Origin of the sequence: Clostridium chromiireducens (assembly GCF_002029255.1) — a bacterium.
Lineage (GTDB): Bacteria > Bacillota > Clostridia > Clostridiales > Clostridiaceae > Clostridium > Clostridium chromiireducens.
This window is the reverse complement of sequence record NZ_MZGT01000001.1, coordinates 57,672-115,342: the sequence shown is the minus strand read 5'-3', so window position 1 is coordinate 115,342 and position 57,671 is coordinate 57,672. Positions and strand designations below refer to the sequence as shown.

Genomic DNA, 57,671 nt, shown 5'->3' with positions numbered 1-57,671 from the left:
ATATACCCCTACAAACGGAGAAGTAATTGTATCACTTCTAGTATGTATCAGCGCTACACGGCTGCCTGGTATAACTACATTACCATTTTCTTCTCGTTTAAAAATAAGTTCTCTTATTATTTCTTTGTCTCTTGCAATATTAATTTCGCGAAGATCTTCAACTATAAAATCAATTAAATCTACAAACGACTTACTATCTGATTTCTTTAATTGAAAATTCTTCACCATATTGTTAGCCAATTCATATTCATCATTTGTGACATCATTATCTCTTGTTTCTTCGAACAATTCTGATTCTTTTTTATTATTTTTTGCTTTAAAGTTGAAAATAAAATTACTGATATTCTCTATATCGGCTTCTGTCATAAAATGAGATACAACAATCACATTTTCCTTTTCTTTAAAATTAACCGGAACCGTTGATAAGATCAAATCATATTCATTTTTATTGATTATATTATTAATATCGTGTAAAGACACAACATCTATAACACCTATATCATTGAAAAGAGCCTTTACTTTATTACATAATATTCTTGCCGTACCTATACCACTTGGGCATACAACAAGTACTTTAATATTCTTTAACCTTGCTTGCTGCTTTTGAACCGAAACGGCAATATGCATAGTTATATATCCAACCTCTTCTGGAGGGATTTTAAAATTATACCTTGAAAATACTAATCTACAGGTATTTTTTATAATCTTATATAACTCTGAATAATGTTCCTTTATTTCATTAATTAATGGGTTTATAACTTTTAATCCTAAATTTAACATGTAAAAAGTTTGCCTAAAATGTTGAGCTAAGTCCTTTATTAACTGTTCATCTTTTGCTATATCCACATGTATTTTCTTCGATATCTCTTCTGTAACTTCTTTAGAGATATTCTCATAATTGATATCTGATTCTATAAGATTATTGTTATTAAATAAAACCTTATAGTCACTCAAATATAGACACAAATAAACTAATTCATCTTCAGGTATACTTATATTATTCTTTTCTAGCACTTCGCCCAAATGTTGAATTGCCTTATATTCCTGTAGCGATAGAATATTGTTTTTAATTTCATCTGGCAGAGAAATAACTTCTTCATTTTCAGTCTTTCTTATAGATAAAAGCACTTGGATGAATAAACTCAGATATTTAACATCATTCCCCTTAAGATAACCTAAATCTATTTTTCTCAATACATCCTTTACCAATTTAACAACTTCATTTCCAAAAATAACATTAAAAAAAGTTGTAATTATAGGGTCAACTTTTTCATCATATAGAAATGCTACTAAGTCCTCAAAAACTTTAAAATCAAAGAATAATTCTACTAATGTGTTTCTTTTATTCCACTCTGATCCTTGAATACTTATTCCATAACTTCGTTTTCTAATTACACATAAGTTCTTAGAAAGAAGCCTTTCTTCAATAGCATCTATATCGAGACTTATGCTTCCCATTACCACATTAAATTTATGGCAAAAGTATGATGCTTTTAAGGGTTCCTTGCTAACTAGTAACTCACAAATGATTACTATCTGTCTTTGTTCCTTACTAAATATCCATGGAATTGGAATCATTTCTAATGATTTTTTTATTTCCCCTATATTCTCTTTATTTCCTGAAATACTTAAATTCATATCCTCATCATTAAATATAACTGCACCATTTTTTTTTAAATTTTTATTTATAGACGAGATTTCTCTTAAAATTGTTCTTTCGCTAATATCAAGATCCTTTTGAATCCGTTTTATATTAAACGTTCCTTCATTCAATATTGTACTTAATATAAACTGTTGCCTAGGCGTTAAATTACTCATATACTTCACCTGATTCATTTATTATTTTTTAGAGTATTTATGACTTTGTAATACATAAAACATTCTATAGAATATTAACACGAGTGTTTAAATATCGCCAATTCAGCATTTTATGTTCTTTTGTAAATAGATTTTCCAAATACAGAAGATCTCATACTCAGTCACAAGATAAAATTATTCATTTAACTTTAGTAAAATACTAATTTCATCCTTTTAATATCAAAATAATAACATAAACGTTATCACTAAACTGTCAGGTTATCTAATATTATTACTTCTTTCACTTTCTATATTAAACCATATAAAATTCGTTTTCAATTTAAACAAGTTCAAAATTGTGATACGTTTCCAGTGACAAATTTAAAGTATATGTATTTAACTTTGAAATTTCTTCTTTAATCTGCAGTATCTCTTCTCTTATGTACATTACCTCTTTGCTTATTTGACTATCCATCATTACCATGATCCCTCTTATGTGTGTAGTGCCTTGATGAGTATTAATACTTCACCAAGGCACTTATTCCCATCAATGATTAGCTACTATTCAGCCTTATCGAAAGCATTTATAAACATTTGTTTAATTTCCTTTATTAATGGATATCTTGAATTTGCCCCTGTACATTGATTATCAAAAGCCTGCTCTGACATCTCATATAAAGTTGCATAGAATTACTTTTCTGTTACTGCAGCTTCTTCCTTAATCTCTTCTTTATTATCATAAACATTAATAAACATTTGTTTTATTTCACTTACTAATGGATATCTTGGATTTGCTCCTGTACATAGATCATCAAAAGATAATTCGGACATCTTATCTAAAGTAGCATAGAATTTCTTTTCTGTTACTCCTGCTTCTTTAATTGTCATTGGAAGATTTAACTTCATCTTTAATTCATCTATTGCCTTAATTAATGCCTCTATATTTTCGTCATCTGTTTCTCCTCCTAATTGTAGATAATCAGCCATCTTTGCATATCTAGATTTAGCACTTGGATATTTATATTGTGGGAACGCAGTTTGCTTTCTTGGATCTTCTACTGAGTTAAATTTAATTACTTCATTAATTAATATTGCATTTGCAGTTCCGTGTGGTACGTGGTGTTCTGCACCTAATTTATGTGCCATTGAGTGACATACTCCAAGGAATGCATTTGCAAATGCCATACCAGCTATTGTTGATGCATGAGCCATCTTTTCTCTTGCCTTTACATTAATTGTTCCTTCAGTGTATGCAAGTGGTAGATATTTAAATATCAATCTTGCTGCTTCTAATGCTAAACCATTAGAATAATCTGAAGCAAGAACTGATACATAAGCTTCTATTGCATGAACTAGAGCATCTATACCTGATGATGCAGTTAATCCTCTTGGCATATTCATCATTAATTCTGCATCAATGATAGCCATATTAGGAGTTAATTGATAATCAGCTAATGGATATTTTACTCCTGTCTTTTCATCAGTAATAACTGCAAATGGTGTAACTTCTGAACCAGTACCTGCTGATGTTGGTACAGCAACAAAAGAAGCTTTTTTACCAATCTTAGGCATATTGTAGATTCTCTTTCTGATATCCATAAATATCATTGCTAAATCTTCGAACGCTACATCTGGTTGTTCATAAAGAACCCACATAATTTTAGCAGCATCCATTGGTGAACCTCCACCAACTGCTATTATTGTATCAGGCTCAAAGTTAAGCATTTCTTTAGCACCTTTTCTTGCACTTTCAAGAGTTGGATCGGGCTGAACATCATAGAATATTCTATAGTCTACACCTATTTTTTCTAATACCTTAGTAACATTTTCAAGAATTCCTAAATCATATAAAATCTTATCCGTTACAATAAATGCTTTTTTCTTTTCCATATCCTTTAGTTCTTCAAGAGCCATTCCTAAACAGCCATATTTAAAGTAAATCTTTTCTGGAACCTTGAACCAAAGCATATTTTCTCTCCTTCTTGCTACACTCTTAATATTTAATAAATGCTTAACTCCAACATTTTCTGATATTGAGTTTCCCCCCCAAGAACCGCAGCCTAAAGTAAATGATGGTGCTATTCTAAAGTTATATGTATCACCTGCTGCACCATGTGAAGCTGGCATATTGACAAATGTTCTTGAAGTTTTCATTGCTGCACCAAAGGCTTCAATTCTATCTTTGCAAGTCAATTCGTTAGTATATAAAACTGAAGTATGACCCATACCGCCGTATGCTAAAATCTTGCAAGCTTTATCTAAAGCATCATCAAAAGTTTTTGCCTTGTACATAGCTAACACTGGAGATAATTTTTCGTGAGATAATGGTTCTTTAGATCCGATTAATTCTACTTCTCCAATTAATACTTTTGTATCTTCTGGAACTTCAATTCCAGCTAATTGTGCTATTCTAAAAGCTGATTGACCAACTATATCTCCATTTATAGCACCATTTATTAATACTGTTTTTCTTACTTTATCTATTTCATCACCAGTTAAGAAATAAGATCCTCTTTCAATAAACTCATTTTTAATTTCATCATAAACTTTATCTATTACAATAATAGCTTGTTCTGATGCACATATAACACCATTATCAAAAGTCTTTGAAAGAAGAATTGAGTTAACAGCCATTTTAATATGAGCAGTTTCATCAATGATAACTGGTGTATTACCTGCACCAACACCTAGCGCTGGTTTACCTGATGAGTAAGCAGCCTTAACCATTGCTGGCCCCCCTGTAGCAAGGATGATATCAGCTTCCTTCATAACTACTCCTGAAAGTTCAATTGATGGTTCATCTATCCAGCCTATTATTCCTTCTGGAGCACCCGCTTTAACTGCTGCATCAAGAACTATTCTAGCTGCTTCTATTGTTGACTTTTTTGCTCTCGGGTGTGGTGAGAAAATTACACCATTCCTTGTTTTTAAAGATATTAATGCTTTAAATATAGCAGTAGATGTTGGATTAGTTGTTGGAACGATCGCTGCAACAACACCAATTGGTTCTGCAACTTTGGTGATACCAAAAGCATCATCTGTTTCTAAAATGCCGCAAGTTTTTTCATTTTTATATTTATTATAAACATATTCAGACGCTAAATGATTCTTAATAACTTTATCTTCAAATATCCCCATACGAGATTCTTCTACAGCCATCTTAGCAAGTGGTATTCTTGCATCAAGCGCTGCCATTGCTGCTTCTCTGAAGATTTTGTCTACCTGCTCTTGTGTATAAGTAGCATATTTCTCTTGAGCAGCTCTAATTTGCTCCATTTTTTTCTTTAACTGATCAACATTTGTAACTTTCATTAATATTCGCCCCTTTTAATTTATTTAATATATCTTCCGGTTTATACTTTTCAATAAAACTAAACATCTCAAACATTGTTTGTTAAATATCAATCAATATTTGAGGTAAAAAAAGAAAAAATGTTTATTTTTTCCCCTCTTAAAAAGCCATTATCATGGTTTTATTTCATTTTTTCCTATTTTATAGTTAATTTTTTAACACTCGTACACCATATTTCTAATAAGATAAACATTTATTTGAATTATGATTATTATATAATTTAATTAAATTTATACTCAATCGAATATAATATTTGACTTTTTCATAATTCTGCTTATTACCATATTAAATTGAAGATTATTTCTAAATATTCTTAGATTGATATTTTTTTAACTTTCAATCTCAAAAAAAATTAATATAATTCTCATTTAATATTTACTTGTATACAATAAAGGACACTGAAATCAGTTGTCCTTTATTGTAACCATAATTTAGTTTATTATTTTAATGTGCTTATAAACTCATCATATTTAGAACGATCTAAGAAGTTCTTAACTGTGATTATATTGGCTGTATTTGCTGATTTTTTTGCTCTTTCAACTAAGTTTTCTTGAGTAAATACTACATCAGCATCTTGCGGAATACTATCAACTGATGAATGCTTAACTGCAACATCATTAATTCCAGCATCCTTTAAAGCCTTTTTAAGAATAGATTCTCCCATTGCAGAAGATCCCATACCTGCATCACAAGCGAAAACTATTAATTTAACATCAGATTTTGATACTTTAACAGTTGTTTCTGCAGCTTTTGAACCTTTGCTTTCTGCTTTCATACCTTTCATCTTAGCTTGAGCTTCATCAATATTTCCTTCATTCTCATCATCTTTTGAAGCCTTAAGAATTACTGATCCTACTAAGAAAGATACAATCGCACCTACTGCAACTCCTGCTAAAACTGAGAAATATCCTCCTTTTGGTGTCATTGCCATTACTGCAAATATACTACCTGGTGAAGCTGGTGCTGCAAGTCCAGCATTAGTTAATACGAAAACTAAATCTGCACAGATTCCTCCAGCTATTGCTGCTACTATTAATACTGGTTTCATTAAAATGTATGGGAAGTATATTTCGTGTATTCCTCCAAGGAAGTGAATGATTATTGCTCCTGGAGCTGATTGTTTTGCATTTCCCTTACCGTATAAAGTATAAGCTAAAAGTATACCAAGCCCTGGACCTGGATTTGCTTCAAGTAAGAAGAATATTGATTTACCCACTTCTTGTGCTTGTTGTATTCCAAGTGGAGATAATATTCCATGATTAATTGCATTGTTTAAGAATAGTACCTTAGCTGGTTCAATGAAAATATCTATTAATGGTAGAAGACCCATGTTAGTAACTATAGTTGCTAAAGCACCTAATGTGTTTGAAAAAGCAGTAACTACTGGTTCAATACAAGTATAACCTATAAGTGATACAATCGCACCAAATATACCAGCTGAAAAGTTATTTACTAACATTTCAAATCCTGTTGGAACTTTTCCTTCAAATAATTGATCCACCTTTTTGATTACGAATCCACCAAATGGTCCCATAATCATTGCACCTAAGAACATTGGAATAGAAGCACCTACTACAACTCCTGCTGTTGCTATTGCACCAACTACAGCACCTCTTTGACCATAAACTAGTTTACCACCAGTGTATCCAATAAGTATTGGTAATAAGTAAGTTATCATTGGTCCCACTAATTTACCAAAGTATTCATTTGGAACCCATCCAGTAGGAATGAATAATGCCGTTATTAAACCCCAAGCAATAAATGCACCGATGTTAGGTAATACCATACCACTTAAAAAGCTACCTAATCTTTGTACGCTTCCTTTAAGAGACGTTTTGTTAGTTTCCATAATAAAACCTCCATTTATTTAATTAATATAATTTAATATTAGTTCTTTCATTTATTATCTTAAACTATACATAAAACCTTTTCAATTTAAACAACTTCAAAATTGAGTTACGTTTTCAATGACAAATTTAAAGTTTCTAATATTCAATGTCTAAAAGGCCATAAACACTAAACCTAGCGTACTTCCCCCCAATAAACTTCCTACTTAAACTAATACAGAGAGCAACAAAAAAAATAGTAACTTCTAATTAAATTATTAAAAGTTACTATTTCAGTTCACCTAATTATATTCTCGATATGGTTTAAAAAGCTAACCACGGCTTTTGTATTTTTTCTTTTAATGTATTATAGCTATCTATCGCAGTCCTTAATTGAATATCTAAATCTTGACTATTTGCAACTTGGGTATCATAATCTGATTTTGTCATCAGACCTAAATCAGATTTTAGTTTTAATGTACTAAGTTGTCTATTATTTATCTGTATGCTACTTTTCAGATAGTTTATATTGTCTTCTGTAGCAAGCAAATTGGTATATATAGTTTTAAGCGATTCCTTGTAAGTTTTTTTAGTCTCTTCTAACGCAGTTTCTTGAGTGTACACTCCTAACTTACTATTTAAATAAGCTAATCTCAATGATAGAGTAGTTGTATATGCACTTATATTAGTATTGTATTGATTCATATCATCAACATATTTCATATATGCGCCTAAATCATCAGTGTTTGCAGGTTTTGAAGGCTTCTTCGTAATTGCTTCATTGGTTTTATCTTCTGCTTTCTTTACATCCTCTTCGGACACTTGATTATCTTTGTCATCATAGTAATCTTTTTTTAACTTCAATAATTCACTACTATATTTTAGATACTTATCTATTGCATTATCCAAATATTCATCTATTGAACCATCTATTTTAAGTTGTTCATACTTAATATCTTGCTCCAAAGTGAACTTTGTTACATCCTTGCCTGTTAGTACCTTAAAACTATCTTGAGCATCTCTAAGTGTATTTATGCTTAAATTTTGTTGATTTTGTAAACTTTGAATTTGTAACTCCGTACTATCAAAATCTATTGAAGTCATGATGCCTAAATCTTTCTTTAATTTAGCATTACTAATATCCTTCTTTTTAAGCTCTAATATTTTTGAAGCCTTGTCTATTTTCATTTGGCTTGTAACTATATTATTGTAAGCAGTAGTAGTTTTTTGTACAAGCTTATCTTCATCAAAGTCTCTTTGTTGTTTCAACTGGCTTAATGTATTATCATTAATATCTTCATCGTAGTCCTTGTGGTCACTATCAGCATCCTTGGCATCATCAATTTTTTCATTAATATCATTAACCTTATCTTGATAGCTTATTTTCTTTTCATCTAATGCTAGAGTATTACTATTACTTATTGCTGCTTTTATAGCATCATCTAAAGTAAGAAGGACTTTTCCGTTTACTTGTATTTGTACATTTGCAGTAGTATTATTAGTACTTTCTACATTGTCTGATGCAAAAGCTGGAACAATACTTCCGCTTATAATACTTATACCAATCGCAAATGCAACAATCTTATTTACGTTCTTTCTCATGTTTATTCTCCTCTTATTTAAATTTTGTCTTACTATTAAATACATTATTTTAAAGAATTAAAGGTTCCATTTCTAACTTGTCCTAATAAATCTAATAATACTCCTTACTTACCAAGTTGTAAAATTAATAATAACTGGAATATATTATTTTTTTCTTAACTAAAACTTAATTCCACCTTATAATTCCTATTAAATTTTTAGATATTGTGTTAATAAATTGAAACTATATAATGATTATATTTTCATAACTATTATAAGTCAATAATCTTTTATATTGTTTTCAGATTGTTAATAGTTTATAATTAAGTAATATACTATTACGTAAGGAAGGATTGTTTTTATATGGATAAAGATAACTTATTCAAAGTAGCTGATTCTTTAGTAAACTTTTTATGGATTATTAAAAAGTATGTACTTAAGGAAAATGATATTGCAAAAAATTTTCAATCTCCAGAAAAAGTTATAGAAGGTTGTATTCCCGATTTTTCGATACCACCATCACATATTAAGGTTATCTTTTATCTTGCTGAATTCAATTCATCTCCTATTTCTCAAATTGCAGAAAACTTAAATATATCAAAGTCTAATATGACTCCAATTATAGATAACTTAATTGGTCACGGATTAGTTAATAGATATTCCGACTCTAACGATCGAAGAATTCTTCGAGTTGAGTTAACAAAAAAAACTTTCGATTTATTGGATTCTTTTCGAGTTGCAATTTGCAATTCATTTGTTGATAAAATATCCGAACTCTCAGACGACGAAATAAGCACGTTAGATGAATCCATCTCAAACCTTATAACCATATTACGAAAATTAAAATAGAATATAACGTATAGTTAAAGGTCTGATTGAATTGATATTCAATCAGACCTTATTTTTACTTTTATATTTCTTACTTTTCCATCGCTTCCTTAAATGACTCTATTAAATCGTCAATATCCTCAAGCCCTACAGATACTCTTATTAATGTATCTGTTATTCCAAGCTCTTCTCTCTCTTCTTTTGGTATTGATGCATGGCTCATCTTAGCTGGGTATGAAACTATAGTTTCAACACTACCTAAACTAACAGCTACAGCTACATTCTTTACGTTATTTAAGAATACTTTTGTTCTATCAAATGTTTTAAATTTAAAAGATAATACTGCGCCTGCTCCATCTGCTTGCTCTAGATGCAATTCTCTACCTTCCATCGAAGGTAGTCCAAGATAGTACACCTTCTCAACTTCTTCTCTTGACTCAAGCCATTCGGCTAATTTTTGAGCACTTTTTTGAAGCGCATCTAACCTAACTTTTAATGTTTTAATACCTCTAACTAAAAGCCATGAGTCTTGTGGTCCAAGTACTGCACCAAAAGTATTTTGTATTTGATAAACTCTATCTCCTAATTCCTTTGTTTTAGTTACAACAAGACCTGCTATAACATCACTGTGTCCTCCAAGAAATTTAGTTGCGCTGTGTACAACGATATCTATACCAAGCTCAATAGGTCTTTGTAGATATGGTGACATAAATGTATTATCTACTATAGTTATCGCACCATTTTCTTTAGCTAATTTACTAGCTGCTCTTAAATCTGTAACTTTTAACAATGGATTTGAAGGTGTTTCTAAATAAAGTCCCTTAGTATTTTCTTTAAACGCTTTTTCTATCTCTTCAATATTTGACGCATCTACAAAAGTAAATTCGATATTAAATCTCGAGAATAATTTTGTAGTAGCTCTATACGTTCCTCCATATACATCTCCACAGATTATAACATGATCTCCTGATGAGAATATTGACAATACTGAACAAATAGCTGCCATCCCTGATGCAAATGCAAATCCACATTCACCACCTTCAAGCTCGGCTATCAATTTTTCTACCACATCTCTAGTTGGATTTCCTGATCTTGCATAATCATATTTTCCGAAATTCTCTATGTCAAATTGGTGAAATGTTGATGTTTGATATATCGGAGTGCTTACCGATCCTGTTGTAGAATCTATGTCTCCACTTGCATGTATTAATTTAGTTCCAAAATTCATATTTAACGCCCCATTCTTATTTTTATTGTTTCTTACTTTAAAGCTATATAATCTATTTTCCAATAGCATTTTCTAAATCTTTTATCAGATCATCTATATTTTCTATTCCAACTGATAATCTAAGTAAATACTCATCTACACCTAACCTTTTCTTTATATCTTCTGGAATTTCTGAATGGGTTTGAGTTATTGGATATGTTATTAGTGTTTCAACTCCACCCAAACTTTCTGCAAATCTTATTATTTTAACTCTTTCTAGAATCTTCGGAATTAATTCTTTATCTTTTACTCTAAATGATAATGTTGCCCCGAAACCAGTTGATTGTCCTTTGTTTACTTCGTAACCCTCGAAATTCTCTAATCCTACATAATAAACTTTTTCTACCTTTGGGTTCCTTTCTAAAAATTTTGCTATCTTTATTGTATTTTCTTGTGACCTTTCTAGTCTTATATGTAAAGTCTTTATCCCTCTTAAAATTAACCATGAATCAAATGGTGATAAAGTCGCACCTGTTGACATATGAATTCTCCTGAGCTTTTGTAGAATTTCTTCATCATTTGCTACAATAAATCCTGCCAATAAATCGTGATGTCCTCCTAAGAACTTCGTTCCACTGTGAACTACTAAATCAGCTCCCAATTCTAGCGGCCTTTGATAGTAAGGAGTCAAGAAAGTATTATCCACAATTAACAATAAACCATTCTCTTTAGTTATCTCTGCCACCGCTCTTATGTCCGTTACCTTCATCATTGGATTAGAAGGAGTTTCTATAAGAATAGCCTTTGTATTTTCTTTAAGAGAATTTAATATATTTTGTGTATCCGTAGTATCAATAAATGTTGCTTCTAATCCAAAATCTCTAAAAATATCATCAAATAATCTATATGTGCCTCCATATAAATCATCAGACAAAATTATATGGTCTCCAGATTTAAACAAGTGTATACAGGCCGTAATTGCTGCAACTCCTGAGGAAAACCCTATTGCTGATTTGCCACCTTCTAAAACAGCTAATGTTTTTTCAGCTTCTTCTCGAGTAGGATTTTGAGCTCTTGCATAATCATACCCAGTACTATTATTAAGCCCATGATGTTTAAATGTGGCAGCTTGATATATTGGAAAGCTTATAGCGCCTGTAGCTTCATCTCCACCTGATATCCCACTGACTGCAATTGTTTCAAAAGATTTTTTTAAAGTCATCGTTTTGCCTCCTTTAATTTGTTTTGCTTAATGCATTCTTTATTGCTAATAACGTAGATAATAGTAATTAAAAAAGCCACTTCAAAAATAAGAAGTGACTTTGTAGCCATAACATAAGTTCTAATAAGACTTAATTCCTCTCATTTTTCAAGATATTCTCTTGCAGGATTTAGCACCAACGAAAAAACTTATATAAAATTTTTTTCAGGTTGCCGGGTTTCAAAGGGCCAGTCCCTCCACCACTCTTAATAAGATTAACTTATCCAGATATTTTTTTGTTAATACTAATTATACATAGTTACAGAGACTTGTCAATAAATATTAGTAAAAATATCGACTTTCTATGTCATTAAAATTATAGAATGTTTTTTTATACTTTGAAAATTCTTTTCAATTAAAGAGAAGATAGCCAAATTAGGTTTTCAATCAAACCATAGTGACTATCTTCTGAAACTAAATTCTACTTATGCATACTTGTATTAAATATTTGATTGAGCTTTACTCATTATTATTTTTATAAACTTATTCGTATCTTAAGGCTTCAATCGGATCAAGGCTTGCCGCTTTTTTAGCTGGATAGTATCCAAAAAATACACCTATTGCCATTGAAAAAGTGAAACTTATTAAAATTGTTGGTACAGATATCGATATTGGTGATTTTAATACCAGACATGCAATTATTCCCATTCCAATTCCCAGAACTATTCCTATTGTACCTCCAATTGTGCATATTATGACCGACTCAGTTATGAATTGCATTTTTATATGGCTACTTTTAGCCCCAAGAGCCTTTCTTGTTCCTATTTCTCTTGTTCTTTCTGTAACAGATACAAGCATTATATTCATTACTCCAATTCCACCTACGAGTAATGCTATTGCTGCAATTACAGATATGCCCATGGATATCATACCAAGTACTGATGTAATTGATTCTGCTTCATTTTGAAGATTCATAACTTGCAATTCCCAATACTTATTATTTTTATATAACTTATCTGTATACTTCTTCATATCCTTAACAAATTTTTCTGAATCAACATTTGTATTTGGTTTAATCATAAAACCATAGTAATTTTTATTCTTCTGCTCTGCTTTTGCAGTAGTTATAGGAATATATAAGCTCGTTTGTATATCCTTTTCTTTTGCCGCGGTCCCCCCTCCTTGAAGAAATGAAGGAGGTTGATATTTATATACTCCTACAATAACATATGTTTCTATACTATCTTGTACATAAGCCTTAATTTCTTTTCCTATAGGATCAGACTTTCCTTTAAAAATATTATTTACGAGTTTATCTGAAACTACTGCGCTTTTTTTCATGCCTTTAATATCTTTATCGGAAATGAATCTCCCACTAATCATCTTTACATTATTAACGTCTTTATATCCATCATTTACTCCTGTAGTCGTTATATTAGCATACACGTATCCATCTTTTACTTTTCCTTGTCCTGTATCCGAATCTATACTTATATTGCTAATTCTATCCGAAAACGCTTCCTTAATTGAGTTTATCTGCTCCAAAGTAATAAGGTCACTATCTTCTGGTGATTTACCCGAATATCCTCTGTCAGAACCATCTTCACTCTTTTCTCTTACCTGAACCATCATGTTATTAGCACCTAGCTTATCTAACTCACCTGATACTTTTGCCGTTATCGCACTTCCGATGGATACAATTCCTATAACAGACGATATTCCAATGATAATTCCAAGCATAGTTAATAGCGATCGCATTTTACTTGCCCTTATCCCTGCCACTGCAAGTAATATATTTTCTTTTATAAACATATCTTTTCACCATCTGGAAATTTTTTAACATATTTGTCATTATACTCTTCTGATACTATCTTTCCATCCTTTAGCGTTATAATTCTTTCCGTTTCCTCTGCAAGCTCATAATTGTGAGTAATAAACACTATAGTCTTGCCCTCTACTTCATGTACCTTATGAAACAAATCCATAACTAATCTTCCTGTTGAGGAGTCAAGAGCTCCAGTTGGTTCATCTGCTAATATTATACTAGGTTCATTTGCAAGTGCACGAGCGATAGCAACTCTTTGTTTTTGTCCCCCTGATAACTCGTTAGGAAGATGCTTCATTCTATCTTCCATTCCAACAAGTTCTAAAAGTTTTTCTGCTCTCTCTCTTCTTTCATGCCTATTCATTCCATAATAAAGCATTGGTAACTCAACATTTTTTAAGGCTGAGCTTCTTGGTATTAAATTATAGGTCTGAAATACAAATCCTATTTTTTTATTTCTCACTTCTGATAATCCATTATCTGTTTTTTCACCAACATTTGTACCATTTAAAATATATGTTCCGGAAGTTGGCCTGTCCAGTGCTCCTATAATATTCATTAAGGTACTTTTCCCTGATCCTGATGCACCAACTATTGATACAAATTCACCTTCTTTTATTGTTATATCTATATCTTTAAGGATATCTAATTGATTGGGAGTTCCAATATAAAAGCTTTTAACAATATTTCTCATATCTATTATATTATCTTTCAAAAAGTTCACCCCTCATTTATCTTAATTTTTTCTCCAACTTTACAAGTCGAAGGATCATCAATTATCATAATTCCATCAGAAATTCCCTCACCTGAAATTTCAACATTAAAATCAGATTCAACCCCTGTATCTACTGGAATCTCCTTAACTATATACTCATTAGGCTTATCATCAGCTTTTTCTGCTATATATATACTTTTACTATCATTATTTTGAACTATACTCTCTGATGAAACTGCAAAAATATCTGATTTCTCATTTAAAATAACATTTACTCTCGCATTCATACCAATTTTTATATTTTCATTGATGCCATTAATCTTTATTTTAGCTTCAAAACCTGTATCATTACCTGTCCCTTGTGATTGAGCTGTTGATTTAACTTGGGTCATATCACCCTTCTTAGCAGTTGGACTAACACTTATAACTTCTCCCTGAATAATTTCTTCTCCTGTTCCATCCGTCTTTATTTCGGCTCTTTGTCCTACTTTAATATTTGCTATATCAACCTCTTTTATTGATGCCGTTATTTCCATATTATCTAAGTTTTCTATTTGAAATAAAACCCCATTTCCAGAATTCCCGACAACAGCATTTACAACTGTAACTGTGCCATCAACCGTAGCTTTAATTGTACAATTATCTAATTGCTGCTTTTGTTTTTCTATTGCAATTCTTTGGCTATTATTGTTGCTGTTATTTTGTGCTGTATCATAAGTGCTCTTAGCTGTAGTCAGGGCTTGATTCACCTTAACTTTTGCATTATCTAATGCTACTATAGATTTCTCATAATCTGATTTTGCAGTTTCATAATCTATTTGAAATTTATTTAATTCACTCTTTGAAATTGCTTCATTATCAAATAAAGCTTTGTTATTCTCATAGATATTTTTCTTATCATCATAATTAATCTTTGCTAATTTTAGAGTTTCTTCAGCGTTCTTTATCTCCCCATTCGAGTTACTATTATATAACCGTAATTCATCATCATATGCTTTTCTTGCACTATCAAGCTGCACCTTAGCATTGGCTTCTGATACGTCAGCAGTAACTACAGCTTGTTCAATATCTTTTTCTAATCCTCCCGTATCTAATATAGCTAAAACATCTCCTGCTTTTACTTTATCTCCAGCCTTAATCTTAACCTCTTTTACCGGATTACTTATTGTACTATATATATTGGTAGTCTCCTGAGATTTTATTTCTCCTAAGACATTCACACTATTTATGATTTTTCCCTTTGATAAAACTGTATGTTTGATCTCTAAGGCAGGTTTAGGCATAACTACTTTAACTATTACAAATATCGCTGCTATTAAAAATATTGTACACAGTAGTATTACTTTTTTACTTGGTTTCTTTTTCAGTTCTAATCCTTTTAGGCTTATGCCTTTAGGTTTTAATTTCTTAATATCTAACTTTGGCATTTATAAATTCCCCCAATCTTTATAATTTTCATTGATTCATATGTAATACAAGTAGTTAACATAAATTCATTCTACTCTTCTATGCTTTCCCCTCATTGGTTTATGTACTTTACTACCATTCACATTAGTTCACATATATGGTCCCGTCTAATACTCAATAAGTATATCATTACAAATATAATATAACTCTTAATAAAACATTAACTTTTCCTTAAACAACATTATTTATATAAATGTGAATCTGATAATTATATAGTAAATCACTTTTATTCAATGTTATATTGATAATCCTTACATTTATCTTTCAATTTTGTAATAAAAAAAACATAAGCAACACAACCTTTAAGTATTCTCTTTAGATTTATCATTGTACATTTCTTAATAATTAACAAAAAAAGATGTAAGCGGATTTCATAATTTTGAAATTCACTTACACCTTGCATTGTATAGATCATATAAACCCTAAAATTTAAAATAATATTTTCCTTTTTCTCTGCATTAAATTAATTTTAACCTAATGTAAAAAATTCATCTTTAATTCTTCCATTTAATGTTGGTGATAATTCATTTAAGTTTTTTAATATATTTATCTTGTTTTCACCGCTAGCTAAGGTAGGGATATAATCATTTCTATCGTTTCTTGAAGATATCATAGCGGGTAACACTTTATATTCAAAACCAACTAATTTATTATCTTCAACTTTAACTTTAGATTGAAGTATCAATGTTCTTTTGTCGGGAGGGTTTGAGTTCCCTCCAAAGCAAAAGTTTCCCATGGAATATGCTATAAGTCTGCCTTTATAGCTTTCCATACTTTGAATAACATGGGGATGTGAGCCTATGACAGCATCAGCTCCATTATCAATAGCAAATCTCGCCAAGTTCTCTTGAACATCATATGGCCTATATGATCGCTCTATTCCCCAATGAAAATATGGGATTACAATTTCTGCGCCTTGCTTTCTTAAATCACTAATATCATTTGCTATTTTTACTCTCAAATCTTTTGAGTATTCCCAACCTGTATATCCCAAAAATCCAAACTTAACTCCTTTGATGTCTTTTAATATCTTATATCCTTCACCACAAATATCAACACTATTTGATTTCAAAGTATTAATTGTATCACTTATACCTTGACTACCATAATCATAAATATGATTATTGGCTATTGTAACACCATCTATAGATGCATTCGTAAGAATATTAACATATTCCTTAGGTCCTTTAAAATTATAAAACACCTCTCCATCTTTATGCGCTTTAACATTTGAGTCAGTAAATGTAGTCTCTAAATTCACTAATGTATAATCATCATTCTTAAATATATCTGATACATTTTGCATGAAATAAGAATAATTCCTTCCGCTATTAATGAATGCTGCCGGTAAACTACCGTCATAAGCAAATTTAGTATCAGTCCCTAGCGTAAAATCTCCAGCAAAGGAAATTAAAATCTCCTTCTTAACTGATTCTTTTACGATATTATCTTCATCAGTTGTTTCACTTATAATTTCATTATTTATTTTATTGCTATTAATTTCATTTTTGGGTATATTTGGAGTATTTATACTTTTCAAATACAACCCAAATCCACTAACAATGAATATACTTGCGACAATTGAAATAAAACTTCTTAAATAACCATTTTGTTTCCTTAAAGCTTCTTGCCGTTTTTTTTCATGCTTCTTGTAATTTCTTCTACTCATATATAGTCCCCCAATTTCTAGACTTTGAGTTATCTTTATACAAATATTAACACATTATACATTAAGCTTCTATAAATATAATCTTATTATCTTAGATTTTATATACATTAATAACATCTTTCAGTTCTTCTGCAATAGTAGTTTGTTCATAAATAGCCTTAACAATAGTCCCCACTTGCTCAGTAACTTCATCCACATTTTTTTGTATATCTTGTGATTTACTAGCTGTCTCTACTGCATTTAAGCTTACTCTATTAATTCCTTGGGTTATTTGCATAATAATTTCTTCAATAGTCATGCTAGTATTTTGAACCTCTTCTGCCATGTTAGTAATTAATCTTGAATCATTTTCATAGCTAGTTGCTGTCTCAATTAATAGTTCATAATCACTATCTACATCTTCTTGTAAAAATGAAAGTAAATCTTTGCTATGCTCGCTCAAATTACTAAAAGCACCTTGTACCTCGCTGATGATCTTTTTTATTTTATCAACGGTATCTGTGCTTTGTTCAGCTAATTTCCTTACCTCGTCAGCAACTACAGCGAAACCTTTTCCTTGCTCTCCAGCCCTTGCTGCCTCTATTGCTGCATTAAGTGCCAAAAGATTGGTTTGCTCTGATACTCCTGCAATTACATCTGCCATCATTTTGATATCTTGTACCACACTGCCTTGCTCAATCGCATTAGTAATATTCTCAATCTTCTCTAAGTATATTCTCCTCGCATTTTCTGCAGCTGTTTGTCCCTTTTCTTTAACATGAATTGCTTTGTTTCTTATAGTTTCCGCAGATTTATTATCTGTTACTGCAAGTTCATTTAAGCCTGATACTACAGTCTTTATTTCAAATGTTGATGAATTTACTTCCTGAGAAACTGCGCTTAGCTGTTCAACTTCACTAGAAATTACTTCAGTTGAAGAATTAACTTCCAATATTCTATTATTTATGCTGTTAACTATATTATTAAGTTCTTCACTTGATTTTATTAATAACTTTGAATAAGAATATATATTACCAACCATTGATCTATTAGCATTTATTGCTTCATTTAAGCTTTCTATAACATCTCCGAACTCTTTATCATAATTTCCTACAAGTTTTATGGTTAAATCACCTGCTCTTAATGAATGTGAAAATTTGCTCAATTCATTTAGAGGCTTAAGTATTCTTCTAATAATTATAATTGCAAGTATTAGGGTAACTATAAATCCAGCAATGGAAACAATAATTGATATATTAGTAAATTTATTTACCGAATTCTCAAGTTCTGTAATAGATGCTCTCATGCTTTGCTTTGTCATTGTCTGAACCGCTGCATTATTGATTATCTCCTGAGTTACTCCTAATTCTTTCACAATATTTTTCATTTGATTAATGCAAACGCTTGCTATTATAAGCATAAAGCTTAATACAATAATATAACTAACTATGATTCTATTTTTTAAGCTTGTTCCATTTCTATTATTTTTTTCTCTTTTTATCTTCATTGTACTCTCCCTTTCTATAATAGTTTTAGTAAATCATTAGTTCTTTTGCTTAATTTTTAATTATCTCACCATTTAATTTTGTCGTTAAACGTTAACAAATGTCGTAAATCATATGTACTACTCTTCCATAATTAATTATCCAAGAGTAGTACATATAAAATAAAAGAACCCTCTAAAACTAAAAATATTTTTAATTTTTATAAGAATTCTTTTGTATTACATACTTATTTTTATAATATTATTTTTTAGGCTATGAGTGAGTTTGCCCATTTAATCATTTAAAATGCTTATTATTAATAAATCCAATCGCAATCGCTTGCAGCTTTAGATAATACTTATTAAATTGAAAGTATTATTTAAAGGACTCTCTTTTTACAAGTTTAGTATCAATAATATAGTGGTCTATTGATTTTTCATCATTTTCCAAGGAGTCTATTAAGATTTTTACTGCATAATATCCAAGTTCAGCCGAATTAATATCTATTGATGATAGTGATGGACTTTGAAATTCATCTAGTGGATTATTATTAAACCCTACTACATCTATATTTCTTATATTGTTCTCTTTAAGAACTTTTAATGTTCCAAAAGCTAACACATCATCTTCTACTATTATAGCCGTAGGTGTAGCTTTCTCTAATAATCTTACAGTTCCAATTCTACCTTCTTGTTCATTAAACTCCTTAACCATGACAACATTATTATCTTGTATTGATATCCCATTAATCTCACACGCCACTTTAAATCCCTTAAATCTATCCTTAGTTACATTCCATTCCTTTTTAGCCCCTAGGAAAGCAATATTTTTATGACCTTTTTTTATAAGTTCATTTACTAAATTATAAGTAGCTTGGAAATTATCATTATCAACCCATAACACATCCTCTGTCTCTTCCGGTCTTCCAATTACTACAAATGGGAACTGTGTTTCCTTAAGATACTTAATACTTTTATCCTCAGTTCTCGCACGTAATAAACATATTCCATCGACCAAATTACTAGTGATAAAATTATTAATGTACTCCAATTCTGTCTTCTCATCCTCACTAAATGCGTAAGTTATATAATATTTCTTATTTTGAGCGTAGCTGCTCATACCTTTCATTGCTTGGATAAAAAACGTACTAGTTATCAAATCATGAGCTTCACTTGGTAAAACTACACCTAAAATTCTGCTTTTCTTATTAGCTAGACTCCTAGCTATGGCATTAGGTCTATATTTTAAACGTTTTATTGCCTCCCTAACTTTCTCCTTAGTTTCTTCACTTATTTGTGAACTATCGGATATAACCCTAGATACGGTTGATGGTGATACATTTGCTTCTTTTGCTACTTCTTTTATTGTAACTTTCATATCCTCTACTCCTTTCTATACTAATAAACCACTGTAACATTTATTAATATTTATTTTAAAGCTTCTAAAATAAAAGCTTAAAAGTAGAATCTATTATTATAAGACTCTACTCATCTTAAATATTCTTATCTTTGCAGATAATTTGCTCTAATAATCTTAATATTATCATACCTATAAAAATGTTACAAACAGTATATTACTAAGTTTTACTAACAACAAAATTTACCGTACGGTTGTTAGTAAAGCCTCCAAATAAATAATAAGAAACTCCTAAATAAACAAGTGAAAATACCCTCTATTTATTAATATGGAAATAATCTTCACAATATATAAATTAATATTGCAAAGATTATTTAAGTAAATTCATATTAATTTTATAGATCTTGTACACTGTCTATATTAGACTTTTTATTTGTTCTTCCATAGATTTCAGTAAGCTTATTAATTTTTTCAGCCAAATCATCTGTTATTAATGATCCTTTTACTCTCCAACGCCAGTTATTTCCCAGTGTTGATGGTAAGTTAATTCTCGCTTCATTTCCTAAATCTAGGAAGTCTTGCATCTGAGCTATAGCAATATCCGCAATGCTACTCCAAGCCCCTCTTATGAACCCCCAATTATAGCCTTCCTCTTTGCTTAAGCCTAAATATTCTATAGCATTTTTAACTTGCTCTTTTGGCGCTGTTGTCTCCATCCACCCTCTAACAGTATCATTGTCATGAGTACCAGTATAAACTATAAAGTTCTTTTCATAATTATGAGGTAAAAAAGGATTTTCACTATCTGAATCGAATCCAAATGTTAATATTTTCATTCCTGGGAAACCAGTATTATTTCTCAATTTAATGGTTTCTTCAGTTAATGTTCCCAAATCTTCAGCAATTATATTAACATCTCCTAGCTCATCCTTAATTGCATTAAATACTTTTATTCCAGGTCCTTTTATCCATTCACCATTTTCTGCTGTATCATCACCATAAGGAATTGACCAATATGATTCAAATCCCTTAAAATGATCTATTCTAAGCACATCATATAGATTTAAACTTTGTCTTATACGATCAACCCACCATTTGTAATCTGTTTTCTCCATATAGTTCCAATCATAAATTGGATTTCCCCACAATTGTCCCGTTGCCGAGAATATATCAGGCGGACATCCAGCAACCTTTAGTGGCTTTAATGTCTTTTTATGAAGTAAAAACGCCTCAGGGTTGGCCCACACATCAGCACTATCTTCTGCAACATATATAGGCATATCTCCTACTATTTCAATATCTAATTCATTTATATATGATTTTAAGTTTTCCCATTGTTTATAAAATTCATATTGTAGGAACTTCCAGAATCCTATTTCATCGATTAATAGTTTTTTATACTTTTCGATAGCTTCTGGTTTCCTTAGTTTGATGTCTTCATCCCATGTCTGCCAGCTTTTTAAACCGAAATGATTTTTAACAGCCATATATAATGCATAATCTTCAAGCCAATATGTCTCTTTTTCTTCAAATTTTTTTGCATCTTTAGAATCTTGTATTTTAAAATTTTCATACGCTTTTCTTAAAACCTTGAATTTTTCTACAAATATTACACCATAATCAATATCCTCAGTATATTCACCAAAGCTAACTGTCTCGTAGTCTTCCTTACTAAGTAAGCCATCTTTTCTTAATATCTCAAAATCTATGAAATACGGATTTCCAGCAAATGCTGAAAAAGATTGATAAGGTGAATCACCATAACTCGTAGGGCCTAAGGGCAGAATCTGCCAGTACCTTTGTCCTGCTTTCTTTAAAAAATCTCCGAATTCATATGCTTCATTACCAAAGGTTCCTATTCCGTATTCTCCTGGTAGCGAAGCAATGTGCATAATAATACCACTACCTCTATTCATATCTTCCTCCTATTTTCACCTTTCGTTCTAAATATTCTGCGGAAATTTATACTCTCTCACAGCTTAAGCAAGCGTTTGCGTAAAAACCTATAAATTAGTTATTGTTAACTATAACAATCTAAATAACTCTATTCTGCCATAGTTAAAAATCAAGAGACTATCCTCAAAAGTATTTCTTAAACTATTCTAATTTATAGAGTTTCTTAACTAAAATTTAAATTATACCTTTTCTAACCTGCTCTACAATATTATGATTTATTGATATATATTAAATCTTGATTAAAAATCCGCATTTCATTAAATTACTACATTAAGCAACTTTTAAAGTAGTCTCTAAATTCCTATCAATAATTATTTTATTGATCCTTGAACAATCCCTGCAATTATTTGCTTTTGAACAAAGAAGTAGAATATAACTATTGGAATTATAGCTAAAATCAATGCCGCCATTGCTAATTCCCATTGTTTTGAGAATGCTCCAAAGAAATTATTCATAGCTAGTGGTATAGTATTTATTTTACCGTTTACTGTTAAGAATGGTAACAAGAAATCATTCCATACCCATATACTATTTAATACTGCTACCGTAACAGTAGTTGGTTTTAATAATGGCAATATTACTTTTAAATAAGTTTGCCATTTGCTACAGCCATCTATAGTTGCCGCCTCTTCAACTTCTTTCGGTATACCTTTAATAAATCCATGAAATAAGAATATGCTCATACTAACACCAAATCCTATATACATAAATATAAGACCATAGTGAGTACCTAACATCTTAATAGGACCAATTTGAATCTTTGCCATCCATTTTACAAGTGGTAGCATTACAGCTTGGAACGGTACTATCATTCCTGAAGTGAATACATAAAATATTATCTTACTCTTCTTACTTTGATCACGAACCAATACCCATGCAGCCATTGAAGAAAATAAAATTATTAATGCTACGCTTCCAACTGTTATTACCATTGAATTAATAAATGAGTTTAGCATATCCATTCTATTTATAGCATCTAAATAGTTTTTCAAATTCCATGTGGTTGGTAAACCTGTGGTATTCGCAAAAATTTCCCTTCTTGTTTTAAATGAATTTATGAACATTAAATAGAAAGGTGCCATGTATAATATTAGTAATGCCCATGCAAATCCTTCTAGGAATTTCAGCCTTCCAGTATAGCTATCTAGTGTTTTTAGCTTTTTATTTGATTTACTCTTTTCTACATTATTAACCATTTTACTTGCTTCCATTATGCTTCTACCTCCTTCTTCTTGTTGAAGTAAACTTGTGTTAAAGAAATAGTAGTTACAAGTACAAAGAATATAATAGCCTTAGCTTGCCCTATCCCCATATTATTTACTACAAACGCTTCTTTATATATATTTAAAGCTAGCATTTCTGTAGTTTTTGCGGGTGTTAGAGAGAAGTTTAAGTCAAATAATTTAAACGAATTAGCTAAAGTTAAAAATAAACAAATTGTCATTCCTTGTCTTACCATAGGTATAGTTATATTCTTAAACGTATGCCATCCATTTGCTCCATCAATATGTGCTGCCTCTATTAAGTCAGTTGGGACATTTTCAAGAGCCGCTACGTAAATTACCATTATATATCCAGCATATTGCCATGTTGAAACAATTAGCATCGCAAACATTGCTGTACCTGCATCCTGTAATAGGGATGTCGAAAGCGCTTTGCTTCCTAAAACTTGACCAAGTCCAGTAAATACTGAGTTAAACATAAATTGCCATATAAATCCTAGGATAAGCCCTCCTATTAGATTTGGCATAAAGAATCCAGTTCTTAAGAAATTATTAGTTTTTAATTTTCTTGTAACTGCATATGCTAGTCCAAAACCAACTAAATTAATACTTATTACACTTGCAATTGTGTATAATATAGTTATTTTTAAAGAATATATGAATTGTTCATCTTTAACAAGATTTATATAATTCTTTATTCCAACAAAATCATATTCCGGATTCGCACCATTCCAATTTGTAAATGTATAATAAATACCAATTATGAATGGGATTATTACTACCATTGTTATTGCAAATAGAGATGGACCTACAAAAATCCAAAAATCTCTACTATCTTTCATTTTCTTACCCATATACTTGCTCCTTTCTAATAATATTTATTATTATGTTCTAAGACTTATATATAAATTCTTATAAAATATTCATGAGGAAGTTTTAGTTTCCCCATGAATCCATTTTGAACTTTTTAATTTATTATTGTTTAGCTTTTTGTTCCGCGTCCTGAAGACCTTGTAACATATCTTTCTTAGCTTGCGCTCCCATGTCAGTTGTAAGGAACTTAGAGAATACAGGTCCTATATTATTCATTGTAAATCCATCTGGTAGATTAGTAAATGCCCATGGAAGTGTTTTCCCTGCTTTATTATACTCAGATATTGATTTATTTAATTTATTGTCACTTTCAACTGCAAAGTTTGTGAATGCAGGGATCATGTTCATATCTTTAACTAGTGATTCTTGACCAGTTTTGCTATTAACCATCCAATCTAAGAATTCTTTAGCTTCTTTATTAACTTTTGAGTCTTTATTTACTACCCAGTACATTGGAACCCCTACTGGAATTGATCCACTTACCTTTGTATCATTATTGATAGCTAAAGGAGCAAATCCCATATCAAATTTAGCATCTAAATTCTTTAAATCTCCAGCAACCCAGTTACCTTGGTGTAGGAATGCAGTTTTTCCAAGTGCGAAGTTACCAACTTGATTACTGTAATCTATTGTATCTAATGTTTTTCCTCCGCCATATTTGCAAAGTAATTCTACAAGATTCATCCAATCATTAAATTGTTTATTATTAACTAAATCTGCTTTTCCTGCAACGTAGTCTTGCGTAAATTGTTTTGGATTTTCTTGAGCTGCTAACGGAATATTAAATGTATGATTACCAGTTACCCAAGTTTCTTTAGTTGTATATGATACAACATTATCAATTCCTAATTCAGCTTTTTTGCTATCCAATTTTTCAAATGCTGCTTTTAACTTATCAAATGTATCTATAGATTTGGCATCGATTCCAGCCTTGTCCAAAATTTCTTTATTATATATTAGTCCATAACCTTCTGTTGCTGCTGGCATACCATATACTTTTCCGTCAAAGGTAACTGTATCTAATGTTCCCTTAACAGCATTACTTACCCATTTTTCTGAGCTTAAATCGTCAATTTTATGTTTCCAAACTCCATAATCTCCTGCACCTTGGATCATAAATATATCTGGTTCAGTACCTTTTTGGAATTCTGCTTTTAGTGATGCACCATAGTCTGCACCTCCACCTACTGAAGTAATTTCTACTTTGACTCCTTTTTCTGCCTCATACTTTTTAGCTAGTTCTTGAAGCGCATCGTTAATTTCAACCTTTAATTGAAATACTTTAATTGTTCTTCCACTTCCAGAATCGCTTGTATTCTTTGACTCAGTGCTTGATGATGTTCCACATCCAACCATAGTTCCAACTAATAGCGTAGAAGCCAAAATTGTTGATAAAAATTTTTTTGTTTTCATGTGAATACCCCTCCATTAAAATTCATTTGATTTTTGATTATTTTCAAAAACCTTATACTATATTATATAACATATATCTAAAATTTTATTTTTAGATATATAATGTTAACATATTTTGAAATTTCTTTCGCAAGCGTTTGCGCAATTTTGAAAAAATTTAGTCCTTCTAGTATTTCTCATACTATCTAGACTCATGTTAACCTTTTCTCGAAGTAAATTCTTCTTTATGATTTAAGTATATCAATTAAAGAAAACTTTTACAAGTAATATTTTTCTTAATTATAAGGAAATTTTGATAGTTTTTCTTTTATTTATTATTAATTTCTCCGTTATAATACGTTTTTAACAAAATCGGTTGCATAAATTTATAATAATACATTTATTCATAAATTCGTACTGTATTCCTTTATTAATAATGATTTTTCTCTTCTAGTTAATCTTTTTATTTCATACTCTCTCCTCATAGCATCTCTTTTATCCTCAAATATTTCGTGATATGCTAACTTAACAGGGCCTCTGCCTTTTGTATATTTCGCTCCAATCCCATTTGAATGCATTTCAATTCTCTTTTCTAGATTATTTGTCCACCCCGTATAAAATGTCCCATCTGAACATTCCACGATATATACATAATTCATTTATTACCTCTACTTCTACATTAAAAATTGTATTGATTTCTGCATAAAGCAGAAAATCTTTCATAATAAATTATATCAAAAAAGAAGACGATCATCTAATATAAATCTCGTCTTCTAAAAATATTAAATATTATTTTATATTAGTCTACCTTAGCTGTATCTATCCAGCTCATCATTCCTCTTAATTCTTTACCAACTTTTTCGATTGGATGTTCAGCTTCCATTCTTCTTCTTGCATTGAATCCTGGTCTATTAGTTTCATTTTCTAATAACCAGTTCTTAGCGAATGTACCATCTTGAATTTCAGTAAGAACTTTCTTCATTTCTTTCTTAGTTTCATCAGTGATTATTCTTCTACCAATTTGGTAATCTCCATATTCAGCAGTATCTGAAATTGAATATCTCATCATGCTTAATCCACCTTGATATAATAAATCAACAATTAATTTCATTTCATGCATACATTCAAAATAAGCATTTTCCGGAGCATATCCTGCTTCTACCAAAGTTTCAAATCCTGCTTTGATAAGTTCTGAAACCCCACCACAAAGTACTGCTTGTTCTCCGAATAAATCAGTTTCTGTTTCATCTTTAAATGTAGTTTCAAGAATACCTGCTCTTGCTCCACCAACTCCATTAGCATATGCTAAAGCGTATTGTTTTGCTTTTCCTGTTGCATCTTGGTGTACAGCAATTAAGCAAGGTACTCCAGCACCTTCAGTATATGTTCTTCTTACTAAATGCCCTGGTCCTTTAGGTGCAACCATAAATACGTCAACGTATGATGGCGGAACTATTTGACCAAAGTGTATGTTAAATCCATGAGCAAATACTAATGCATTTCCTTCTTCTAAGTTTGGAGCAATTTCTTCGTTATATATTTTTCCTTGCTTTTCATCTGGTAATAAAATCATGATTAAATCTGCTGCTTTTGCTGCATCTGCAACTGTAGCAACTTGTAATCCAGCTGCTTCAGCTTTAGCCCAAGATTTACTTCCGTTATATAATCCAACAACAACGTCCACTCCACTTTCATGAAGATTTAGCGCATGCGCATGACCTTGGCTACCATAACCTATTATAGCAACTTTCTTTCCTTTTAATAAATTTAAATCTGTGTCCTTTTCGTAATACATTTTTGGCATTTTAATTACCCTCCTAGTTATTATTAATATCTTCTTCGCTTATTATTTGATTAATTGGTGCACCAGGTGCAACCATAGGAAAAACTTTTTTATCACTGTTTATTAGATAATCTATAAGAACTGGACCTTCTGAATCCAGAGCTTTTCTAAGTATATAGTCTATTTCATCCACTTCAGTTATTCTAAATGCTTTGGCTCCAAAAGCCTCAGCAAGCTTAACATAATCTGTAGGTCTATCTAAGGTTGTTTGAGAATATCTTCCTTCATAGAAAAAGTCCTGCCATTGTCTTACCATTCCTAGGCAATTATTATTCATAATTACTTGGATTAATGGAAGTCTATTTTTAACTGCAGTAACTAATTCATTACAATTCATCCCAAAACTTCCGTCACCAGCAATATTAATTACTCTTTTATCTGGCTTACCAACTTGAGCTCCGATTGCAGCCCCAAGACCATATCCCATTGTTCCAAGACCGCCAGATGTTATGAAAGTTCTTTCATTTCTAAAATTGAAGTATTGTGCCGTCCACATTTGGTGTTGACCTACTTCAGTAGATATTATGAAACTTCCGTCATTTAACTTATTTAACTTATCAAAGAATAATTCTGGTGTTAAACCACAATCTGATTTAACCTTCTTATTTTCTTTTAAGCTGTTTATTGTATTAATCCATTCTTCGTTTCGCTTTACGTTAATTAAAGGTATTAATTGACTTAATGCTACTTTCAAATCTCCTACAATACAAGTATCAACTTTAACATTTTTATTTATTTCTGCTGGATCAACATCTATTTGTAGCACTTTTGCATTCTTAATATGATTTTGATTACTTATAACTCTATCACTAAATCTAGCTCCAAGTGTTATTAATAAATCACATTTAGTTGCAGCAATATTTGATGCTTTTGTTCCATGCATGCCTATCATTCCTGTATATAATTCATGATTATTAGGAAATTCCGCCATACACATAAGTGATGTTGATACAGGTGAATTTATCTTTTCCGCAAAGATTAAAAGTTCCTCTGTTGCCTCAGCTATCCCAATACCACCGCCTGCATATATAAGTGGTCTTTTACTTTGATTTATTAAATCTACGGCTTCTTGTAAAGACTTTTCTGTAATATATTCAGATTTTCTAACGACTTCTTTAGGAATTATTTTATTGTACTGAGTTTTATCAGCAGTAATATCCTTTGGAATATCTATTAATACCGGTCCTGGTCTACCCTCCTGTGCTATATAAAAGGCTTCCTTAATTATATTTTGAAGTTCATTAACATCCCTTACAATATAATTATGTTTTGTTATGGGCATTGTTATTCCGGTTATATCAACTTCTTGGAAACTATCCTTTCCAAGCAATGGTTGAGCCACATTTCCTGTAATAGCAACCATAGGAATCGAATCCATATATGCTGTCGCGATGCCTGTTACTAAATTAGTAGCTCCTGGCCCTGATGTTGCAAGACAAACCCCTACTTTTCCAGTAGCTCTTGCATATCCATCAGCTGCATGAGATGCACCTTGTTCATGACAAGTTAAAATATGATTTATTTTATCTTTATACTTGTATAATTCGTCATATATATTTAATACTGCTCCACCTGGATATCCAAATATAGTCTCTACTCCTTCATCAAGTAATGACTTTATTAAGATTTCAGCCCCCGTTAATAACATTTTACTCACTCCTTTGCTTATAAAATGGTCTTAAATTCACAATTAAGGATGAAATCTCTTTGAAATTTCTTAAGTATACCTATTAATCAAAAACTTTTTTATTCCTTCATTATATATTGTGAATTATATATTATTAAAATTTTCTTCTATTACTTACAGACCCTATTGTACCGTAACATTCAGTAGTTAATGGATGAAATTTCTTTATACCCTCTATAAAGTAAATCTCTCCATTAACAATAAATTAGCTTACTATTTTAGTTTCCCACAAACTAATTTTCCCATTTCAACTGTTCCAACTTTTTTCTTACCTTCTGTCATTATATCGCCTGTTCTATACCCATCTTCAAGAACTGCAAGAACTGCTTTTTCGATTTCTTTAGCTTCTTCCTCTAACGAGAAGCTATATCTAAGCATCATAGCCGCTGAAAGGATAGTTGCTAGTGGATTCGCAATTCCTTGTCCTGCTATATCAGGTGCACTTCCGTGGATCGGCTCATACATTCCAAGAGTTCCTTCCCCAAGTGAAGCTGATGGTAACATCCCAATTGATCCTGTAACCATACTAGCTTCATCTGATAAGATATCTCCAAATATGTTCGAAGTTACAATCACATCAAATTGATTTGGATCTTTAACTAATTGCATCGCTGCATTATCAACATATAAGTGATTCACCTCAACTTCTGGATAGTCCTTAGCCATTTCATTAACTACACTTCTCCAAAGTCTTGAGCTCTCTAATATATTCGCTTTATCAACACTTGTAAGCTTTTTATTTCTCTTCATTGCTGTTTCAAATCCGATTTTAGCGATTCTAGTTATTTCATTTACGTTATATCTTTCAGTATCATAAGCGCTCTTTACTCCATTGATTTCCTCTAATCCTCTTTCTCCGAAGTAAATACCACCAGTTAATTCTCTAACGATGCAAATATCTATTCCATCTTTAACAATGCTATCTTTAAGTGGTGATTCATTTTTTAATGGAGCATATAATATGGCAGGTCTCAAGTTACAGTAAAGATTTAACGCCCCTCTTAATCCTAATAACGCTTGTTCCGGTCTTATTTTTGCTGTAGGATCATCCCATTTAGGTCCTCCGACAGCTCCAAGTAAAACCGCATCACTATTTTTGCAAGCTTCTAAAGTTGCTTCAGGAAGTGGTGTTCCTTCTTTATCTATAGCACATCCTCCAGCTAATACATACTCATATTCAAATCTATGCCCAAATTTATCCCCGATAACTTTTAAAACTTTTATAGTTTCATCTATTACTTCTGGTCCTATCCCATCTCCAGGTATTACAGCTATATTATATTTCATTATAAAAATCCCCCTCTTATAATTACCTATTTTCTTATTGCTTTTTATAAATAAACTCTTTATATATTTAATTATTATTATCTCTTTATTGATAAAATATATCAAGTTAACTTTTCTATAATCTTCTTATTATCTATATTTTATTACTATCTATTTTTTATATATCCGATTAATCCATCATTATCAATTATCTTTTGCATAAATTCCGGGAATGCTTCTCCTTGATATTCCCTATTCTTAGTTAAATTTTTAATAAGCCCTGTTGTGAAATCAACTTCTAACTCATCACCCGCATCAATATTCTTCACCGCTTCATCACATTCTAAAATTGGTAAACCAATATTAATTGAATTTCTATAGAATATTCTAGCAAAAGTCGATGCAATAACACAGCTAACTCCAGCTGTCTTAATTGCAAGTGGTGCGTGCTCTCTTGAAGAACCACAACCAAAGTTTTTATTGGCAACAATTATGTCCCCATCTTTTACATTTTTAACAAAATCAACATCTATATCTTCCATACAGTGTGCAGCTAGTTCTTTAGCATCTGATGTATTTAAATATCTTGCTGGGATTATTACGTCTGTATCTACATTATCTCCATATTTGAAAACTTTACCTTTTACGCTCATTACTAAATACCTCCTATACTAATTCTGGGTCAGTTATTTTCCCAGTTAATGCAGATGCAGCAGCCACTGCTGGACTTGCAAGATAAACTTCAGATTCAACATGCCCCATTCTTCCTACGAAATTTCTATTTGTTGTTGATATGCATCTTTCACCTTTTGCTAAAATCCCCATATGTCCACCTAAACATGGTCCACAAGTTGGTGTCGAGAATGCCGCTCCAGCTTCAACTAAATCTGTCACTATTCCTTCTTTTATTGCTTGTAAGTAAATCTTTTGAGTTCCAGGAATAACTATACATCTTATACCTTTCTTAACTTTCTTTCCTTTTAGGATATCTCTAGCTACTCTTAAATCTGAAATTCTACCATTAGTACATGACCCAATTACTACTTGATCAATAACTACATCTCCAGTATTATCAATTGTTCTTGTGTTATCTGGTAAATGAGGGAACGAAACTGTTGGTCTTAATGCGTTTAAATCAATTTCAAATACTTCATCATATTCTGCATCTTCATCAGCTTCATATTTAGTCCATTCTCTAGACGCGTGATCTTTTAAATATTCAACTGTTTTATCGTCAACTGGGAAGATTCCATTCTTTCCACCAGCTTCAATTGCCATATTTGCCATTGTGAATCTATCATCCATTGAAAGATATTGTAATCCATCACCCACAAATTCCATTGACTTGTATAATGCTCCATCAACACCAATCATTCCGATTATGTGTAATATTATATCTTTTCCACTTACCCATTTTGCAGGCTTATTCTTAAGAACAAATTTTAAAGCTGATGGCACTTTAAACCAGCATTTTCCTGTAGCCATACCTGCTGCCATATCAGTTGATCCTATACCTGTCGAAAAAGCTCCAAGAGCTCCATATGTACAAGTGTGTGAATCAGCTCCTATAACAACATCGCCTGCAACAACTAATCCTTTTTCAGGAAGTAAGCAATGCTCAATACCCATTTCCCCAACTTCAAAGAAATTTTCAATTTCCATCTTTTGAGCAAATTCTCTGATATATTTAACTTGTTCTGCTGCTTTTATATCCTTATTAGGAGTAAAGTGATCTGGAACTATAGCTATTTGGCTTTTACTAAATACCTTATCTGTTCCAAACTTTTGAAATTCATTTACAGCTACTGGAGTTGTAATATCATTCCCTAATACTAAATCAAGATTTGCCTCAATTAATTGCCCAGCTTTTACTGATTCTAATCCTGCATGTGCTGCTAAGATTTTTTGTGTCATCGTCATTCCCATTTTTAATCATCTCCTTAAAAATATGCTTTTACTTTTCTCTCAATATCTTTGATTAGTTTATATTCTATTGAATCTACAAGAGCTATCCAACTAGCTTGGATTACGTCTCGAGACACCCCAACAGTACTCCAGCTTTCAACTCCATCTGTTGATTCAATTAAAACTCTTACCTTTGCTTCTGTTGCATTTTCTGAGTCCAGGACTCTAACCTTATAATCCACAAGTCGTGCTTGTTTTAGTTCTGGATAAAAAACCTCGAGAGCTTTTCTAATTGCCCTATCCAGTGCATTTACAGGACCTTCACCCTCTGCTGCTGTCATTTCGTTCTTACCATCAACAGTGATGTTTATTACTGCTGTTGACGAAAATTCTTCTAAGCCATAAGGTTGCTCTCCGATAATTTTAAAATGATTTAATTTAAAGAACGGTTTATATTTTCCAATTATCTTTCTTATAACCAGTTCGACTGTTCCTTCTGCCCCTTCAAATTGGTAGCCTTCATATTCTAATTCTTTTAATCTATCCGTAATCTTTTGAACTGAATTATCATCCTTAGATATATTAGGAAATACTTTTTTTATCTCTTGCAAAATTGTGCTTTTCCCACTAACTTCTGAGACCAAGAATCTCCTCTTATTTCCAACCAATTCTGGTTCTATATGTTCATAGGATTTCGGTGCCTTAGTCACCGCATCAATGTGCATTCCACCTTTATGAGCAAATGCCGAATTTCCTACAAACGGATTTTCATCTGCTAAAGTCATATTACAAATTTCTGCTATATATCTAGATGTTTTTGTTAGATTTGTTAGCTCAATATTATTTAATATCTCATATCCAAGCTTCAATTTTAATATAGGTATTATTACACTTAAATTAGCATTCCCACATCTTTCACCTATACCAATAAAAGTTCCTTGAACTTGTGCTGCCCCTGCTTGAACTGCCATAATTGAATTTGCAACAGCCATTCCCATATCATCATGGCTGTGAATTCCTACATCTATAGATACTTGTGTTTTTACAGTTCTGGTTATATCATATATCTCTTGAGGTAGTGTCCCTCCATTAGTATCACATAATACAATTACTTGAGCACCAGCTTCCTCGGCTGCTCTTAAAGTCGCCATTGCATACTCTTTATTCGCTTTATAACCATCATAAAAGTGTTCTGCGTCAAAAATTACTTCTCTTTCGTTCTTACACAAGTATTCAATTGTATCTTTAATCATATTAAGATTTTCATCTAAAGAAGTTTTTATAATATCTGTCACCTGAAAATCCCATGACTTTCCGAATATAACAATTGTACTTGCTTCAGATGATAACAAATCCTTCAAATTCTTATCGCCTTCTACATTAATCTTAGATTTTCTTGTTGAGCCAAACGCTACAACACTAGAATTTTCAAGGTGCACATCCTTAAGCCTTTTGAAGAATTCCATATCCTTTGGATTTGATCCCGGATTACCAGCTTCTATATAATCAACTTGCATCTCATCCAATGCCTTTACAATCTTTATTTTATCTTCTAGCGAAAATGAAATTCCTTGACCTTGGGCTCCATCTCTTAGAGTAGAATCAAATATTTTCACCTGATTCTGAGCCATATATCATTATCCCCCTTTTTATTTTTTTACTTATTGCTATTACTCAATTGCCATTATCTTTATTTATTATTCCTTAATAACTTTCAATAGAATTTTTTATTGTTTTTTCCCCTCTTTGCAACGCTGTTACTCCAGTTCTAACCAACTCTTCTATTCCATATTCCTCCATCAAGTTAATTAATGCAGATACTTTATTTTCATCCCCGGTTAATTCTATCGTTAATGTATCAGTAGATAAATCAATTATCTTACTTCTAAAGATTTTTACTGTCTCATTTATGGCTGCTCTATTTTCTGCATCAGCCCTTACTTTAATTAAAACTAATTCTCTGTATACAGATTCATTAGGCTTAAAGTCAATAACCCTTATCACGTCTTCTAATTTATTCAATTGTTTCTTCACTTGTTCTAATACATTTTCATCACCCATAAGTGTAATTGTCATTCTCGAAATTGAAGGATCCTCAGTTCTACCAACAGTTAAACTATCAATGTTATATCCTCTTCTCGAAAACAATCCACTAACTCTACTTAAAACACCAGATGAATTCTTAACTAAAGCAGATAATACATGCTTCTCCATTGTCTTCCCCCCTTAAAAATGGTTAAAAAAATCCACCCTTAATGATATGAATCATAAGAAGTGGGATAATATTCCGCCTTATATAATATCACTAGGTTCTAACAAACCCTTGCATATAACGGATGCACACCGGATATCTTTTACTCAAGAAACTTCTTTCTCTTTCTGGATTCTGCTCAGGAGCGATAATTCTAAAGCTAAAGTATCGATTCACACCATCCATCGACTCTCTGCAACTTGTCTGCTAAACAATTGTCTCCATCTCAGCATTTAATAACTAAAGGACCTATTAAATTTTCCTGTTAGAGTAGATTTTACTCTTCGTTTTTGCTATTGTCAACATGTTCATAATATATTTTTCATTATTGTTTTTTTATCCTTAAATCTCACAGGCAAATTGATTATTTATTATTTAATCACTAATTATTTTACCAATTTAATAATTAATTAATATTTTATTTAACTATATGAATTGTTTAGTTATCATTAATTGATAATTTAAACATGCCTATTTTTAGAACACTTTTGTAAATACTTGCATTTATTATCTAAAACTTTCCAACATGAGTTCCAAAATCCTCCATATACTCAACCTCTTGAATATTAGCAAGAACTGTATCTAAACTATAATCATATATATTGAAATTTATTTTTGCTTCACACAATTTAGAGATTATTTCTTCCTTATCATCCTCAAAAATTAATTCTTTATCGATTTCTTTAATAAATGCCCCTGTTTTATATATCTCGCATTTAGCTCCTTCTTCTGCACCTAGTTGCGTAAATACATTATATCTATATTCATCTCCTCCAATTTCTGTTGCATCGTTATAACCATCTTTATGAAAAACATTATCTAGTCTTCTTTCATAATAGTTATTTATGTATGCCTTGGCTCCCTCTATATCATTAAATCCCTTGCAGTTTCCACTTGGAAATACTAATAAGTACTCATTATAAGGCTCTTTTTTCATATAAATTACCTCCTCTTTCATACATATAATTTGTATATTAATCTATTTTATTTATCCCCTTATTAAGCACTTGTTATACACGAGAGATTTAATTCAATTATTTGATAATTTCTTTTAAAGTTGGTATTATAATATTATTTTCTTATGGCTTATTATAATATAATATCATTTTCTAATAATGTATTTCTTAAGACCTCTATCATTATGTTGTATCCTTTAGTATTAGGATGCAGTCCTTCCGCTGTAAGTCCATCTTTAACATAAGTTTGTCCATTTTCCACAAAAGCTGAGTAGTAATTCACATATATTAATTCTTCCTTATTGGAAACTGCCTTTAATTTTTTATTAACTCCTAAAACATAACTATTTCTTTCTTTGTTTTTATTTGTAAATTCCATATTTGTGGGCAGTATAGAGCAGAGGATTAAATTAATATTATTCTCTTTTGCCTTTTTAATCATTTCATAAATATTGCAGTAAGCTCGTGAAATCACATCCTCTATATCTATTCCTTTTTTCTGAGTCCATGGATCATCTTCTAAATCCCACGCATCATTAATACCAATCATAAGTATACAATGTTTTGGCTTTAGCTGAACCACATCCGCATCAAATCTTTTTAAAACAAACTCTGTTGTGTCCCCTCCTATTCCTCTATTTATAACCATTTTATTACTTCCACCTAAGTATGCATTTATCTCCCAAAAATCAGTTATAGAATCTCCAATAAACACGAAATCTACTTTGACATCGTTTTCTACTATAACAGCATTTTTAAAGTTAAATTCTCCTCTTTTAGTATCTGCAGCAACTTGCTTTGAAAAAAGCCCCGGATCTATTATTTTTCTCATATTAATCCTCCTTTGAATTAAAAACGATTATTTTAGGTTCATCTAGCATATGAAAACACTTATAATTTAAACATTATAAGTGTTCATTACCTGCCAAAATGAAATATTTAGCAGGTAATTCTCTAGAAAAAGTATCAATTATTAATATCTACAATAATTATATAATTATATTTCATAATAGAAAACTATGTAACCTTACATATTTTCTCCTAATTATCAGTGAATAATTACAAAGAGGAATCCTTCTTTATAGGAAGGATTCCTCTCTTATTAATATATAATAAACTAATTATATTTCTTTTCAATTAAATTAGCTAAATTATGCGCCATTTTATCTATTTCCGTTTGATCTTCCCCTTCTAGCATTACTCTAACTAGTGGTTCTGTTCCGGATGGTCTTATAAGCACTCTTCCAACACCATTTAATGCGTCTTCAATTTTCTTAATTTCTTCTTGTATTTCAGCATCAGTTAAATATAAATCTTTCTTATCATTAGGAATTGTTGCATTAGCTAATACTTGTGGCAATTCCTTCATTACAGTACATAATTCTGATAGCGGTGTTTCTTTTTTCTTAACTATATTTGCAATTTGAAGCGCAGTAACTAAGCCATCTCCAGTTGAATTATAATCTAAAAATATTACGTGACCAGATTGCTCCCCACCAAGAACATACTTCTCTTTAACCATTTCTTCTAAAACATATCTATCGCCAACACTAGTTTTAACAAGATTTATTCCTTCTCTTTTACTAGCAATATCTAATCCAAGATTACTCATTACAGTTACAACTAAAGTATCATCTTTTAACTTTCCAAGCTCTTTTAAGTACTTAGCACATAACATTAATATAAAATCACCATTTATTAGATTACCTTTTTCATCCACAGCTAAGCATCTATCAGCATCGCCATCAAAGGCAAATCCTAAGTCGCATCCCTTTCTTACAACGTACTCCATTAACTCTTCAGGATGTGTTGACCCACAATTTTCATTAATATTTGTTCCATCTGGATTATCATTAATTACAAATACATCAGCACCTAATTCTCTAAACGCCTTTACTGATGACTTATAAGCAGCTCCGTTTGCACAATCTAAAGCTACTTTTAACCCTTTTAGGTTATAAGGTATTGTACTTTTTGCGAATTCTATATACTCATCTAAAGCAGATATTTCAATTGTTTCTCTTCCTAAATCTGTACCTATTGGGCTTGGTACGCCCTCAAAATTACTTTCAATAACTCTTTGGATGTCATCTTCTAACTCATCAGAAAGCTTGTATCCTTTATCATTAAAGAACTTTATACCATTATATTCTACTGGATTATGTGACGCAGAAATCATAACACCTGCATCAGCTCCATATTTCCTTGTTAAATATGCAACTGCTGGTGTTGGCACCACTCCAAGAACTACTGCCTCAGCTCCAACTGATAATATTCCTGCTATTAATGCCGATTCCAACATATCCCCAGATATTCTTGTATCCTTTGCAACCAATATCTTAGGCTTATGAGCACCTTCTGTCAATATATATGCTCCAGCTCTACCAAGGTTATACGCAGTCATCGCTGTTAATTCAGCATTTGCAACTCCTCTAACGCCATCAGTTCCAAACATTCTACCCATAATTTTACCTCACTTTTTTATTCATTATAGCCACTTATTACTATAATATTTTTGATAATGATAAAAGCTACTACTTTTTATGACTTTAGTCTATTTATCACCTTAAATAGTATAATATTTTTAATTGCTATTTACAATCTTCTGTATTATTAAATTTTAACATTTAACAATGATTATTTATTGTATAATATGTAAAAGTAATCCTCAACATATTAATCAATATCTTCCTCTTTCAATCTTTCTAAAACTAAATTATAACCGTCACTTCCATAATTTAAACATCTATTTACTCTACTTATAGTCGCAGTGCTTGCACCCGTAATCTCTGCTATCTCTGAATAAGTCTTTTTATATTTAAGAAGCTTTGCTACATGTAGTCTCTGGGCTAATGATTTAACCTCATTTATAGTTGCAACATCTTCAAAAAACATATAACATTCATCTATATCTTTAAGTTCCAAAATTGCTTTAAAAAACAAGTCTAATTCTTTACTCTTAATCTTTGACTCTAAAGAACTCACTTTATCACCTCATTGCATAATCGTTTCTATTTAATTATACCCATCCAAAGTCTCCTTTACAACTTTAATATGCGAAAGCATTAATTCTATTTGTTTATTTGTAAAAAATATCACTTTTTGCCATTACTTTGTTTATCATTTGTCATTATTGGGAATAATTGTATTGATAAAAATAAAAAACAACCGTTATCATATAATACATAGTTTTGTATTTATAATTCACAAGGAGGAACAATATGTCTTTTAATTCCATACACTTTTTTATATTTTTCCCAGTGGTTGTTCTTACTTACTTTATTATTCCTAGAAAAACAAGATGGATATGGTTACTACTTTCTAGTTATTACTTTTATATGTCATGGAATCCAAAATACTCAATTTTATTAGCTTTCTCTACCATGGTCACATATTTAAGCGGATTACTGATTGATAGTAGTAATTCAATAAAAGATAAGCAGGTCTCAAAACAACTAAAGAATTTTTGGCTATTTCTAAGCTTCATAATAAATTTGGGAATATTATTTTTCTTTAAATATTATAATTTTTTCTCTGGCTTAATAATTACAACTAGCAGCTTTTATAAAGTTAATTTCAGTCCACCTATATTTGATATACTTTTACCAATTGGTATATCCTTTTATACATTTCAGGCTTTAAGTTATACTGTAGATGTATATAGGGGTGACATACCTTGCGAAAGAAACTTAGGTAAATATGCTCTTTTTGTTTCATTCTTTCCTCAATTAGTCGCTGGACCTATAGAAAAATCTAAGGATTTACTTCACCAATTTAATCAAACATACAACTTTGATCACGAAAGGGTTAAAAATAGTTTAATCAGAATGTTATGGGGATTTTTTAAGAAAATATTTGTTGCTGATAGATTAGCTATATTAGTTAACACTGTATATAATTCTCCAAATGATTACTTCGGCTTTCAAATTATCATAGCTACAATATTCTACGCCTTCCAGATATATTCTGACTTTTCTGCTTATTCAGATATAGCTATAGGTGCTGCTAATGTTATGGGTTTTAACCTTACAACTAATTTTAGGCAACCTTATTTTTCAAAATCCATTAAGGAATTTTGGAAGAGATGGCATATTACCTTAGGTGATTGGTTTAGAGATTATTTGTATATACCTTTAGGTGGTAATAGAAAAGGGAAAGTTAGAACATACATAAATATTGTTATTGTCTTTTTAATTAGCGGATTATGGCATGGAGCATCAATTACATTCATAATATGGGGATTACTTCATGGAATCTATCAAGTCGTTGGTAATTTGATTATGCCGGTAAAAAACTATGTAATAAAAAAGTTTAATATAAGAACCGATGTTTTTAGCTATAAGTTATTGCAAGTAATTATCACATTTATTTTGGTAGACTTTGCATGGATGTTTTTCAGGGCAAATTCATTTATCGATATAAAAATACTGCTTAATAATTTATTTGTATTTAATCCTTGGATCCTTGCAGACGGTTCATTATATGATCTAGGACTTAATTCAAAAGAATTCTTTATGAGTATAATAGGTATTGTAATTATATTAATTGTTAACATTTTAGAAACAAGATCAAACATAATAAATATGTTATCTGCTCAAAATTTGTTGTTTAGATGGACTGTTTACGTAACTACAGTATTGGCAATAGTTGTATTCGGGGTATATGGATTCCAATATAGTGAGCAACAATTTATCTATTTTCAATTCTAGGAGTGTAGCTATGATTAAAAATTTCTTACTAAAGTCAATTATACTATTATCTATTATTCTCATTTCATTACATTGGCTTAGTTCTATCCTAGTTCGACCTGGTCACGCCGCAAAGTTATATCAAGGCTGGTATGATAAATCTCATCAATATGATGTTCTATTGCTTGGTTCTAGCCATATGAACGGCATGATTGATCCACAGGTTCTATTTAATAATTATGGTATAACCAGTTTTAACTATGGTACCGGAGGTCAACCTATAGATGTTACATACTATTTACTTAAAGAAGCATTAAAAACTCACCCCGAGACAAAAATTGTAGTTTTGGATATATATTACTTAGGCCTAACTAATGAATATGGCGAGGAAGGATATATAAGAAATGTTCTTGATAACATGAGATTATCAGAAAATAAGATAGATGCAATAATGGATTGTACCCCTAGAGAACAAAGACTATATTATTTATTTCCAATTCTAAAATATAAAAATAGATGGGCCAGCTTAACTCAATCAGATTTTAATGTTAATCTATATGCTAATCAGGAAGCCGCTGGCTTCGAGGCTGGAGATAATAAGTATGGAAAAGATATAGCTTCAGAACAATATAGCGATGAAATTGGAGAAATACCTCACAAAACTTTAGAATATTTATATAAATTTATGGAGTTGTCCAAAGAAAGAGGTTTTCAATTAGTATTAATAAATGCACCTTATGATTATAGTAGCAATGATGATAACTTCTGGTATAAAGATGATGCATCCATGTACAATAAGGTATCTGTAATAGCAAAAAATAATAATATCCCATTCATAAATTATTCTGATAAAAATAAAATGAAACAGATAAAATTTAATTTTAAAGAAGATATGAATAATCCTGGTCATACTAATATTTATGGTGCAAATAAAGTTAGCATAGACTTAGCAAATTTTCTAAATAATCATTATAAATTGGTCGATCATAGGACCAAATAGATTACACCAAGTATTTCATATATGTGAATTATGTCTATAAAATAATCAGCCTATTTATAAGACTTCTTTTATAAATAGGCTGATTTACATTATAATAACGTTTGAAACTTACAAACGTTACGTTTAGACTAATCATCTTCCTCATCAACTTGATATTTTATTGCTCTTAATCTGTTAGTTTCATTTATACACAAATCTTTGTATATATATCTAGTTGGCATAAGCCAAACCTCTCCTGTTCCTCTATACACATTAACTATTCCCTCGCCACTTACAGCTGTTCCAATAATAGATTTAGATGATTTCTCCACTGAAAATTCAATATTTCCTGTTCTTAAAATAGCTAAATTTCCATCAACCTTTAAGGTATCATTTATTAATATGCATTTAAATATTTCAGTCTCTGGAACTGGGATTTTGAGGACAACAATACCACTACCGTCTAATCTGGTTTGGTATAGTCCTTCGTTACCTAAAAGAGCAGATGATACATTCTTCTGCATCGCGGCACTTACCTCTATCCCTTCTTCACATGCATAAAACATATTATCACTTATTATAATTTCATCATCTTCTAACTCTATTAATGCAAAATGTCCAAAAGAAGGTTCTAGAAATATCTCGCCTGTTCCGCTATACGTAGGTCTAACTACAGTTTCTCCAGTTAATTTACTTGATATTATCTTTTTACCAAACCCTAATAATCCGCCTTGTTTACTTCTTACCTCTATAGTTCCTTTCATATAGCTTAGTGAACCTGGCTCAAGCCTCACTGAGCTATCTTCTAGTATTATTCTTATCTGCTTTAATTTTATTCCACTTTCTTTCATTATATTAAGCCCTAAAGCAGATTGAACATCAGTGGCTCCATCCAAATTTTCGTACTGCAATATTTGAAATTTAGATTCACACTCCATTTCAGATAACATGCTTAATTTATTAGTAAATTTTAATGAACTTCTCATAAACCCCTCCATACCTTAACTATAAGCTATTTCTATTATTGACTAATTATCTGTATTTAATTCTTCCAATAATGTAAATATCCTCTTATTAAGTACAGGATGCATCAAATATGGTGCTATCTCATTTAAAGGCCTCAATACGAACTCTCTTTCATGCATTCTTGGATGTGGCAAAATTACTTTTTCATTAGAAGAAATTATTTCATCATACATAATAATATCTAAGTCAATCGTTCTAGGCCCCCACTTTATGACTCTTTCTCTATTTAATTCTTCCTCGAATTTAAGTAACAAGTCCATAAGTTCATCTGCTTCTAATATTGTATCTATTTCTATAACTGCGTTCAGAAAATCTTCTTGATCTAAATATCCCCATGGTTTTGTAATAATAAATGATGATTTTTTCCTTAAATTAATATTATTTTCACTTGATATTTTTTCTATTGCTTCTTCTAGATACTTTTCTTTATCTCCGACATTTGAGCCTAAGCCTATATATGCCCTATGTCTCCTTCTCTCAACCATTATCTCCACTGTATCTAGATGCTTTTTAATAGGCGCCCAAGGCTTTTTCAAGAAAACCTTGGCCCCACTAATTACGTTATACTCATTAAGAATAAAGTCTGCCAAATTTAAAGCTACTGTTTCTATAAGGTCATAATTTTCCCTGATAAATTCCGCCTCAATTTTCTCGCACAATTCACCATAGTGAACTGACTTAGTCAAATCCCCAGTCCTACCGGCAGTTTTTAAATCTAAATCCAATTCAAAGGACAAGATGAATTTTTGACCCAATTTTTTCTCCGCTTCAAATACTCCATGAAAACCAAACAACTCTAAATCTCTTATATACATTTTATCCAAAATTCATCCATCCTATCTTCTTACAATTACATCAGTCATTTTTGCCGCTCTAAAATTTTCAAGTACATCATGGACTCTTACAAAGTCACAAGCATCTTTCATTATACCGATAACGGTTGTGGCCACTGTACCTTCTACTCTTTCTTCCACTGGTAAATCTAAAGTTAATCCTATCATTGATTTTCTCGATGTTCCAAGCAATATAGGATATCCTAACTTCTTAAGTTTCTCTAGATTATTCATAGTTTCTAAATTCTGCTCATAAGTTTTTCCAAAGCCTATGCCTGGGTCTAAAATAATATTTTCATCTTTTACTCCAGCATCCTTAGCGATTTTTATACTCTCTTTCAAATCCTCCAATATTTCTTCCATTAAGTTTTTATAATCTGTATTATCTCTGTTATGCATTAAACAACATGGTACATTATATTTTGCTGCTACTTTTGCAATGTCCCTTTCCATTTTAAATCCCCAGATATCATTAATAAGGTTTGCACCTGCCTCTAAGGCCTTTTCTGCTACCTTTGCTTTATATGTATCTATAGATATAGGAATATCAAACTTTTCTCTTACAGCCCTTATTATAGGAATAACCCTACATATCTCCTCTTCCTCATCTACTGGAGCATGATTAGGTCTTGTAGATTCCCCGCCAATATCTATTATGTCTGCTCCATCTTCTATCATCTTTTTAACGTGAGCTATAGCTATCTCCATATCATTAAATTTTCCTCCATCTGAAAAAGAGTCTGGCGTAAAATTTAATATTCCCATAATATATGTTCTTTCTCCTATTTTAAATTCCTTACTTCCTATTTTCATTATATGTAAAACTCCTCTTAATAGTATATTTTAAAATTTTTCTTTTCATCGCTCCAGTTGCATTCATCTGCAGACTTACAGGTTAAGCATAATCTTGAAAGTTTATCTGCTCTATATATTAACAACGAAAATCCCTCACTCTTTTTGTTTCTATGGCCCAATATTCCTTGTTTTATAAGCTCGGCTTCTTCTTCATAAAATTTATAATCCTCTAAAATATCTTTTGCAATCTCCCATGAAGCTATTTCATGAGGTGTTCCATTTTCATATTGAAAAGATTTGCCTATATCATGCAAAATTGAAGTTACATATATAATCTCCTTCTTGAATCCCAAAGCTTCTTCTAAGTTTATTAATTGGGCTATTCTAGCTACATCTAAGAAATGCTTTAAGTTATGTTTACAAAACTTTCTGCCCTTCTCAAATTTTTTATTTCTTTTTAAATAGTACATATATCTTTCATCATTTAAAATACAATTTAGTCTATCCATAATATACCCCGACTTTTATTAATATTCACTACTCATGGTGGATCATCAAGATTACTTATTATTATATCATTTGCATACATTTTGATCATATTATCAACATGATTATACTAATCATTTATTTCAAAATAAGTATTCCTATATTATTTACTATTTTAATACCCTTTTAATTAAATGCAAGATATAATTTCAATTTTTTCAATCATGTTCAAAATAAAAATAACACTTAGAAATAATTAAAATATAATTTCTAAGTGTTATTTTATATTAATAAACTTTAGCTTGTTCTTCTCCGTCAAGTACTCTTATAGCACCTTGGGCTAAAGCAAGTAATTCATCTTCTCCTGGGTAAACTGTAACTGGGGCAATCCATTCAACTTTTGATTTAAGGTCAGGAACAAGAATTGGTGAGTATGCAATACCTCCAGTAAAAATAATTTGGTCAACTTTACCTTCTAATACAACTGACATCTCTCCAATTGCTTTTGAAATTTGATAAACAAACGCTTTATATATTGATTCGCATTCTTTATCTCCTTCTTGCATTTTGTCAATAACAACTCTTGCATCATTTGTATTTAGGTATCCAACAAATCCACCTTTTCCTACAACCTTGCCATATACTTCTGCTTCGCTATATTTTCCACTAAAACACATTTTAATTAAGTCACCAATTGGAACTGATCCAGCTCTTTCTGGTGAGAATGGGCCATCTCCATCTAAAGCATTGTTTACATCAATAACTCTTCCATGATTGTGAGCTCCAACTGAAACTCCTCCACCCATATGTACAACTACAAGGTTTAGATTTTCATATCCTTGTCCACTTTCTTTGCCATATCTCTTAGCTACTGCTTTTTGATTTAAAGCATGAAACTTACTTTTTCTTGGTAGTTCTGGTACCCCTGATAATCTAGCTACATCAGCTAACTCATCTGTGACAACTGGGTCCACTATAAATGATGGAATATTTTGCTCATCCCCAATTGATTTAGCAATTATTCCGCCAAGATTAGAAGCATGTGGTCCTTGGACTCCAACTTTTAAATCTTCCACCATCTCGTCATTTACTGCATATGTTCCACCTTCAACAGGTTTAAGCATTCCACCTCTACCAACAACAGCACTTAGAGTAGTTATATCAAAATTCTTTTCTTTAAGAACATTTAATATAACATCCTTTCTAAATCCGAATTGATCATATATTGTATCATATCTTTTTATCTCTTCATTTGTGTGTCTTAAAGTTTCTTCAAATAGTTCCTTTTCATCTTCATAAACACCAATTTTTGTTGATGTTGATCCTGGATTAATTATTAATAGCTTATATGACATTCTGAATCCCCCTTAAATTTAATGCATAATATACAGTTAACAATGCACAATTTACGGAAAAAATTCTTATAGAATCTTAAAAGTGTGTTGCAAATTCCATACAAATCTCTCCTTAATTATGCATTGATAATTACGGATAGATTTATTACTTATTTTTTGCTGCAACTAATGCTGCAAGAGCAATTGAATTAACCTTTGTTTCAAATGAATCTGCTCTTGATGTTAGTATTACTGGTGCCGATGTACCAACTAAAAGGCCACCATTTCTTGATTTTGAGAAATATGTTAATGTTTTATACATAACATTTGCCGCTTCTATATTTGGAAGTAGCAACACATCCGCTTTACCAGCTACTGGACCTGAAACGCCTTTATGATGAGCTGCTTCTTCTGATATCGCATTGTCAAGTGCAAAAGGTCCATCAATTATACAGCCTTTTATTTGTCCTCTATCACTCATTTTAGCTAATAGCGCTGCATCAACAGTTGATTGCATGCTTGCATTAACAACTTCAACTGGGCATATAGGTGCTACTTTTGGAACATCTATTCCGCATGCATGAGCAACAACTACTGCATTATTTATCATTCCGACTTTATCTTTAAATTCTGGATATGTGTTAAATGCTGCATCTGTTAAAAATAATAACTTATCCCAGCCCTCTATATCAAACACCGCAACATGTGACATTAGCTTTCCTGTTCTTAATCCTACTTCTTTGTTTAATACACTTCTTAAGAATGTAGCAGTATCTACTAATCCTTTCATTAACATATCTGCATGACCACTTGAAACTAACTTTACTGCTTCTAAAGTAGCCTTCTTTGGATCTTTTATATCCATTATTTCATAATCTGATAAATCTAAGTCAATCTTTTTCGCTATTTCATGTATTTGATGTTTGTCTCCAACTAATATTGCTTGAGCTATGCCTTTTTCTGTAGCTTCCTTTATTGCTTCTAGCACTGGTTCATCTTGCGCTACTGCTACTGCTACTTTTTTTGTTGGAACTTCCTTTAGTCTTGATAATAAATCATCGAAGTTTTTACTCATTTTCTGCACCTCTTACCTTAATATTTTTAGCTTTATTTTATAATTAATTTAATTATTTGTTAAAATTATGTCAATCTAATTTAATAACTATTCCTTCTATATCTTATTGTAACAAAAAATTACTGGAAATGTTGAATTTTCAGAATATTAACTTTATTATTTAACAAAAATTTAATCTCTAATACACTAAACTCTGTATTAAAATTCCCTATATATCTATTTTCTATTATAGATTATTAAAAACCATCATATATAATTTCTAGTATTATTCGGGTAAATCAAATTTTTCAATTATATGCTCTGCTACCTTTATCCCATCAACTGCTGCTGATATTATTCCTCCTGCGAATCCTGCACCCTCACCTGTCGGATATAGTCCACATACATTCACACTTTCTAGCGTAGCATTCCTATTAATTCTAACTGGTGCGGATGTTCTTGTTTCAATCCCTATTAAAACTGCATCGTCCATTGCATATCCCTTTATCTTTTTATCAAAATTTATTATTCCCTCTTTAAGTGCTTCAATAACGTACTCAGGTAAACATTTCTTTAATTCTTTAAACTCATATCCTGCGGTGTAACTTGGTGTAACACGCCCTAATTTAGTTGATATTCTATCTTTCATAAAATCTCCAACCAGCTGAACTGGTGCTTTATAATTGCCTCCTCCAAGCTTAAATGCTAAGCTTTCATAATATCTTTGAAATTCCATACCACGAAGTGGAGAATTTCCTTCAAAATCCTCCGGTGAAACAGTTACTACTAATGCCGAGTTAGCATTTTCTAAATCTCTAGCATGATAACTCATCCCATTAGACACGAGTCTCCCATCTTCTGAAGCTGCTGCAACCACTATCCCTCCAGGACACATACAAAATGAATATATTCCTCTTTTTAATCTTTCACATTGATAAGTCAATCTATAGTCTGCAGCATGCAATTTAGGATGTTTATGATTATCCCCATATTGACTAATATTTATCAATTCTTGTGGATGTTCTATTCTCACCCCTATAGCAAAGGCTTTTGCATCCATAGAAACTTGTTCTCTATGTAACATTTCATATGTATCTCTTGAACTATGCCCTATGGCAAGAACTAATGCTTCACATGACATTTCCTGACCGTTAACAATTATTCTACTTAACTTACCATTTTCATATGATATTTTTTCTAGCTTAGAGCTAAAATTAACTTCCCCTCCAAGACGTATTATTTCTTCTCGTATATTTTTAACTACGCCCTTCAAAAGATCTGTTCCTACATGAGCTTTACTTTCATATTTTATTTCTGATGGCGCACCAGCATTAATTAATTCTTCTAATACAAATGTACATCTATGATCCTTAATTCTTGTAGTCAATTTACCATCTGAAAATGTTCCTGCTCCACCTTCACCAAATTGAACATTTGATTCAAGATTTAGCTCTCCAGTATTCCAAAACTTTTCTACGGATTTTGTTCTTTGTTCAACATCTTCCCCTCGTTCATATACTATCGGTTTATAGCCATGTCTTGCTAAAGTTAATGCCGCAAAAATTCCAGCTGGTCCAAATCCAATTACTACTGGGCGAGATTTAAGTTCTTGTGTTCCCTGCTTTATAGATTCTACTTCCTTAATTTCTTCTAATCTAATATCCTTATCATGTATTCTAGATAATATCTTTTTCTCGTTATCGCAAATTACATCAACAGAATAACTAATTTTTATATCATTCTTTTTCCTTGCATCTAGGCTTCTTTTTATTATAATGACTTCATTAATATGCTCATTCAAAATATTTAACTTTTTACATATCCTCTTTTCTAAATCATCTATATCATCATCTAAGCCTAATGTTATATTATTTATTCTTATAGCCACAGTCTTTTCACCATATCCTTTCAAACTAAAATGACAGTTTTCTTAATTACTATTGTTTAAAAATCATGCTTAACTTAGTATACCCTACAAAGTATTAATTCAAACTACTCTAATTTAAACAAATTATATCATAAAAAGTCACAGTATTAATAATACTGTGACTTTTTATCAAGCTTTCTTTTTAACTACTACACTAACACTTCCAATACTTGATATTGCCGCATTATTCCCATCAACAAGCGTTGCTTTGGGCGTATACTCAAAAGTTCCCTCTTCTTTAATATTTGATAAATCCAATATTACATTTATATTCTGAGCTGTTACTTTATCCAGTTCGGTTTGTATCCCTGTTACTGACACATTAGTTGTCAAATTTGAATTTTCTAATATCAGATTTTCACTTAAATTCTTAATTTGAACATTACATACTATATTCTTAGTTACACTTTCTTCTTTCTTAACTTTAAACTTCACATTAATAATACCTTCCCCATCTTGTACTAAAATGCCCTCTGGTAAATTAAGTTTAACGTTCATTTGGCTATCTGATTGCAGTGACGACATGTCCACCGACTCAGTATCTATTGATGATATTTTATCTAAATTTTGACTATTACCTAATATATTTACACTACTTTTACTTAGTTCATATCCATCTAAGACAAATCCTTGTGGTATAGTACCATTTGTCTTAAGGTTTATAGGCACTACTTTTCCATTTGTTACTACAATAGATAGCTTAGCCGTTTTAATATCAGATTCAACATCATTAACCTCATTTCCAAATGAATCTACGAATTTTATGCTATAATCACTTTGTTTATTGTTATCCACATCTCTTTCATCTCCAGTTAGAATTGCATCACTAATCCTCTCAATCACGCTTTTACCACCTGTGACTTTTACTGTCTTCGGACTTATAGTTTGTTCCTTCTCATAGATGTGTTCCTTATAGTTAACCTTAACTTTTGATTTTATTGTAACTTCTTTTTGTACCAATTCCTCCAAATTTACCTTTATTCCTAGGAATCCATTGTTCTTAATATTAATATTCTGTGGATAGCTTATTATTTGAACTGGTATTGTATTTTCTCCGCCTTTCAATGCATAAGCCGACATATCAGCTGCAATCTTAAAATCTTCTTTCCTAATCTTTATCACTTCGCTAGATGGTCCTTCTAATTTTAAGTCTACTGTAAATTGCTGCTTATTCATAATTGCAAATTTTGAATCAATTAGAGAGTTCTCATTAATTAATTCAACTGGAATATTTTTCAGTTCATAGGTTCTAAGAGGATTCTCAACGTTTGATATATATAACCATAAACAAAATGATAACAATATACAGATAATCTTAACAATTAACGTTCTGTTTTCACTTTTATCCATGACCTCACCTTCTCTCCCGCTGTTTTAACTTTCTTCTCATTTCTATTTTCTATAATTTTAGTTATTACACTTTTTAATCTTTCCTTATCGTATCCCCTAGTTATCCTGCCATTTATAGCCAATGATACAACACCAGTTTCTTCTGATACAATTATAACTAATGCATCTGACACTTCTGATAAGCCCAGTGCTGCCCTATGTCTAGTTCCTAGCTTTTTATTAATTGCAGTATTACTAGTTAGTGGAAGGACGCAACCTGATGCTAAAATTCTATTATTTCTTATTATAGTTGCACCATCATGAAGCGGAGTGTTCACAACAAATATATTTTCTAAAAGATTTGAGGTTACATTTGCATCTAACAATGTTCCTGCACCAATCAATTCATTAAGACCTGTACTTTGCTCTATTACAATTAATGCTCCAGTTTTGCTTTCAGCTAAATTCTGTATAGCAACTGAAATCTCGTTTATCATTGCATTCAAGTCTTCTTTATTATAAAAATAATGCTTATCATCAAAAGCACTTCTTCCTAAGTGTTCTAATGCTCTTCTAATTTCTGGTTGAAAAATAATAATTACAGATAATACCCCGATAGTTAATGTTTTATTTAATATAAAATATAACATATCCAATTTTAATAAATAGCTTATTGGAATAAGCGCTATAATTAGCAATATTCCCTTTAATAACTGTTCTGCCCTTGTTTCTTTTATTAGCGTATAGCACTTGTAAAATATATAAGATACCACTAGTATATCCAACACACTCCAAAGTGACATATTAGAAAAGCTTTTTTCTAGCATAGATAAAAGTTCCTGCAAATTTCTCACCTCTCTTCATTCTTAATTAAAATTATACAACAAATAGTATACGCATAGATATAAAGAGAATTATAATTTTCTTACTTTTTAATTATTTTTATAATAATTTTTTATTAACAGTAAATAGTTCCAATTTGAGCCATTATAAAATTCTATAAAATGATTATAAAAATAAATAGTGCATATAATTACTTTCTTTGGCAATAATATTATTTGTTGCACTATACCTAAGGAGGTTTTTTATGAAAAAGAAATGTAGTATTTTTGTAACTGCTTTAATACTATATCTTTCCGTTATTAATGTAAATCCAACTTTTGCCGTAGTTTTGGGCGAAACTAGTAGTGGAACTAATAATATTTCCATAAACCAAAAAACTGTGAAAGATAATTTAAATACTAATATAAATTCACAATCTAATGAAAAACATAAGGATGTTTTAGAAGTTTTTAATCATAATACTCAACAATTATATATAACGGGTGAAGATATAGAATTAATGGCAAAGCTTGTTTCTGCCGAAAGTGCTGGTGAACCATATGCTGGAAAGGTGGCAGTAGCTTCTGTTGTACTAAATCGTACTACTGATCCACATTTTCCAAACACTATTAAGGATGTCATTTTTCAAAAAAATGCCTTTTCTTGTGTTAAAAATGGTAAAATAAATGCTAATGCAAATCAAGATTGCTATAATGCAGTATACGACGCGATCAGAGGTACTGATCCAACAAATGATGCCTTATTCTTCTACAATCCAGCCATAGCAACGTGTAGCTGGATGAAAGAAACTCAAAAAATTAATCAAACAACTATAGGACATCATACCTTTTTCAAAACAAAAGCTTAAATATTGATGTAAAAACAGGGGGAAGCTACTTTAGATTAACATAGCTTACCCCTTTCTTATTTTCACTCCTCAAAAAAGCCTTTTGCGATAACTTCTCCATTCTCCATCATTTTTTTTCCATTTGCCAGAACCATTTGTATATCTAAGTTTTTTTCATCCACCATTACTAAATCTGCATCTTTTCCACTCTCAATATACCCTTTATTTTTAAGTTTCATAATTTTTGCAACATTCGATGTTACTACCTTAATCGCATCATCGATTGGAACATTTCGTTCAGTAATTGCATATTTAATTTCTTTATATAATGTTGATACCGAACATATTTCATATCCTGCTAATTTTCCATCTTTATCGAACTTCTCCATGCTCCCATTTCCGTCTGAAGTAAAAGTTATATGTTCTATAGGTAGTTTTTCATTCAAATATTTTTTTAAACCATCACCAGCTCTAAGTTCACCTTCTGCTAAATTATCTAAATCACAGCTTGTGGTTAAATCAATAAATCCACCTTTTTTAACATATTCTAAGCCACTTTCAAAAAGTTCTCCATTTCTATTAATATGTGTTGGCAACAATTGAGTTGCAGGAATTTCTGTTTTATCTATTAATTCAAATAAATAATTTAACTTTCTATCTCCTTCACCTAAATGTATATTAACAATTCCACTCTTATTTGATAACAACCCTCCAACTCTACTTTCGGCTACTGCTTTTGCAAATACATCAAAAGTTGGTTGAGAGCTTCTATGGTCTGAAATAGCTATTTCTCCAATTCCAATTATTTCTTCAACCAGCATCAAATCATTTTTAATTGAATCTGTTACTGTTTGGACTGGCAATTCATAAGAACCAGTTAAACAGTATGCAGACATACCATCTTGTTTTAGTGCCTTTGCCTTGGCTATCAATGCCTTCATACTTCTACATATCCCATCTGTGCCTATGCATCCAATAACTGTAGTTATCCCAGCTTTCACTAAGCTAGATAATGGCATTTCTGGCGTTCTTGTATTATATCCGCCTTCACCTCCAGCACCTATAATGTGAACATGGCCATCTATGAATCCTGGAAATAGTAATTTATTTTTACCATCAATAATCTCAATATCAAGTAACTCATTTTCAATATTAAGATCGTCATATATACCTTCTATCTTTCCACCAGATATCATAACATCCTTTATTCCAAGATGCTTAGGTGCATACACATTACATCCTTTAATTATTGAGATCATATTCTCACCTATCCTTCTTCTAAATATATACTAGTTAACAATCACGTTTATCCTAATGTGTTTATTGTATAATTATCTTTTCCTAATACATATGTTAATATGACATCAATTTATTAATTAATTATTAGTGGAATAATTTTCAAGATAAAACACCATTTTATTCATTAGCTATTCCTTTAATAGTATCATTTGCATAAATCGAATCTGGATAGTTATTAATTATTATCTTTGCATAATTTATACTCTTCTGCTTATCTACCAAATTGGTTAATAATGTCAAATCATATAAAGCCTCTTGTGTATACACACCTTTAGGGTACAGCTTATAATACTCCTCATATTCGCCTATTGCGTCAGAACTATCAGGTAACTTAGAAGCACTACTCGCTCTGTAGAATAATATGTGCTCTTTTAAACTATTTCCTTCACAATATATATATGCTTTATCTAAGGAAATTTTTGCCTCAGAATAATTATTTTCATTGAAACTCCTTAGTCCATTTTCATAAAACTGTGATACACCTTGGTTTTTCATCAAATCAATAGACTTTTCATATACTTCAAAATCTTCATTGCTTATGCTTTCCTGCTTAACATCCTTTAGTTGTTCGAACAGGCCAACTAAATCATTATTATCTATTAATAATTTAGCCTTATCTTTATTAAAACCATTCTTTTGGGTATTATTTTTTGCTTCTTGTGATACTTCTAAATCAGACTGTGTACTACCTTTGACTTCTGATTCCTTAACTTCCTCATTCACGTCACCTTCATTCTTTTTGACCTCTTCAGCAATATTATTCGAATCCACATTTTTGTATTTTGATATAACTGTGTATCCCCCAATTACAATAGCAACGACGGTGATTAAAATTGTAATTCCCAATAATACGCCTTTTGAAGAATTTTCACCGTCTATATATATTCCACTCTCTTCTAATTCCTTTTGGAGGTTTCTTGCCGTGATTGCACCTTTATCTATCCTTAAAGCTTTATCTACATATTCTTTTGCTTTATAAAAATCACCCTTTTTTTGATAACACATAGCAATTCCAGTATTTACTTTAATTGCATTAAAATCGCTTTCTACACATCTCATAAACAACTCCAGCGCTTTATCAACTTTTAATTGTTTTAATTCCTGCTCTCCTCGTTTATATAACTCTAACCTCTTCTCATCAGCAACTGCATCCTTTATGTAGTTCCTTGCAACATTATCATTATTTAAATCTCTATTCATATTCCAAATAGTAATTGCTTCATTCAACTCTCCTTTTTGATACAATAAAAGTCCTTTAAAGTTCAATACACTTGAATTATTTAACCCCTCTAATAATATATCTTCACATATATTCAAGGCTTTATTTATTTTTCCTTTCTCACAGTAATTCATAGCCTTATCATAAGCTCTTCTAGCCTTTTTATCCATAAAATTCCCCTTAATTATCCTTAATACAAGATATTTTATTATTTTATAATATATTATAGCGTATTTAATTATCATAATTAAATATAAAAATTAAAGCTACCTCACTTAATATTGAGATAGCCTTAATTATATAAACGATATATTCTATATTATTCTTGCTCTAACATTATCTTCTTAGCATTTAAGATTGATGTTGCACTCATTGAGAACTCATCTAATCCATATTCAACCAATGTTGCGATAGCTGCTTCATCTCCAGCCATTTCTCCGCACATTCCAACCCATTTACCGTGCTTATGAGCTCCATCTATAGTCATCTTTATTAATCTAAGTACTGCTGGATGCATTGGATTATAAAGATATGAAACTTTTTCGCTCATTCTATCAGCCGCTAAAGTATATTGAATTAAATCATTTGTTCCAATTGAGAAGAAGTCTACATGCTTAGCTAATTCATCAGCATAAACAGCTGCTGCAGGGATTTCAACCATTATACCCCATTGAATCTTTTCTGAATATTCTTTTCCTTCAGCCTTTAATTCCGCCTTACATTCTTCAACAACTTCTTTTGCTTGCTCAAATTCTTCTAATCCAGAAATCATTGGGAACATAACTGCAAGATTTCCGTATATAGAAGCTCTAAGTAATGCTCTTAACTGAACTTTAAATATGTCTTTTCTATCTAAGCAAAGTCTTATTGCTCTATATCCTAAGAATGGATTCATTTCTTCTGGTAATGGTAAGTATGGAAGTGTTTTATCTCCACCGATATCTAGTGTTCTTATTACAACTTGCTTACCTTCCATTTTTTCAAGAACGAATTTATATGATTCATATTGTTCGTCTTCTGTTGGAGCACTATCTCTATCCATGTATAGGAATTCTGTTCTGAATAATCCTACACCATCTCCACCATTTGCTAAAACACCAAGAACATCTTCTGGCTGACCGATGTTTCCACAAACTTCAATTCTTCTACCTGATTTAGTTGTTGTTTTAACATCTATTAATTTCTTTAATTCTTCTTGTTCTGCTTGGAATTTTTCTTTTTTAGCTTTGTATTCTGCTATAACTTCTTCTGAAGGATTTATAATTACATCCCCAGTTAATCCATCAACAATAACTGCATCTCCTGTCTTAACACATTCAGTTATATCACCTAATCCAAGTACAGCTGGAATTTCTAAAGTTCTAGCCATTATTGCTGCATGTGAAGTTCTTCCACCAATGTTTGTAATAAATCCTACAACTTTACTTCTATCTAATCCTGCTGTATCAGATGGAGTTAAGTCATGAGCTACTACTATTGTATTATTTTCAGTTATTGCAAAAGAGTCTCCACCCTTACCTGCAAAATTTGATATTATTCTCTTAGATACATCTTTAATATCTGCAGCTCTTTCTCTCATATATTCATCATCCATAGATTCAAATATTGCAACAAAAGTACTTGTCACACTTTCAATTGCCTTTAATCCATTAACGCTATTATTCTCAATTTCCATCATCATAGCTCCAGTAAATTCTGGGTCATCTAATAATGTTATATGTGCTTCAAAAACAGCTGCTTTTTCTGCACCCATTTCTTTTTCTGCTTTTGCTTTAATGATTTCTAATTGTGCTTTAGAATCATCTAATGCTTTTTGCATCTTTTCTTTTTCTGCACCTATATCTGCAATTTTAGTATCATTTATAACGATTTCTTCGTTTTCTTGTAAAAATACCTTACCTATTGCATAACCCTTAGAAGCCGCAATACCTTTTTTCATAATTTGGAACTCCTCCTTGATTGTAAATTTTGTTATAAAATATTAATTTTTACATTTTTGTATATTGCAAGTCTTATTTTAAGTATAAACCCTTTCTATTATAACATAATTCACAAAAAAATTAACTTAATTTAACCGTTTTTTTATGATTTTTTACTAAAAAGTCATACACAATATAGTTTTTATCCATTTTTTTCTATTATTTAATCATTTTAATAAGTCTAATTTACAAATCATCAACTAAAGTTGTGGATTTTGCATAGGCTGTAGACCTTGCTTCAAAGAAATCTGTCTTTACCGAGTTAGCATTTGATTGAATATCTACCCATAAAGCTGGATTTTCATTATGTTCACTAAAAAGTGGTTCTAGGCCTATCTCTTTTAATCTCTTATTTCCTAGATATTTTATATAATCTTCTATTAATTGTTTATTTATTCCTTGTATCTTATCCCCAATAACATAACGTCCCCATAAAATTTCTTGCTCTACACCAGTTTTCATCATTTCCGACAATTCTTTCTTTACCTCTCTTGTAAATAGTTCAGGATTTTCATTTTGTAATTCTCTTATGATATTCCTGAATAACCAAAGATGAGTATTTTCATCTCTGTTTATATACCTAATTTCTTGAGCTGATCCCGGCATCTTGCCGTTTCTCTCTAAATTATAAAAAAACATAAAGCCAGAATAGAAATAAATTCCCTCTAGTATATAATTAGCCATAATAGTTTTTAGTAAAGTATGCTTGGTAGGATTATTTATAAATTCGTTGTATAGATCCCCTATAAATTTATTTCTATTTAATAGTATTTCATCATCTTTCCATTGATAAAGTATTTCATTTCGCTTCTCAGGTGAGCATATGCTGTCAAGCATATAACTATAACTTTGAGAGTGTACAGCTTCTTGGAAACTTTGAATTGTCAAACAAAGATTAATTTCACTTGCTGTTATATAATTATTTATATTGCTTAAATTAGCTGTTTGAATAGAATCCAAAAATATTAAAAATGATAATATTTTATCATATGCTATTCTTTCTTCATCTAATAAATTTTGATAATCCTTTAAATCTTGTGAAAGATTAATTTCTTCTGGTATCCAAAAGTTATTCATACTTTGTCTATACCAATCTGAAACCCAATTATATTTCATATTATTAAAATCATTTAAATTCGTTGTATTACCGTTTATAAGTCTCTTCTTACTAATCTCTCTATCTCCGAATTCATTAAAAAGAGGTTTTTTGTTTATACTCATACTGGTTAATTCTCCTGTTCTTGTATCATATTTAAAAAATTGACTCTTATTTATCTACTTTCGCCTTGCATAAGTTCCGCCGGCCAAATACACGATTTGGAGCGCCCTAAAGGAAACTCGACTCGCAATTCACTCGCTGAGTAAGCGATTCACACCAAATCATTTTTTAAAGAAGTTAAGCTGAACATGTTTCA

Annotated in this window: 47 protein-coding genes and 1 riboswitch (2 of these 48 cut by a window edge); of the genes, 4 read left to right on the top strand and 43 right to left on the bottom strand. The window is 30.9% G+C overall.

Going from position 1 to position 57,671, the window contains the following annotated elements; translation table 11 throughout:
• The 5 genes from CLCHR_RS00580 to CLCHR_RS00565 form a co-directional block, all read right to left on the bottom strand.
• On the bottom strand, positions 1 to 1,818 hold the 5' portion of the coding sequence (locus tag CLCHR_RS00580) for a BglG family transcription antiterminator (RefSeq protein ID WP_079437712.1). Its footprint begins 234 nt before the window's first position; 1,818 of the gene's 2,052 nt are visible here — the first part of the coding sequence; its start codon is at positions 1,816 to 1,818; its stop codon lies off the left edge, out of view.
• Between the two features lie 319 nt (positions 1,819 to 2,137).
• On the bottom strand, positions 2,138 to 2,275 hold the full coding sequence (locus tag CLCHR_RS24640) for a hypothetical protein (RefSeq protein ID WP_169896714.1): 138 nt from the start codon (positions 2,273 to 2,275) through the stop codon (positions 2,138 to 2,140).
• Positions 2,276 to 2,487: 212 nt separating this feature from the next.
• The gene (gene adhE, locus CLCHR_RS00575) at positions 2,488 to 5,109 is read right to left on the bottom strand and encodes a bifunctional acetaldehyde-CoA/alcohol dehydrogenase (RefSeq protein WP_079437711.1); all 2,622 of its coding nucleotides are present in this window, start codon (positions 5,107 to 5,109) and stop codon (positions 2,488 to 2,490) included.
• A gap of 479 nt (positions 5,110 to 5,588) precedes the next feature.
• Positions 5,589 to 6,998: a PTS mannitol transporter subunit IIBC gene (locus CLCHR_RS00570; RefSeq protein ID WP_079437710.1), complete on the bottom strand. Its 1,410-nt coding sequence runs from the start codon at positions 6,996 to 6,998 to the stop codon at positions 5,589 to 5,591.
• 301 nt (positions 6,999 to 7,299) lie between these two features.
• Positions 7,300 to 8,577, bottom strand: a complete 1,278-nt coding sequence (locus CLCHR_RS00565; protein ID WP_079437709.1) for a TolC family protein — start codon at positions 8,575 to 8,577, stop codon at positions 7,300 to 7,302.
• A gap of 342 nt (positions 8,578 to 8,919) precedes the next feature.
• Between CLCHR_RS00565 and CLCHR_RS00560 the strand changes: the two genes are divergently transcribed.
• Positions 8,920 to 9,405 carry a MarR family transcriptional regulator gene (locus tag CLCHR_RS00560; protein WP_079437708.1) on the top strand — a complete coding sequence of 162 codons (486 nt, stop codon included), beginning with the start codon at positions 8,920 to 8,922 and terminating at the stop codon, positions 9,403 to 9,405.
• A gap of 70 nt (positions 9,406 to 9,475) precedes the next feature.
• On the opposite strand, the gene CLCHR_RS00555 is transcribed toward CLCHR_RS00560, so the two are convergent.
• From CLCHR_RS00555 to CLCHR_RS00440, 24 genes are all read right to left on the bottom strand, one after another.
• The gene (locus CLCHR_RS00555; protein WP_079437733.1) at positions 9,476 to 10,612 is read right to left on the bottom strand and encodes a trans-sulfuration enzyme family protein; all 1,137 of its coding nucleotides are present in this window, start codon (positions 10,610 to 10,612) and stop codon (positions 9,476 to 9,478) included.
• A 52-nt stretch (positions 10,613 to 10,664) separates the two neighbouring features.
• On the bottom strand, positions 10,665 to 11,813 hold the full coding sequence (locus tag CLCHR_RS00550) for a trans-sulfuration enzyme family protein (RefSeq protein ID WP_079437707.1): 1,149 nt from the start codon (positions 11,811 to 11,813) through the stop codon (positions 10,665 to 10,667).
• A 137-nt stretch (positions 11,814 to 11,950) separates the two neighbouring features.
• A riboswitch (SAM riboswitch) is annotated at positions 11,951 to 12,068 on the bottom strand.
• A gap of 267 nt (positions 12,069 to 12,335) precedes the next feature.
• Positions 12,336 to 13,604, bottom strand: a complete 1,269-nt coding sequence (locus CLCHR_RS00545; protein ID WP_079437706.1) for an ABC transporter permease — start codon at positions 13,602 to 13,604, stop codon at positions 12,336 to 12,338.
• Positions 13,595 to 14,332, bottom strand: coding sequence for an ABC transporter ATP-binding protein (locus CLCHR_RS00540; protein WP_079437705.1), 738 nt, complete (start codon positions 14,330 to 14,332; stop codon positions 13,595 to 13,597). The genes CLCHR_RS00545 and CLCHR_RS00540 overlap by 10 nt, the downstream gene beginning before the upstream one ends.
• Positions 14,333 to 14,337: 5 nt before the next feature.
• On the bottom strand, positions 14,338 to 15,759 hold the full coding sequence (locus CLCHR_RS00535; protein ID WP_079437704.1) for an HlyD family secretion protein: 1,422 nt from the start codon (positions 15,757 to 15,759) through the stop codon (positions 14,338 to 14,340).
• A gap of 509 nt (positions 15,760 to 16,268) precedes the next feature.
• Positions 16,269 to 17,468, bottom strand: coding sequence for a CapA family protein (locus CLCHR_RS00530; RefSeq protein WP_079437703.1), 1,200 nt, complete (start codon positions 17,466 to 17,468; stop codon positions 16,269 to 16,271).
• 91 nt (positions 17,469 to 17,559) lie between these two features.
• Positions 17,560 to 18,954 carry a methyl-accepting chemotaxis protein gene (locus CLCHR_RS00525; RefSeq protein ID WP_079437702.1) on the bottom strand — a complete coding sequence of 465 codons (1,395 nt, stop codon included), beginning with the start codon at positions 18,952 to 18,954 and terminating at the stop codon, positions 17,560 to 17,562.
• A gap of 352 nt (positions 18,955 to 19,306) precedes the next feature.
• Positions 19,307 to 20,308: a LacI family DNA-binding transcriptional regulator gene (locus tag CLCHR_RS00520; RefSeq protein WP_079437701.1), complete on the bottom strand. Its 1,002-nt coding sequence runs from the start codon at positions 20,306 to 20,308 to the stop codon at positions 19,307 to 19,309.
• 374 nt (positions 20,309 to 20,682) lie between these two features.
• The gene (gene malQ / locus CLCHR_RS00515) at positions 20,683 to 22,203 is read right to left on the bottom strand and encodes a 4-alpha-glucanotransferase (RefSeq protein ID WP_079437700.1); all 1,521 of its coding nucleotides are present in this window, start codon (positions 22,201 to 22,203) and stop codon (positions 20,683 to 20,685) included.
• Between the two features lie 351 nt (positions 22,204 to 22,554).
• A complete protein-coding gene (locus CLCHR_RS00510; protein WP_079437699.1) occupies positions 22,555 to 23,454 on the bottom strand; it encodes a carbohydrate ABC transporter permease in 900 nt (299 codons plus the stop codon).
• On the bottom strand, positions 23,454 to 24,320 hold the full coding sequence (locus CLCHR_RS00505; protein WP_079437698.1) for a carbohydrate ABC transporter permease: 867 nt from the start codon (positions 24,318 to 24,320) through the stop codon (positions 23,454 to 23,456). Before CLCHR_RS00505 ends, CLCHR_RS00510 begins: the two co-directional genes overlap by 1 nt.
• A 121-nt stretch (positions 24,321 to 24,441) precedes the next feature.
• On the bottom strand, positions 24,442 to 25,752 hold the full coding sequence (locus CLCHR_RS00500; RefSeq protein WP_079437697.1) for an ABC transporter substrate-binding protein: 1,311 nt from the start codon (positions 25,750 to 25,752) through the stop codon (positions 24,442 to 24,444).
• Between the two features lie 383 nt (positions 25,753 to 26,135).
• Positions 26,136 to 26,390 (bottom strand): GIY-YIG nuclease family protein, encoded by a 255-nt coding sequence (locus tag CLCHR_RS00495; protein WP_079437696.1) that lies wholly within the window; start codon positions 26,388 to 26,390, stop codon positions 26,136 to 26,138.
• A gap of 140 nt (positions 26,391 to 26,530) precedes the next feature.
• The gene (gene ilvC / locus CLCHR_RS00490) at positions 26,531 to 27,535 is read right to left on the bottom strand and encodes a ketol-acid reductoisomerase (protein WP_079437695.1); all 1,005 of its coding nucleotides are present in this window, start codon (positions 27,533 to 27,535) and stop codon (positions 26,531 to 26,533) included.
• Between the two features lie 13 nt (positions 27,536 to 27,548).
• A complete protein-coding gene (gene ilvB, locus CLCHR_RS00485; RefSeq protein WP_079437694.1) occupies positions 27,549 to 29,222 on the bottom strand; it encodes a biosynthetic-type acetolactate synthase large subunit in 1,674 nt (557 codons plus the stop codon).
• A 252-nt stretch (positions 29,223 to 29,474) separates the two neighbouring features.
• Positions 29,475 to 30,548 (bottom strand): 3-isopropylmalate dehydrogenase, encoded by a 1,074-nt coding sequence (gene leuB, locus CLCHR_RS00480; RefSeq protein ID WP_079437693.1) that lies wholly within the window; start codon positions 30,546 to 30,548, stop codon positions 29,475 to 29,477.
• 146 nt (positions 30,549 to 30,694) lie between these two features.
• The gene (gene leuD / locus CLCHR_RS00475) at positions 30,695 to 31,180 is read right to left on the bottom strand and encodes a 3-isopropylmalate dehydratase small subunit (protein WP_079437692.1); all 486 of its coding nucleotides are present in this window, start codon (positions 31,178 to 31,180) and stop codon (positions 30,695 to 30,697) included.
• A 13-nt stretch (positions 31,181 to 31,193) separates the two neighbouring features.
• On the bottom strand, positions 31,194 to 32,453 hold the full coding sequence (gene leuC, locus CLCHR_RS00470) for a 3-isopropylmalate dehydratase large subunit (protein ID WP_079437691.1): 1,260 nt from the start codon (positions 32,451 to 32,453) through the stop codon (positions 31,194 to 31,196).
• Positions 32,454 to 32,467: 14 nt separating this feature from the next.
• A complete protein-coding gene (gene cimA, locus CLCHR_RS00465; protein WP_079437690.1) occupies positions 32,468 to 34,063 on the bottom strand; it encodes a citramalate synthase in 1,596 nt (531 codons plus the stop codon).
• Between the two features lie 73 nt (positions 34,064 to 34,136).
• On the bottom strand, positions 34,137 to 34,646 hold the full coding sequence (gene ilvN, locus CLCHR_RS00460; protein WP_079437689.1) for an acetolactate synthase small subunit: 510 nt from the start codon (positions 34,644 to 34,646) through the stop codon (positions 34,137 to 34,139).
• A gap of 548 nt (positions 34,647 to 35,194) precedes the next feature.
• Positions 35,195 to 35,620 carry a hypothetical protein gene (locus tag CLCHR_RS00455; RefSeq protein ID WP_079437688.1) on the bottom strand — a complete coding sequence of 142 codons (426 nt, stop codon included), beginning with the start codon at positions 35,618 to 35,620 and terminating at the stop codon, positions 35,195 to 35,197.
• 152 nt (positions 35,621 to 35,772) lie between these two features.
• Positions 35,773 to 36,471 carry a GDSL-type esterase/lipase family protein gene (locus CLCHR_RS00450; protein WP_079437687.1) on the bottom strand — a complete coding sequence of 233 codons (699 nt, stop codon included), beginning with the start codon at positions 36,469 to 36,471 and terminating at the stop codon, positions 35,773 to 35,775.
• 285 nt (positions 36,472 to 36,756) lie between these two features.
• The gene (glmM, locus tag CLCHR_RS00445; RefSeq protein ID WP_079437686.1) at positions 36,757 to 38,103 is read right to left on the bottom strand and encodes a phosphoglucosamine mutase; all 1,347 of its coding nucleotides are present in this window, start codon (positions 38,101 to 38,103) and stop codon (positions 36,757 to 36,759) included.
• 212 nt (positions 38,104 to 38,315) lie between these two features.
• Positions 38,316 to 38,624 carry a YerC/YecD family TrpR-related protein gene (locus tag CLCHR_RS00440; RefSeq protein ID WP_079437685.1) on the bottom strand — a complete coding sequence of 103 codons (309 nt, stop codon included), beginning with the start codon at positions 38,622 to 38,624 and terminating at the stop codon, positions 38,316 to 38,318.
• A gap of 236 nt (positions 38,625 to 38,860) precedes the next feature.
• Between CLCHR_RS00440 and CLCHR_RS00435 the strand changes: the two genes are divergently transcribed.
• Positions 38,861 to 40,348 carry an MBOAT family O-acyltransferase gene (locus CLCHR_RS00435; protein ID WP_079437684.1) on the top strand — a complete coding sequence of 496 codons (1,488 nt, stop codon included), beginning with the start codon at positions 38,861 to 38,863 and terminating at the stop codon, positions 40,346 to 40,348.
• 10 nt (positions 40,349 to 40,358) lie between these two features.
• Positions 40,359 to 41,327: a hypothetical protein gene (locus CLCHR_RS00430; RefSeq protein ID WP_079437683.1), complete on the top strand. Its 969-nt coding sequence runs from the start codon at positions 40,359 to 40,361 to the stop codon at positions 41,325 to 41,327.
• A 128-nt stretch (positions 41,328 to 41,455) separates the two neighbouring features.
• Here the strand turns inward: CLCHR_RS00430 and CLCHR_RS00425 are convergent, their stop codons facing one another.
• The 9 genes from CLCHR_RS00425 to cdaA all read right to left on the bottom strand — a co-directional run bounded on the left by CLCHR_RS00425 (position 41,456) and on the right by cdaA (position 50,917).
• The gene (locus CLCHR_RS00425; protein ID WP_079437682.1) at positions 41,456 to 42,292 is read right to left on the bottom strand and encodes an AIM24 family protein; all 837 of its coding nucleotides are present in this window, start codon (positions 42,290 to 42,292) and stop codon (positions 41,456 to 41,458) included.
• A 42-nt stretch (positions 42,293 to 42,334) separates the two neighbouring features.
• Entirely contained in the window at positions 42,335 to 43,156 is an 822-nt protein-coding gene (folK, locus tag CLCHR_RS00420; RefSeq protein ID WP_079437681.1) for a 2-amino-4-hydroxy-6-hydroxymethyldihydropteridine diphosphokinase, read from the bottom strand.
• A gap of 12 nt (positions 43,157 to 43,168) precedes the next feature.
• Positions 43,169 to 43,978, bottom strand: a complete 810-nt coding sequence (gene folP, locus CLCHR_RS00415) for a dihydropteroate synthase (RefSeq protein WP_079437680.1) — start codon at positions 43,976 to 43,978, stop codon at positions 43,169 to 43,171.
• A gap of 17 nt (positions 43,979 to 43,995) precedes the next feature.
• Positions 43,996 to 44,469: an HD domain-containing protein gene (locus tag CLCHR_RS00410; RefSeq protein WP_079437679.1), complete on the bottom strand. Its 474-nt coding sequence runs from the start codon at positions 44,467 to 44,469 to the stop codon at positions 43,996 to 43,998.
• A 264-nt stretch (positions 44,470 to 44,733) separates the two neighbouring features.
• Entirely contained in the window at positions 44,734 to 45,801 is a 1,068-nt protein-coding gene (gene buk, locus CLCHR_RS00405; protein ID WP_079437678.1) for a butyrate kinase, read from the bottom strand.
• A 145-nt stretch (positions 45,802 to 45,946) separates the two neighbouring features.
• The gene (gene ptb / locus CLCHR_RS00400) at positions 45,947 to 46,855 is read right to left on the bottom strand and encodes a phosphate butyryltransferase (RefSeq protein ID WP_079437677.1); all 909 of its coding nucleotides are present in this window, start codon (positions 46,853 to 46,855) and stop codon (positions 45,947 to 45,949) included.
• Between the two features lie 265 nt (positions 46,856 to 47,120).
• Positions 47,121 to 48,722 (bottom strand): NAD(P)/FAD-dependent oxidoreductase, encoded by a 1,602-nt coding sequence (locus CLCHR_RS00395; RefSeq protein WP_079437676.1) that lies wholly within the window; start codon positions 48,720 to 48,722, stop codon positions 47,121 to 47,123.
• 168 nt (positions 48,723 to 48,890) lie between these two features.
• Positions 48,891 to 50,111, bottom strand: coding sequence for a CdaR family protein (locus CLCHR_RS00390; protein ID WP_079437675.1), 1,221 nt, complete (start codon positions 50,109 to 50,111; stop codon positions 48,891 to 48,893).
• Positions 50,084 to 50,917 carry a diadenylate cyclase CdaA gene (gene cdaA, locus CLCHR_RS00385; RefSeq protein WP_423236622.1) on the bottom strand — a complete coding sequence of 278 codons (834 nt, stop codon included), beginning with the start codon at positions 50,915 to 50,917 and terminating at the stop codon, positions 50,084 to 50,086. Before cdaA ends, CLCHR_RS00390 begins: the two co-directional genes overlap by 28 nt.
• A 260-nt stretch (positions 50,918 to 51,177) precedes the next feature.
• On the opposite strand from cdaA, the gene CLCHR_RS00380 reads away from it, so the two are divergent.
• Positions 51,178 to 51,780: a cell wall hydrolase gene (locus CLCHR_RS00380; RefSeq protein WP_079437673.1), complete on the top strand. Its 603-nt coding sequence runs from the start codon at positions 51,178 to 51,180 to the stop codon at positions 51,778 to 51,780.
• Between the two features lie 62 nt (positions 51,781 to 51,842).
• Here CLCHR_RS00380 and iadA read toward each other — a convergent pair whose 3' ends face one another.
• The 5 genes from iadA to CLCHR_RS00355 all read right to left on the bottom strand — a co-directional run.
• Positions 51,843 to 53,018 carry a beta-aspartyl-peptidase gene (gene iadA, locus CLCHR_RS00375; protein ID WP_079437672.1) on the bottom strand — a complete coding sequence of 392 codons (1,176 nt, stop codon included), beginning with the start codon at positions 53,016 to 53,018 and terminating at the stop codon, positions 51,843 to 51,845.
• A gap of 157 nt (positions 53,019 to 53,175) precedes the next feature.
• Positions 53,176 to 54,447, bottom strand: a complete 1,272-nt coding sequence (locus CLCHR_RS00370) for a hypothetical protein (protein WP_079437671.1) — start codon at positions 54,445 to 54,447, stop codon at positions 53,176 to 53,178.
• Between the two features lie 149 nt (positions 54,448 to 54,596).
• Positions 54,597 to 56,216 carry a phosphoenolpyruvate--protein phosphotransferase gene (gene ptsP / locus CLCHR_RS00365; RefSeq protein ID WP_079437670.1) on the bottom strand — a complete coding sequence of 540 codons (1,620 nt, stop codon included), beginning with the start codon at positions 56,214 to 56,216 and terminating at the stop codon, positions 54,597 to 54,599.
• A 226-nt stretch (positions 56,217 to 56,442) separates the two neighbouring features.
• Complete coding sequence (locus tag CLCHR_RS00360) at positions 56,443 to 57,477, bottom strand: ribonucleotide-diphosphate reductase subunit beta (protein ID WP_079437669.1); 1,035 nt, start codon at positions 57,475 to 57,477, stop codon at positions 56,443 to 56,445.
• A 175-nt stretch (positions 57,478 to 57,652) separates the two neighbouring features.
• A protein-coding gene (locus CLCHR_RS00355; protein ID WP_079437668.1) for a ribonucleoside-diphosphate reductase subunit alpha crosses the window boundary here: on the bottom strand, positions 57,653 to 57,671 show its end. Its footprint extends 2,213 nt past the window's final position; only the last 19 of its 2,232 coding nucleotides appear in the window; the start codon falls outside the window, past its right edge; its stop codon occupies positions 57,653 to 57,655.

Coding starts and splice junctions, on each gene's coding strand:
- CLCHR_RS24640 (WP_169896714.1), bottom strand. CDS start 2,275: ATGATGGATAGTCAAATAAGCAAAGAGGTAATGTACATAAGAGAAGAG.
- adhE (WP_079437711.1), bottom strand. CDS start 5,109: ATGAAAGTTACAAATGTTGATCAGTTAAAGAAAAAAATGGAGCAAATT.
- CLCHR_RS00570 (WP_079437710.1), bottom strand. CDS start 6,998: ATGGAAACTAACAAAACGTCTCTTAAAGGAAGCGTACAAAGATTAGGT.
- CLCHR_RS00565 (WP_079437709.1), bottom strand. CDS start 8,577: ATGAGAAAGAACGTAAATAAGATTGTTGCATTTGCGATTGGTATAAGT.
- CLCHR_RS00560 (WP_079437708.1), top strand. CDS start 8,920: ATGGATAAAGATAACTTATTCAAAGTAGCTGATTCTTTAGTAAACTTT.
- CLCHR_RS00555 (WP_079437733.1), bottom strand. CDS start 10,612: ATGAATTTTGGAACTAAATTAATACATGCAAGTGGAGACATAGATTCT.
- CLCHR_RS00550 (WP_079437707.1), bottom strand. CDS start 11,813: ATGACTTTAAAAAAATCTTTTGAAACAATTGCAGTCAGTGGGATATCA.
- CLCHR_RS00545 (WP_079437706.1), bottom strand. CDS start 13,604: ATGTTTATAAAAGAAAATATATTACTTGCAGTGGCAGGGATAAGGGCA.
- CLCHR_RS00535 (WP_079437704.1), bottom strand. CDS start 15,759: ATGCCAAAGTTAGATATTAAGAAATTAAAACCTAAAGGCATAAGCCTA.
- CLCHR_RS00530 (WP_079437703.1), bottom strand. CDS start 17,468: ATGAGTAGAAGAAATTACAAGAAGCATGAAAAAAAACGGCAAGAAGCT.
- CLCHR_RS00525 (WP_079437702.1), bottom strand. CDS start 18,954: ATGAAGATAAAAAGAGAAAAAAATAATAGAAATGGAACAAGCTTAAAA.
- CLCHR_RS00520 (WP_079437701.1), bottom strand. CDS start 20,308: ATGAAAGTTACAATAAAAGAAGTAGCAAAAGAAGCAAATGTATCACCA.
- malQ (WP_079437700.1), bottom strand. CDS start 22,203: ATGAATAGAGGTAGTGGTATTATTATGCACATTGCTTCGCTACCAGGA.
- CLCHR_RS00510 (WP_079437699.1), bottom strand. CDS start 23,454: ATGGAAGCAAGTAAAATGGTTAATAATGTAGAAAAGAGTAAATCAAAT.
- CLCHR_RS00505 (WP_079437698.1), bottom strand. CDS start 24,320: ATGGGTAAGAAAATGAAAGATAGTAGAGATTTTTGGATTTTTGTAGGT.
- CLCHR_RS00500 (WP_079437697.1), bottom strand. CDS start 25,752: ATGAAAACAAAAAAATTTTTATCAACAATTTTGGCTTCTACGCTATTA.
- CLCHR_RS00495 (WP_079437696.1), bottom strand. CDS start 26,390: ATGAATTATGTATATATCGTGGAATGTTCAGATGGGACATTTTATACG.
- ilvC (WP_079437695.1), bottom strand. CDS start 27,535: ATGCCAAAAATGTATTACGAAAAGGACACAGATTTAAATTTATTAAAA.
- ilvB (WP_079437694.1), bottom strand. CDS start 29,222: ATGTTATTAACGGGGGCTGAAATCTTAATAAAGTCATTACTTGATGAA.
- leuB (WP_079437693.1), bottom strand. CDS start 30,548: ATGAAATATAATATAGCTGTAATACCTGGAGATGGGATAGGACCAGAA.
- leuD (WP_079437692.1), bottom strand. CDS start 31,180: ATGAGCGTAAAAGGTAAAGTTTTCAAATATGGAGATAATGTAGATACA.
- leuC (WP_079437691.1), bottom strand. CDS start 32,453: ATGGGAATGACGATGACACAAAAAATCTTAGCAGCACATGCAGGATTA.
- cimA (WP_079437690.1), bottom strand. CDS start 34,063: ATGGCTCAGAATCAGGTGAAAATATTTGATTCTACTCTAAGAGATGGA.
- ilvN (WP_079437689.1), bottom strand. CDS start 34,646: ATGGAGAAGCATGTATTATCTGCTTTAGTTAAGAATTCATCTGGTGTT.
- CLCHR_RS00455 (WP_079437688.1), bottom strand. CDS start 35,620: ATGAAAAAAGAGCCTTATAATGAGTACTTATTAGTATTTCCAAGTGGA.
- CLCHR_RS00450 (WP_079437687.1), bottom strand. CDS start 36,471: ATGAGAAAAATAATAGATCCGGGGCTTTTTTCAAAGCAAGTTGCTGCA.
- glmM (WP_079437686.1), bottom strand. CDS start 38,103: ATGGGTAGAATGTTTGGAACTGATGGCGTTAGAGGAGTTGCAAATGCT.
- CLCHR_RS00435 (WP_079437684.1), top strand. CDS start 38,861: ATGTCTTTTAATTCCATACACTTTTTTATATTTTTCCCAGTGGTTGTT.
- CLCHR_RS00430 (WP_079437683.1), top strand. CDS start 40,359: ATGATTAAAAATTTCTTACTAAAGTCAATTATACTATTATCTATTATT.
- CLCHR_RS00425 (WP_079437682.1), bottom strand. CDS start 42,292: ATGAGAAGTTCATTAAAATTTACTAATAAATTAAGCATGTTATCTGAA.
- folP (WP_079437680.1), bottom strand. CDS start 43,978: ATGAAAATAGGAAGTAAGGAATTTAAAATAGGAGAAAGAACATATATT.
- CLCHR_RS00410 (WP_079437679.1), bottom strand. CDS start 44,469: ATGGATAGACTAAATTGTATTTTAAATGATGAAAGATATATGTACTAT.
- buk (WP_079437678.1), bottom strand. CDS start 45,801: ATGTCATATAAGCTATTAATAATTAATCCAGGATCAACATCAACAAAA.
- ptb (WP_079437677.1), bottom strand. CDS start 46,855: ATGAGTAAAAACTTCGATGATTTATTATCAAGACTAAAGGAAGTTCCA.
- CLCHR_RS00390 (WP_079437675.1), bottom strand. CDS start 50,111: ATGGATAAAAGTGAAAACAGAACGTTAATTGTTAAGATTATCTGTATA.
- cdaA (WP_423236622.1), bottom strand. CDS start 50,917: ATGCTAGAAAAAAGCTTTTCTAATATGTCACTTTGGAGTGTGTTGGAT.
- CLCHR_RS00380 (WP_079437673.1), top strand. CDS start 51,178: ATGAAAAAGAAATGTAGTATTTTTGTAACTGCTTTAATACTATATCTT.
- iadA (WP_079437672.1), bottom strand. CDS start 53,018: ATGATCTCAATAATTAAAGGATGTAATGTGTATGCACCTAAGCATCTT.
- CLCHR_RS00370 (WP_079437671.1), bottom strand. CDS start 54,447: ATGGATAAAAAGGCTAGAAGAGCTTATGATAAGGCTATGAATTACTGT.
- ptsP (WP_079437670.1), bottom strand. CDS start 56,216: ATGAAAAAAGGTATTGCGGCTTCTAAGGGTTATGCAATAGGTAAGGTA.
- CLCHR_RS00360 (WP_079437669.1), bottom strand. CDS start 57,477: ATGAGTATAAACAAAAAACCTCTTTTTAATGAATTCGGAGATAGAGAG.